49 protein-coding genes (1 of these 49 only partly in view) are annotated in these 57,671 nt (G+C 51.1%); 29 read left to right on the forward strand and 20 right to left on the reverse strand.

The genetic code is table 11. The features are described 5' to 3' along the window. Positions 1–206 precede the first annotated feature (206 nt). The 6 genes from rodZ to der all read left to right on the forward strand — a co-directional run bounded on the left by rodZ (position 207) and on the right by der (position 7,243). Entirely contained in the window at positions 207–1,217 is a 1,011-nt protein-coding gene (gene rodZ / locus D8682_RS21575) for a cytoskeleton protein RodZ (protein ID WP_121815103.1), read from the forward strand. 37 nt (positions 1,218–1,254) lie between these two features. After that, positions 1,255–2,376 (forward strand): flavodoxin-dependent (E)-4-hydroxy-3-methylbut-2-enyl-diphosphate synthase, encoded by a 1,122-nt coding sequence (gene ispG / locus D8682_RS21580; RefSeq protein ID WP_121815104.1) that lies wholly within the window; start codon positions 1,255–1,257, stop codon positions 2,374–2,376. A 117-nt stretch (positions 2,377–2,493) separates the two neighbouring features. Next, positions 2,494–3,768: a histidine--tRNA ligase gene (gene hisS, locus D8682_RS21585; protein WP_121815105.1), complete on the forward strand. Its 1,275-nt coding sequence runs from the start codon at positions 2,494–2,496 to the stop codon at positions 3,766–3,768. A 36-nt stretch (positions 3,769–3,804) separates the two neighbouring features. Further along, complete coding sequence (locus D8682_RS21590; protein WP_064544463.1) at positions 3,805–4,425, forward strand: YfgM family protein; 621 nt, start codon at positions 3,805–3,807, stop codon at positions 4,423–4,425. A 10-nt stretch (positions 4,426–4,435) separates the two neighbouring features. After that, a complete protein-coding gene (gene bamB / locus D8682_RS21595; RefSeq protein ID WP_121815106.1) occupies positions 4,436–5,617 on the forward strand; it encodes an outer membrane protein assembly factor BamB in 1,182 nt (393 codons plus the stop codon). Between the two features lie 120 nt (positions 5,618–5,737). Next, entirely contained in the window at positions 5,738–7,243 is a 1,506-nt protein-coding gene (gene der / locus D8682_RS21600) for a ribosome biogenesis GTPase Der (protein ID WP_064544467.1), read from the forward strand. Between the two features lie 84 nt (positions 7,244–7,327). Here the strand turns inward: der and D8682_RS21605 are convergent, their stop codons facing one another. Next, positions 7,328–7,936: a lysozyme inhibitor LprI family protein gene (locus D8682_RS21605; protein WP_121815107.1), complete on the reverse strand. Its 609-nt coding sequence runs from the start codon at positions 7,934–7,936 to the stop codon at positions 7,328–7,330. Positions 7,937–8,147: 211 nt separating this feature from the next. Here D8682_RS21605 and D8682_RS21610 point away from each other — a divergent pair, with 211 nt between their 5' ends. Further along, complete coding sequence (locus D8682_RS21610) at positions 8,148–8,369, forward strand: zinc ribbon domain-containing protein (RefSeq protein ID WP_121815108.1); 222 nt, start codon at positions 8,148–8,150, stop codon at positions 8,367–8,369. Between the two features lie 3 nt (positions 8,370–8,372). On the opposite strand, the gene xseA is transcribed toward D8682_RS21610, so the two are convergent. Then, a complete protein-coding gene (gene xseA / locus D8682_RS21615; RefSeq protein WP_121815109.1) occupies positions 8,373–9,755 on the reverse strand; it encodes an exodeoxyribonuclease VII large subunit in 1,383 nt (460 codons plus the stop codon). Between the two features lie 169 nt (positions 9,756–9,924). On the opposite strand from xseA, the gene guaB reads away from it, so the two are divergent. Together guaB and guaA are read left to right on the forward strand one after the other, a co-directional pair. After that, positions 9,925–11,391 carry an IMP dehydrogenase gene (guaB, locus tag D8682_RS21620; RefSeq protein ID WP_064544475.1) on the forward strand — a complete coding sequence of 489 codons (1,467 nt, stop codon included), beginning with the start codon at positions 9,925–9,927 and terminating at the stop codon, positions 11,389–11,391. 68 nt (positions 11,392–11,459) lie between these two features. After that, entirely contained in the window at positions 11,460–13,037 is a 1,578-nt protein-coding gene (guaA, locus tag D8682_RS21625; RefSeq protein ID WP_064544477.1) for a glutamine-hydrolyzing GMP synthase, read from the forward strand. 201 nt (positions 13,038–13,238) lie between these two features. Here the strand turns inward: guaA and D8682_RS21630 are convergent, their stop codons facing one another. After that, the gene (locus D8682_RS21630; RefSeq protein ID WP_121815110.1) at positions 13,239–14,129 is read right to left on the reverse strand and encodes a manganese-dependent inorganic pyrophosphatase; all 891 of its coding nucleotides are present in this window, start codon (positions 14,127–14,129) and stop codon (positions 13,239–13,241) included. Between the two features lie 150 nt (positions 14,130–14,279). Beyond that, the gene (locus D8682_RS21635) at positions 14,280–14,450 is read right to left on the reverse strand and encodes a YfgG family protein (protein WP_083963314.1); all 171 of its coding nucleotides are present in this window, start codon (positions 14,448–14,450) and stop codon (positions 14,280–14,282) included. 365 nt (positions 14,451–14,815) lie between these two features. Between D8682_RS21635 and D8682_RS21640 the strand changes: the two genes are divergently transcribed. Further along, on the forward strand, positions 14,816–17,053 hold the full coding sequence (locus tag D8682_RS21640; RefSeq protein WP_121815111.1) for an EAL domain-containing protein: 2,238 nt from the start codon (positions 14,816–14,818) through the stop codon (positions 17,051–17,053). Positions 17,054–17,258: 205 nt separating this feature from the next. Here D8682_RS21640 and ppx read toward each other — a convergent pair whose 3' ends face one another. Further along, on the reverse strand, positions 17,259–18,800 hold the full coding sequence (ppx, locus tag D8682_RS21645; protein WP_064544483.1) for an exopolyphosphatase: 1,542 nt from the start codon (positions 18,798–18,800) through the stop codon (positions 17,259–17,261). Positions 18,801–18,804: 4 nt separating this feature from the next. After that, complete coding sequence (gene ppk1, locus D8682_RS21650; protein WP_064544485.1) at positions 18,805–20,865, reverse strand: polyphosphate kinase 1; 2,061 nt, start codon at positions 20,863–20,865, stop codon at positions 18,805–18,807. A gap of 190 nt (positions 20,866–21,055) precedes the next feature. Here ppk1 and D8682_RS21655 point away from each other — a divergent pair, with 190 nt between their 5' ends. After that, on the forward strand, positions 21,056–22,717 hold the full coding sequence (locus D8682_RS21655; RefSeq protein WP_121815112.1) for a hypothetical protein: 1,662 nt from the start codon (positions 21,056–21,058) through the stop codon (positions 22,715–22,717). A 44-nt stretch (positions 22,718–22,761) separates the two neighbouring features. Here D8682_RS21655 and D8682_RS21660 read toward each other — a convergent pair whose 3' ends face one another. Both D8682_RS21660 and D8682_RS21665 read right to left on the reverse strand, forming a co-directional pair. Next, a complete protein-coding gene (locus D8682_RS21660; protein WP_064544489.1) occupies positions 22,762–23,868 on the reverse strand; it encodes a glycoside hydrolase family 105 protein in 1,107 nt (368 codons plus the stop codon). Positions 23,869–23,878: 10 nt separating this feature from the next. Beyond that, positions 23,879–25,324, reverse strand: coding sequence for an MFS transporter (locus tag D8682_RS21665; protein ID WP_064544491.1), 1,446 nt, complete (start codon positions 25,322–25,324; stop codon positions 23,879–23,881). A gap of 444 nt (positions 25,325–25,768) precedes the next feature. On the opposite strand from D8682_RS21665, the gene D8682_RS21670 reads away from it, so the two are divergent. After that, a complete protein-coding gene (locus D8682_RS21670) occupies positions 25,769–27,124 on the forward strand; it encodes a glycoside hydrolase family 28 protein (protein ID WP_121815113.1) in 1,356 nt (451 codons plus the stop codon). Beyond that, positions 27,117–27,380, forward strand: a complete 264-nt coding sequence (locus D8682_RS21675) for a SemiSWEET family sugar transporter (protein ID WP_064544495.1) — start codon at positions 27,117–27,119, stop codon at positions 27,378–27,380. The genes D8682_RS21670 and D8682_RS21675 overlap by 8 nt, the downstream gene beginning before the upstream one ends. A gap of 40 nt (positions 27,381–27,420) precedes the next feature. On the opposite strand, the gene purN is transcribed toward D8682_RS21675, so the two are convergent. Both purN and purM read right to left on the reverse strand, forming a co-directional pair. Next, on the reverse strand, positions 27,421–28,062 hold the full coding sequence (gene purN, locus D8682_RS21680; protein WP_064544498.1) for a phosphoribosylglycinamide formyltransferase: 642 nt from the start codon (positions 28,060–28,062) through the stop codon (positions 27,421–27,423). Next, positions 28,062–29,099, reverse strand: a complete 1,038-nt coding sequence (gene purM, locus D8682_RS21685) for a phosphoribosylformylglycinamidine cyclo-ligase (protein ID WP_064544499.1) — start codon at positions 29,097–29,099, stop codon at positions 28,062–28,064. The genes purN and purM overlap by 1 nt, the downstream gene beginning before the upstream one ends. Positions 29,100–29,334: 235 nt before the next feature. Between purM and upp the strand changes: the two genes are divergently transcribed. From upp to D8682_RS21700, 3 genes are all read left to right on the forward strand, one after another. Then, positions 29,335–29,961: a uracil phosphoribosyltransferase gene (gene upp, locus D8682_RS21690; RefSeq protein WP_121815114.1), complete on the forward strand. Its 627-nt coding sequence runs from the start codon at positions 29,335–29,337 to the stop codon at positions 29,959–29,961. A gap of 203 nt (positions 29,962–30,164) precedes the next feature. Then, entirely contained in the window at positions 30,165–31,451 is a 1,287-nt protein-coding gene (gene uraA / locus D8682_RS21695; protein WP_121815115.1) for a uracil permease, read from the forward strand. Positions 31,452–31,550: 99 nt separating this feature from the next. Next, positions 31,551–32,252, forward strand: coding sequence for a DnaA inactivator Hda (locus D8682_RS21700; protein ID WP_221200562.1), 702 nt, complete (start codon positions 31,551–31,553; stop codon positions 32,250–32,252). 133 nt (positions 32,253–32,385) lie between these two features. On the opposite strand, the gene arsC is transcribed toward D8682_RS21700, so the two are convergent. After that, complete coding sequence (arsC, locus tag D8682_RS21705) at positions 32,386–32,742, reverse strand: arsenate reductase (glutaredoxin) (RefSeq protein ID WP_064544505.1); 357 nt, start codon at positions 32,740–32,742, stop codon at positions 32,386–32,388. A gap of 11 nt (positions 32,743–32,753) precedes the next feature. Next, positions 32,754–34,217 carry a beta-barrel assembly-enhancing protease gene (bepA, locus tag D8682_RS21710; RefSeq protein ID WP_121815117.1) on the reverse strand — a complete coding sequence of 488 codons (1,464 nt, stop codon included), beginning with the start codon at positions 34,215–34,217 and terminating at the stop codon, positions 32,754–32,756. 211 nt (positions 34,218–34,428) lie between these two features. Between bepA and D8682_RS21715 the strand changes: the two genes are divergently transcribed. Next, entirely contained in the window at positions 34,429–35,499 is a 1,071-nt protein-coding gene (locus D8682_RS21715; protein WP_121815118.1) for an AI-2E family transporter, read from the forward strand. Positions 35,500–35,674: 175 nt separating this feature from the next. On the opposite strand, the gene bcp is transcribed toward D8682_RS21715, so the two are convergent. Together bcp and D8682_RS21725 are read right to left on the reverse strand one after the other, a co-directional pair. Next, positions 35,675–36,145: a thioredoxin-dependent thiol peroxidase gene (bcp, locus tag D8682_RS21720; protein WP_064544511.1), complete on the reverse strand. Its 471-nt coding sequence runs from the start codon at positions 36,143–36,145 to the stop codon at positions 35,675–35,677. 14 nt (positions 36,146–36,159) lie between these two features. Continuing rightward, positions 36,160–36,717 (reverse strand): glycine cleavage system transcriptional repressor, encoded by a 558-nt coding sequence (locus D8682_RS21725; RefSeq protein ID WP_064544513.1) that lies wholly within the window; start codon positions 36,715–36,717, stop codon positions 36,160–36,162. A gap of 145 nt (positions 36,718–36,862) precedes the next feature. On the opposite strand from D8682_RS21725, the gene dapA reads away from it, so the two are divergent. From dapA to ypfH, 6 genes are all read left to right on the forward strand, one after another. Next, positions 36,863–37,741, forward strand: coding sequence for a 4-hydroxy-tetrahydrodipicolinate synthase (dapA, locus tag D8682_RS21730; protein ID WP_064544515.1), 879 nt, complete (start codon positions 36,863–36,865; stop codon positions 37,739–37,741). Between the two features lie 16 nt (positions 37,742–37,757). Further along, positions 37,758–38,792 (forward strand): outer membrane protein assembly factor BamC, encoded by a 1,035-nt coding sequence (bamC, locus tag D8682_RS21735; RefSeq protein WP_064544517.1) that lies wholly within the window; start codon positions 37,758–37,760, stop codon positions 38,790–38,792. 107 nt (positions 38,793–38,899) lie between these two features. Next, positions 38,900–39,613, forward strand: coding sequence for a phosphoribosylaminoimidazolesuccinocarboxamide synthase (gene purC, locus D8682_RS21740; protein ID WP_064544519.1), 714 nt, complete (start codon positions 38,900–38,902; stop codon positions 39,611–39,613). A gap of 132 nt (positions 39,614–39,745) precedes the next feature. Next, positions 39,746–40,621, forward strand: coding sequence for a neutral zinc metallopeptidase (locus D8682_RS21745; RefSeq protein WP_064544520.1), 876 nt, complete (start codon positions 39,746–39,748; stop codon positions 40,619–40,621). 24 nt (positions 40,622–40,645) lie between these two features. Next, a complete protein-coding gene (locus tag D8682_RS21750) occupies positions 40,646–42,661 on the forward strand; it encodes a tRNA(Met) cytidine acetyltransferase TmcA (RefSeq protein ID WP_202914352.1) in 2,016 nt (671 codons plus the stop codon). A gap of 74 nt (positions 42,662–42,735) precedes the next feature. Then, complete coding sequence (ypfH, locus tag D8682_RS21755; RefSeq protein WP_121815119.1) at positions 42,736–43,434, forward strand: esterase; 699 nt, start codon at positions 42,736–42,738, stop codon at positions 43,432–43,434. Between the two features lie 72 nt (positions 43,435–43,506). Here ypfH and D8682_RS21760 read toward each other — a convergent pair whose 3' ends face one another. From D8682_RS21760 to D8682_RS21770, 3 genes are read right to left on the reverse strand one after another with little or no spacing between them, the layout of a single operon-like run. Beyond that, complete coding sequence (locus D8682_RS21760) at positions 43,507–43,698, reverse strand: YpfN family protein (protein WP_064544527.1); 192 nt, start codon at positions 43,696–43,698, stop codon at positions 43,507–43,509. A 30-nt stretch (positions 43,699–43,728) separates the two neighbouring features. Beyond that, complete coding sequence (gene dapE, locus D8682_RS21765; RefSeq protein ID WP_064544529.1) at positions 43,729–44,856, reverse strand: succinyl-diaminopimelate desuccinylase; 1,128 nt, start codon at positions 44,854–44,856, stop codon at positions 43,729–43,731. 4 nt (positions 44,857–44,860) lie between these two features. Then, positions 44,861–45,217, reverse strand: coding sequence for an ArsC family reductase (locus D8682_RS21770; protein WP_121815120.1), 357 nt, complete (start codon positions 45,215–45,217; stop codon positions 44,861–44,863). A 415-nt stretch (positions 45,218–45,632) separates the two neighbouring features. Between D8682_RS21770 and ypfM the strand changes: the two genes are divergently transcribed. After that, positions 45,633–45,692 carry a protein YpfM gene (gene ypfM / locus D8682_RS21775; protein ID WP_087867655.1) on the forward strand — a complete coding sequence of 20 codons (60 nt, stop codon included), beginning with the start codon at positions 45,633–45,635 and terminating at the stop codon, positions 45,690–45,692. Positions 45,693–45,778: 86 nt separating this feature from the next. On the opposite strand, the gene acrD is transcribed toward ypfM, so the two are convergent. From acrD to narQ, 3 genes are all read right to left on the reverse strand, one after another. After that, complete coding sequence (gene acrD / locus D8682_RS21780) at positions 45,779–48,895, reverse strand: multidrug efflux RND transporter permease AcrD (RefSeq protein WP_064544534.1); 3,117 nt, start codon at positions 48,893–48,895, stop codon at positions 45,779–45,781. Positions 48,896–49,045: 150 nt separating this feature from the next. Further along, the gene (narP, locus tag D8682_RS21785; protein ID WP_064544536.1) at positions 49,046–49,690 is read right to left on the reverse strand and encodes a nitrate/nitrite response regulator protein NarP; all 645 of its coding nucleotides are present in this window, start codon (positions 49,688–49,690) and stop codon (positions 49,046–49,048) included. Positions 49,691–49,722: 32 nt separating this feature from the next. Next, a complete protein-coding gene (gene narQ / locus D8682_RS21790) occupies positions 49,723–51,438 on the reverse strand; it encodes a nitrate/nitrite two-component system sensor histidine kinase NarQ (RefSeq protein WP_121815121.1) in 1,716 nt (571 codons plus the stop codon). Positions 51,439–51,888: 450 nt separating this feature from the next. Between narQ and aegA the strand changes: the two genes are divergently transcribed. The 5 genes from aegA to napB all read left to right on the forward strand — a co-directional run. After that, entirely contained in the window at positions 51,889–53,889 is a 2,001-nt protein-coding gene (aegA, locus tag D8682_RS21795; protein WP_121815122.1) for a formate-dependent uric acid utilization protein AegA, read from the forward strand. 331 nt (positions 53,890–54,220) lie between these two features. Beyond that, the gene (gene napF, locus D8682_RS21800; protein WP_121815123.1) at positions 54,221–54,712 is read left to right on the forward strand and encodes a ferredoxin-type protein NapF; all 492 of its coding nucleotides are present in this window, start codon (positions 54,221–54,223) and stop codon (positions 54,710–54,712) included. Further along, positions 54,702–54,965, forward strand: a complete 264-nt coding sequence (gene napD, locus D8682_RS21805) for a chaperone NapD (RefSeq protein WP_064544547.1) — start codon at positions 54,702–54,704, stop codon at positions 54,963–54,965. The genes napF and napD overlap by 11 nt, the downstream gene beginning before the upstream one ends. Continuing rightward, a complete protein-coding gene (gene napA / locus D8682_RS21810; RefSeq protein ID WP_121815124.1) occupies positions 54,962–57,448 on the forward strand; it encodes a nitrate reductase catalytic subunit NapA in 2,487 nt (828 codons plus the stop codon). Before napD ends, napA begins: the two co-directional genes overlap by 4 nt. Before the next feature lie 10 nt (positions 57,449–57,458). Next, on the forward strand, positions 57,459–57,671 hold the beginning of the coding sequence (gene napB / locus D8682_RS21815; protein WP_064544552.1) for a nitrate reductase cytochrome c-type subunit. It continues 225 nt past the right edge of the window; the window shows 213 of its 438 coding nt (coding positions 1–213); it begins with the start codon at positions 57,459–57,461; its stop codon lies off the right edge, out of view.

Raw genomic sequence — 57,671 nt, forward strand, 5'->3', positions numbered from 1 at the left:
GGTTAACTCATCGGTGACAAATCGTTCATGTAATGCAGTTGTTTTAGGTGAATGAGTAGTTTGAGCTGAATATTATGTTGTCTGAAGGGGTGCCCTTCAGAAGATAAATTAGTTTCGCGGAGCGGGAGAGTGTGGCGTAGCGGAAATGCTGTGCGACAAGGCTCCTGCCTAATTCCTCAATCGAACAGCACCAGTAGTTGTAGCTAATGAATACTGAAGCCACTCAAGAATCAAATGCAGCAAAAACCACGGGTGAACGTCTACGTACCGCTCGTGAAGAACTCGGTCTTAGCCAACAAGCTGTGGCAGAACGCCTGTGCCTGAAGGTTTCTACCGTCCGGGATATTGAAGATGACAAGGCGCCTGCCGAGTTAGCGTCTACGTTCCTGCGTGGTTATATCCGCTCTTATGCACGACTGGTGCGTATCCCTGAAGAAGAACTGTTGCCGATGATGGCAAAACAGGCACCGATTAAGGCTGCCAAAGTTGCCCCAATGCAAAGTTTTTCCCTGGGGAAACGTCGCAAGAAACGTGACGGTTGGTTAATGAGCTTTACCTGGCTCGTTCTGTTTGTTGTTGTCGGTCTGACGGGCGCATGGTGGTGGCAAAACCACAAAGCGCAACAGGAAGAGATTTCGACGATGGCAGATCAATCTTCAGCTGAACTTTCAGCAAGCAATAGCAATTCTCAATCAGTTCCATTGAGTACCAATGATTCATCTGCAACTGATACCTCAGCACAGCAGCCCGTGCAGACACCTGCGACACAATCTGCACCTGGAACTGATTCAACACAAAATCTGGCTCCGGCAGCAACGGCCCAGCAAACCACTCCAGCGGACTCCTCCGCTGTAGTGGCTCCAGGCCAGGCTCCTGTTGAAAATGTGCAGGCCACTACGCCGCCTGCACCAAATGCCACCTTACCGACCGATCAAGCCGCTGTGACTAATCCTGCCACGGCGGCAGCAGATCCGAATGCGTTAGTCATGAATTTTAATGCCGATTGCTGGCTTGAAGTGACCGATGCGACGGGTAAAAAATTATTCAGCGGCATGCAGCGTAAAGATGGCAATTTGAATTTAGCCGGCCAGGCTCCGTATAAGTTGAAAATTGGTGCTCCGGCGGCAGTACAGATTCAGTTTCAGGGTAAACCTGTCGACCTGAGTCGATTTATCAGAACTAGCCAGGTTGCGCGTCTGACGGTAAGTGCTGAATAATCGCAGCCAGCATGACGCGTAATTGTGGAGATTTGTAATGCATAATAAAGCCCCAATTCAACGTAGAAAATCCACACGGATCTACGTCGGGAATGTGCCAATCGGCGACGGGGCACCGATCGCCGTCCAGTCTATGACCAACACCCGTACTACGGATGTTGAAGCAACAGTTAATCAGATCAAAGCGTTAGAAAGAGTGGGTGCCGATATCGTTCGTATATCTGTACCGACTATGGACGCAGCAGAGGCGTTTAAGCTTATAAAACAGCAGGTCAATGTCCCGCTGGTCGCTGATATCCATTTTGATTACCGCATCGCCCTGAAAGTTGCTGAGTATGGCGTTGATTGCCTGCGCATCAACCCTGGTAACATTGGTAATGAAGAGCGTATTCGTATGGTTGTCGATTGCGCCCGCGACAAAAATATCCCTATTCGTATCGGCGTTAATGCCGGATCGCTGGAGAAAGATCTCCAGGAAAAATATGGCGAACCCACACCGCAGGCGTTGTTAGAGTCAGCGATGCGTCATGTCGATCATCTTGATCGTCTTAACTTTGATCAGTTCAAAGTCAGCGTCAAAGCGTCGGATGTTTTCCTTGCTGTTGAATCCTATCGTTTACTGGCTAAACAGATTGATCAACCGTTGCATCTTGGGATCACCGAAGCGGGTGGCCTGCGCGCCGGTTCTGTTAAGTCTGCGATTGGCCTGGGTTTGCTGCTTTCTGAAGGCATCGGTGACACGCTGCGCGTTTCACTGGCGGCCGATCCTGTAGAAGAGATCAAGGTTGGTTTCGACATCCTGAAATCTTTGCGTATTCGTGCTCGTGGTATTAACTTCATCGCCTGCCCAACGTGTTCGCGCCAGGAATTTGATGTTATCAGTACCGTGAACGCTCTCGAAGAGCGCCTGGAAGATATCATCACGCCAATGGATGTTTCGATCATCGGTTGTGTGGTGAACGGGCCGGGTGAAGCACTGGTTTCCACTTTGGGCGTGACGGGGGGCAACAAGAAAAGCGGTTTCTACGAAGACGGCGTGCGTCAACGTGAGCGAATGGACAACGACAACATGATTGCGCAGCTTGAAGCGCGTATTCGTGCCAAGGCCTCCATGCTTGATGAATCGCAACGGATTAATATCCAGCAGTTGGAAAAATAGTGCGAAACATGGGAAGCATTCGGCTTCCCGTGTATGATTGAACCCGCCAGACGTTTCGCGATAGCAAACAGTCTGATTTCGGGTTCATTTTTTGTATAAATTCGGTAGAGAATAAACGTGGCAAAAAACATTCAAGCCATCCGCGGCATGAACGATTACCTGCCTGGCGAAACCGCCATCTGGCAGCGCATTGAAGGCATTCTGAAACAGGTGCTCGGCAGCTACGGTTACAGTGAAATCCGTTTGCCGATTGTAGAGCAGACCCCGTTATTCAAACGCGCCATCGGTGAAGTGACCGACGTGGTTGAAAAAGAGATGTATACCTTTGAGGACCGCAACGGCGATAGCCTGACTTTGCGCCCTGAAGGCACCGCGGGCTGCGTGCGTGCCGGTATCGAACATGGTCTTCTGTACAATCAGGAACAGCGCTTGTGGTACATCGGGCCGATGTTCCGCCATGAGCGTCCGCAAAAAGGGCGCTATCGCCAGTTCAATCAGTTGGGTGTCGAAGTCTTTGGTCTGCAAGGGCCTGATATTGACGCAGAACTGATCATGCTGACGGCTCGCTGGTGGCGTGCCTTGGGTATCGACAAACACGTCAGTCTGGAACTGAATTCTATCGGTTCTCTTGAAGCGCGCGCTAACTACCGTGACGCGCTTGTTGCGTTCCTTGAACAGCATAAAGAGAAGCTCGACGAAGATTGCCAGCGTCGCATGTACAGCAACCCGTTACGCGTACTGGACTCAAAAAATCCAGACGTTCAGGCATTGCTGGATGATGCGCCAACACTTGGCGATTATCTGGACGAAGAGTCTCGCGAACACTTCGCAGGTCTGTGTCAGTACCTGGATGCTGCCGGTATCGCGTATACCGTGAATCAGCGCCTGGTGCGCGGCCTGGATTACTATAACCGTACCGTTTTCGAATGGGTAACAAGCAGCCTGGGTTCTCAAGGCACCGTTTGTGCGGGCGGCCGTTATGACGGCTTGGTTGAGCAACTGGGTGGCCGTGCAGCGCCTGCTGTTGGCTTCGCAATGGGTCTGGAACGTCTTGTTTTACTGGTTCAGGCCATTAATCCGGAATTTAAAGCAGAATCTGTTGTCGATATTTACCTGATATCGTCAGGTCAGGGAACGCAAGCTAAGGCAATGCTGTTGGCTGAGCAATTACGTGACCAGGTCCCGGCTATCAAGCTGATGACTAACTACGGCGGTGGTAACTTCAAGAAACAGTTCGTCCGTGCAGATAAGTGGGGTGCACGTGTTGCACTGGTGCTGGGCGAAACTGAAGTTGCTAATGGTCAGGTCGTCGTGAAGGATCTGCGCACGGGTGAGCAAACTACCGTTGAACAAGTAAACGCGGTCGCTCATTTACAGGCGCTACTGGGTTAATTTCCCCAGTGATTAATCGTTAAGGAGAAGGACTGCGTGGAAATTTACGAAAACGATAACGAGCAGGTTGATGCGGTAAAACGCTTCTTTGCCGAAAACGGCAAAGCGCTGGTAGTGGGCGTGGTTCTGGGTATTGGCGCACTGGTTGGTTGGCGTTACTGGAATAGCCATCAGGCTGAAAGCTCAATGGCATCTTCTCTTGAGTATCAAACCGTGACTCAAGCTGTGCGTGCTGACCAACCTGCAACGTTGAGTGCAGCAGAGAAATTCGCTGCAAACACGAAGAACACTTATGGTGCCCTGGCATCACTGGAAATTGCTCAGAAGTATGCAGATAACAACGACCTCGCGAAAGCGGCAGCTCAATTGCAGCAGGGTCTGAGCAGTACTAAAGACGAAAATTTGCAGGCGTTGATTAACGTGCGTCTGGCACGTGTTCAAATCCAACAAAAGCAAATTGATGCCGCGCTGAAAACGCTTGATAGCATTAAAGGTGAAGGTTGGGTAGCCATTATCGCTGATTTACGCGGTGAAGCACTGCTCAGCAAAGGTGATAAGCAAGGTGCACGCGATGCGTGGAGCAAAGGCTCACAAACTGATGCTTCTCCAGCTCTGCGCGAAATGATGCAGATGAAAATTAATAATTTGTCGAGCTAAGAGGGACCCGATGCAATTGCGTAAACTACTTGTACCAGGGCTGATTTCTCTGACGCTGCTCAGCGGTTGTTCACTGTTTAGCGGTGAAGAAGATGTGGTTCAAATGTCTCCACTGCCGACAGTCGAAAACCAATTCGAACCTGAAAAATCATGGAGTACTTCTGTTGGTAGCGGAGTGGGTGATTTCTATTCCAATTTGCATCCAGCGTGGCAGGACGGCAACATTTATGCAGTCGATCGCCGTGGTATCGTGAAAGCCGTTAACGCGGATGACGGTAAAGAAGTCTGGTCTGTCGACCTTTCCGAAAAAACGAGCTTTTATACCAGCAACGTTTCGGCACTGCTTTCTGGTGGCGTAACTGTTGAAGGTGCACATCTTTACGTTGGTAGTGAAAAAGCGCAGGTTTATGCGCTTAACACCTCTGATGGTAGTATTGCATGGCAAAGCAAGGCCGCTGGCGAAGTGCTTTCTCGCCCAGTGGTTAGCGATGGTTTAGTTCTGGTTCATACCAGCAATGGCCAGCTTCAGGCATTTGATGAAGCTGATGGTGCCGTGAAGTGGACGGTGAACCTGGATATGCCAGCACTTTCTCTGCGTGGCGAATCAGCACCTGCAGTCGCGTTTGGTGCTGCAATTGTTGGCGGTGATAACGGTCGTGTAAGCGCGGTTATGCTGAAGCAAGGCCAGTTGATTTGGCAGCAACGTATCTCTCAGGCAACCGGTTCGACAGAGATTGACCGTCTGAGCGATGTCGATACGACCCCTGTTGTTGTTAACGGTGTGGTTTATGCGCTGGCATATAACGGTAACCTGACTGCGCTGGACTTACGTTCAGGCCAGGTGATGTGGAAACGTGAATTAGGTTCAGTAAACGACTTTATTGTTGATGCGAACCGTATTTTCCTCGTTGACCAAAATGACCGCGTGATTGCACTGAATGCTGATGGCGGTGTCACGATGTGGACGCAAAGTGATCTGCTGCACCGTAATCTGACTTCACCTGTTCTGTACAACGGTTATCTGGTTGTCGCCGACAGTGAAGGTTATATGCACTGGCTCAACGCTGATGACGGTCGCTTTGTTGCCCAACAAAAAGTGGACGGCTCTGGATTCCAGACTGACCCAGTTGTTGCCAGTGACAAGCTGTTGATTCAGTCAAAAGACGGTACGTTGTACGCTATCAAGCGTTAAACTTGCCTGAAGTAATTAAGAGAAAAACGGTTCCTGTAGTCCGGGAGCCGTTTCCTGTTTTTAGAAACGATGTGATTTGACGTCGTTTTATGATGAATTTTGAGTAATGAGGCTTTTATCATGGTACCTGTGGTTGCGCTTGTCGGGCGCCCTAATGTCGGAAAATCCACGTTGTTTAACCGCTTGACGCGTACCCGAGATGCGCTGGTCGCGGATTTCCCGGGGCTGACTCGCGACCGCAAGTATGGTCGTGCTGAAGTGGAAGGTCGCGAATTTATCGCCATTGATACCGGTGGTATTGATGGAACGGAAGATGGCGTTGAAACACATATGGCTGCACAGTCGCTGTTAGCGATTGAAGAAGCCGATGTAGTGCTGTTTATGGTGGATGCGCGTGCTGGCCTGATGCCTGCCGATGAAGCCATTGCCAAACATCTGCGTTCTCGTCAGAAGCCAACCTTCCTGGTGGCGAATAAAACTGACGGCATGGACCCTGATCAGGCGGTTATCGATTTCTACTCTTTGGGATTAGGTGAAATTCACCCTATCGCAGCATCTCATGGCCGCGGCGTAACAACGCTGCTGGAACACGTGCTGATTCCGTTCATCGATGAAACTAATCCGCGTGAACCGGAAGAAGAGATCGATGAAGATACAGCCTACTGGGCGGCATTCAATGCTAAACATGGCATTGTTTCTGAAGACGACGAAGAGATTGAAGAAGAGGAAGAAGAAGCTTTCAACCCTATCGATTTACCCATCAAACTGGCAATTGTTGGTCGTCCGAACGTAGGTAAGTCAACGCTTACTAACCGTATTCTTGGCGAAGACCGTGTTGTGGTCTATGACATGCCGGGAACCACGCGTGATAGCATCTACATTCCAATGGAACGTGATGAGCGCGAATACATCCTTATCGACACCGCAGGTGTTCGTAAGCGTGGCAAAATCACTGAAACCGTTGAGAAATTCTCGGTAATCAAAACCCTGCAAGCGATTGAAGATGCCAACGTTGTGATGCTGGTTATCGATGCTCGTGAAGGTATTTCTGATCAGGATCTGTCGCTGCTCGGCTTTATCCTGAATAGTGGGCGCTCACTGGTGATTGTGGTCAACAAGTGGGATGGTCTGAGCAACGAAGTCAGGGAGCAAGTCAAAGAGACCCTGGATTACCGTCTCGGCTTCATCGATTTTGCTCGTGTGCACTTTATCTCTGCGTTGCACGGTAGCGGTGTTGGCAACCTGTTCGAATCTGTTCGCGAAGCCTATGACAGCTCCACGCGTCGTGTAAGCACCGCGCTTCTGACTCGCATCATGACCATGGCTGCGGAAGATCACCAGCCACCGTTGGTTCGTGGTCGCCGTGTTAAGCTGAAATACGCTCACGCCGGTGGTTATAACCCGCCAATTGTCGTCATCCACGGCAACCAGGTGAAAGACCTGCCGGATTCCTACAAGCGTTACTTGATGAACTACTTCCGCAAATCGCTGGATGTTATGGGCACGCCAATCCGTATCCAGTTCAAGGAAGGCGAGAACCCGTTTGCCAACAAACGTAACACGCTGACACCGAATCAGATGCGTAAGCGTAAGCGTTTGATCAAGCACATCAAGAAAAGCAAATAAAACTGCGCGGTTACCAGCCGTTAGCAAAACAAAAAGCCCGCATCGCGGGCTTTTATACATTCAGGCTATTGGTAACGATTTTGCTTATTGTACCTGGTACTTTTTCTGTAATTCGCTGATGCGTTGCTGATATGAGTCATTCAGGCAAGAGGTTTTGTCATCTGCTTTCCAGCATTCATCACGCCCCTTAATCCATCCACGCTGCTCAGCTTTAAGCGTGGAATTATTATTTGATTTCACCAGAGCTTGCTTGTAGATATTCGCCAGTTTGAGATCCAGCGCGGAAAGCGTTTCGTTTTGGCAAATCAACTCTTCCATACTGCTTTTACTTACTGCTGAACATGAAAATGAAGGCCCAGATTTCTGCTCATTTTTTTTCTGTGCAGTCGGCGCGAAGCTTACTTCATCTTCGGGTAAACAGACGCCGTGAGTACGATTGGGGCCGGTAAAAGAAATCTCAGGATTACCGTCTGCTGAACGCACAATGCTGATCACTGTTTTTCCACTGGTCGCTTCCCAATAGGTCGGGCTGCTCTGTTTAATCGTCGCTTTTTGACCATTCACCCACACGCCACCTTTACCGTCACTGTAAGTTCCGCCAGTTTTCCCACAGCTAAAATTGAACGCCTGCGGAGGGGCAGCCAATGCTGAGAGAGGGAGTAAGGCCACTGCGATAAGAAGCAACTTTTTCATGATGAACCCTCAGGTAAAAATACTAAATTAAGTTATTCACTATTCACCCATTTTTTCCAATCAGCACTATCTGGTTTTAAATAAATGAACCCCGCCCAACACGATATCCCCAATAGCCGTTTGCCAGCATGGGGAGTGTTATTGGTGATTATTGGCAGGTTTGTCTTTATCATCAAAAGACAAATATCGCGAAGAGTTGTCAGGAGTAATTATGGAAGTGAAATGTCCGGTGTGTGAAACCCCATTACAGCAAACAGACTCGGGCGCGCGCTGCGAAACCTGCCAGCAGGATTTTCGCCTGGAAGCCCACTGCCCGGATTGCCATAAGCCGCTGGAAGTTTTAAAAGCGTGTGGCGCAGTCGACTATTTCTGCCAAAACGGCCACGGATTGATTTCGAAGAAACGCGTCGATTTCGTGCCTGTTGCGAACTAAGTTCTAACTTTTCGCAACCGTTTTACGCTTGCGAGCAGGTTTCACCGGTGTAATGCCGGTGACCTGGCTTTCTACCCAACCATCCTCCAGACGCGTCGTTAGCGTATCTCCGGAATGCACTTGTTTGGTCTTTTTCAGCACTTTGCCGTCTGTCGCCGTAGTCACGCTATAACCACGCGCAAGGGTTGCCAGCGGGCTGACTGCTTCAAGCTGCGCAATAGCGGTGCCAAAGCGCTGGCGCGTATTGCTCAGGCGGGCAGTCACAACCTGCGATAAGCGATATTCAAGCTGTTGCAAGCGAGTCTGCGCACGGTGAATTCTTGGCTGCGGTTGTTGTTGATTCAAACGTTGCATCAGGCGTTGCTGCTGCTGAGTGGTGCGGCGCAGTTTGGCATCCATTGCTCCATTCAGGCGCTGTTGCAAGCGCTCGAGCGTAGTTTGCTGGCGAGCTAAACGCAGCTGTGGATGTTGTTGTTGCAAACGATGATGTAAGCGGGTGAAACGCTGCGAGCGCTGGGCGAGGTAGTAATCCATCGCCATTTCCATGCGTTGCTGTTGCGACTGAATCTGGCGTAACAGCTCCACCTGATTACGGCTAACAATTTCTGCCGCTGCAGAAGGGGTCGGAGCACGAACATCGGAGACAAAATCGGCGATCGTGACGTCAGTTTCATGGCCTACGGCGCTAACTACGGGAATTTGACTGGCAAATATGGCGCGAGCCACGCGCTCGTCGTTAAAACTCCACAAATCCTCCAGCGAACCACCGCCGCGCCCAACAATCAACACGTCGCACTCTTTGCGGAGGTTGGCCAATTCGATAGCACGCACGATTTGCAGTGGCGCATCGGCGCCCTGAACCGCAGTGGGGTAAATGATCACTGGCAACGAAGGGTCACGACGTTTCAGGATATGCAGGATGTCATGCAGTGCGGCACCGGTTTTTGAGGTAATGACCCCAACCTGATACGCAGGGGTTGGCAATGGCTGCTTATGAATTTGGTCGAATAAACCTTCAACGGTGAGGCGCTGTTTTAATTCTTCATACTGCTGCTGCAACAGCCCTTCACCGGCAGGTTGCATACTTTCTACGATGATTTGGTAGTCACCACGCGGTTCATACAGTGTGAGCGTGGCGCGCACCAAAACCTGCTGCCCGTGTTGCGGACGGAAGGTGACGCGACGATTGCTGTTGCGGAACATCGCCCCACGAATTTGAGCGGTATCGTCTTTGAGTGTGAAGTACCAGTGACCGGAAGCCGGTTGGGTAAAGTTGGAAATTTCACCGCTGATCCAGACTTGCCCCATCTCTTGTTCCAGCAGCATACGCACCGTCTGATTCAGGCGGCTGACAGTAAAAATTGCAGGGGTATTTTTCGTTGGCATGTGACCTGGATCAAATTCTAAATCAGCAAGTTATTCGGTCGATAGTACCTTTCGTATTCGTCTTGGCAAGGAGTTTTCTTAAAAAAGTGTGGATGCAATCGATTCCGCTCTGTATAATGCCGCGGCAATATTTTATCTGTTCTCATTCACCCCAGGTTGAGATATTGCCATGCTACGAATCGCTAAAGAAGCACTGACGTTTGATGACGTTCTCCTCGTTCCAGCTCACTCTACAGTTCTGCCTAACACGGCCGATCTCAGCACCCAATTGACCAAAACTATTCGTTTGAATATCCCTATGCTCTCAGCAGCAATGGATACCGTAACGGAAGCCCGTCTGGCCATCGCATTGGCTCAGGAAGGTGGACTTGGTTTCATTCACAAAAATATGTCTATTGAGCGCCAGGCTGAAGAAGTCAAACGCGTGAAAAAACACGAAAGTGGCGTTGTAACTGACCCACAGACCGTGCTGCCGACTACCACTCTGCACGAAGTTAAAGAACTCACCGCACGTAATGGTTTTGCGGGTTACCCTGTGGTCACTGAAGCCAATGAACTGGTCGGTATTATTACCGGTCGCGACGTTCGCTTTGTCACCGACTTAAACCAGCCTGTTAGCGTGTACATGACCCCGAAAGAGCGTCTGGTTACCGTGAAAGAAGGCGAAGCTCGTGATGTCGTGCTGTCTAAAATGCACGAAAAGCGTGTTGAGAAGGCGTTGGTCGTTGACGGCAATTTCCATCTGCACGGTATGATCACCGTAAAAGACTTCCAAAAAGCGGAACGTAAACCTAACGCCTGTAAAGACGACCAGGGCCGTCTGCGTGTTGGGGCGGCCGTAGGCGCAGGTGCGGGCAACGAAGAGCGTATCGACGCTCTGGTGGCCGCTGGTGTCGACGTTTTACTGATTGACTCCTCTCATGGTCATTCCGAAGGCGTTCTGCAACGTATTCGTGAAACTCGCGCTAAATATCCTGACCTGCAAATCATTGGCGGCAACGTTGCTACAGCCAATGGCGCGCGTGCGCTGGCTGACGCTGGTGTGAGTGCGGTTAAAGTCGGTATCGGCCCAGGCTCCATCTGTACCACTCGTATCGTCACTGGCGTGGGTGTTCCGCAAATTACTGCGGTTGCTGATGCTGTTGAAGCACTGGAAGGCACAGGCATTCCTGTTATTGCTGACGGCGGTATCCGCTTCTCTGGTGATATCGCTAAAGCTATCGCGGCGGGCGCATCTGCTGTGATGGTTGGCGGCATGCTGGCAGGAACTGAAGAATCTCCAGGCGAAATCGAACTCTACCAGGGCCGTTCTTTCAAATCCTACCGTGGTATGGGTTCTCTGGGTGCTATGTCTAAAGGTTCTTCTGACCGTTACTTCCAGACTGACAACGCAGCGGACAAACTGGTACCGGAAGGTATCGAAGGCCGCGTGGCTTACAAAGGCCGTTTGAAAGAGATCGTTCACCAGCAGATGGGGGGCCTGCGTTCCTGTATGGGTCTGACTGGCTGTGGTACCATCGACGACCTGCGTACCAAAGCGGAATTTGTACGCATCAGCGGTGCGGGTATTCAGGAAAGTCACGTCCACGATGTGACGATTACTAAAGAGTCCCCGAACTACCGTATGGGCTCCTGATTCTCCTCGCCCGGCTTTATGCCGGGCGATTTTCTTTATCTGTTTCACTTGCCTTGGAATAAGCGTCAATGACGGAAAATATCCATAAACATCGCATACTTATCCTTGATTTCGGTTCTCAGTATACTCAACTCGTTGCGCGTCGTGTGCGCGAGCTTGGCGTTTACTGTGAGCTGTGGGCATGGGATGTCACGGAAGCACAGATTCGTGATTTCAATCCAAGCGGTATCATTCTTTCTGGTGGACCGGAAAGTACTACCGAGCAGAACAGCCCACGAGCGCCTGAATATGTCTTTACTGCAGGTGTGCCAGTATTTGGTGTGTGCTACGGCATGCAGACCATGGCGATGCAGCTCGGCGGCCATGTTGAAGGTTCCAGTGAACGTGAGTTCGGTTACGCGCAAGTTGAAGTGAAAACTGATAGCGCATTGGTTCGCGGTATCGAAGATTCCCTGAGCGCCGATGGTAAACCGTTGCTGGATGTCTGGATGAGCCACGGCGATAAAGTCACTGCGATCCCGTCTGACTTCGTTACCGTTGCCAGCACCGAGACTTGCCCGTTTGCGATTATGGCAAACGAAGAAAAACGTTTTTATGGCGTGCAGTTCCACCCGGAAGTGACCCACACCCGTCAGGGTCAGCGTCTGCTGGAGCGTTTTGTTCTGGATATCTGTGGCTGCGAAGCGCTGTGGACTCCGGCAAAAATCATTGAAGACGCGATTGTTCGTCTGCGTGAACAAGTGGGTAACGACAAAGTTATTCTGGGCTTGTCTGGTGGCGTGGATTCTTCCGTTACCGCTATGCTGCTGCACCGCGCGATTGGCGACCGTCTGACTTGCGTATTCGTGGATAACGGCCTGCTGCGTTTGAACGAAGCTGAACAAGTGATGGACATGTTTGGCGACCACTTCGGCCTGAACATTGTTCACGTTAAAGGTGAAGAACGCTTCCTGTCTGCGTTGGCGGGCGAGAACGAACCAGAAGCGAAACGTAAAATCATCGGCCGTGTGTTCGTTGAAGTGTTCGATGAAGAAGCACTGAAACTGGAAGATGTGAAGTGGCTGGCGCAGGGCACCATTTATCCGGACGTTATCGAATCTGCTGCCTCTGCGACCGGTAAAGCACACGTCATCAAATCTCACCACAACGTGGGCGGCTTGCCGAAAGAGATGAAGATGGGTCTGGTTGAGCCGCTGCGTGAGCTGTTCAAAGACGAAGTACGTAAAATTGGTCTGGAACTCGGCCTGCCGTACGACATGCTTTACCGTCACCCGTTCCCGGGGCCAGGTCTTGGTGTGCGCGTATTGGGCGAAGTGAAGAAAGAATACTGCGACCTGCTGCGTCGTGCTGATGCCATCTTTATTGAAGAACTGCATAAAGCAGATCTCTACAACAAAGTAAGCCAGGCATTCACCGTGTTCCTGCCAGTTCGCTCCGTTGGCGTGATGGGCGATGGTCGTAAATACGATTGGGTTGTCTCACTGCGCGCAGTGGAAACCATCGACTTTATGACCGCGCATTGGGCGCACCTGCCATATGATTTCCTTGGCCGCGTATCCAACCGTATTATCAACGAAGTTAACGGCATTTCCCGCGTGGTTTACGATATTTCTGGCAAACCGCCAGCGACTATCGAGTGGGAATAACCCGTCTTTAGGCATAACTGTCACTATCTGGCAGTCGATTGCTGACAAAGGGTGATGAACGGGTTTTGTAGGGTGGATAAGCGTTTGCGTCATCCACCATTTTCGCCAGTTTTGTCGGATGACGCTGCGCTTATCCGACCTACGAAAAGGTTTGTCATCAGTCGAAGCCCATTTTTTAATGGGCTTTTTTTATGATGTAATTTAACCAAGCCGCGCATGCAGCCAGGGAAGGAGCTGTTTTTTGCGACTTAACATTCCGGCGATGGTGCAGGGGGCATTATCGGCAAGTGCAGGGCCAGCAAAATAGAGCCTTGAGCACTCAGCGCTGATATCGGTCAGCATCAAAACCACCAGGTCAGCCCCGGATGTGGTGACCCGCTGTTCCATCGCTAATTTAAGTTCATCCATAAGCGGTTCTACCTGGTCCAGCGAATATAATTCGAGTTGTGCAGCTAGCACTTTATTCCCCGAAATATCAAACATTTTACTGTCTTTATTCAGCAACTCTTCTGCGCTCAAACCGACAATATCTGTCTTCGCGGTCAGTAAATCACGAATGAAATCTTCCCGATCTACTTTTGCCAGAGAGCAGAGCTCATCAATGGCCTGGCGATCGTCGTCAGTGGTGGTCGGCGAGCGAAGTGCTACGGTATCACTCAGCGCGGCTCCTAACAGCAAAATGGCTTCGCCAGGGGAAATCTCACGGCGAATAGCTGGGGTCATCAACTGCCATAACAAGGTCGCACTGCTGCCGACAGGTTTTATCCAGACTTCAGGGGGGAGTTGAGTGATTAGGCCGCCAAGACGGTGATGGTCGATAATCCCGACAACATTGCTTTCACTCAGTGACGCAGGCCCCTGAGCGGGTTCGGTGAAATCAACCAGCCAGACATCTTTGCCCGCCAGGGAATCATCAAGCAGCGGCGGAGGCGTCAGGCCCGCATGGCGAAAAATATAGGCTGTTTCTGGGTTTAATTCACCGAGGCGAAATGCCTGAGCATTTTGCCCTTTAATCGTCAGCCAACGCGCAGCCATGTATGCAGTGCAGACCGTATCGCTGTCGGGATTCAGATGGCCAAAGACATGTATCATTTAATCTCTCCTGGTCACAAATTTATTCTTCGCGCTTCATGGCGGGTCGTTAGAGTATAGGTCGCCATCCGCAGTCATTTCACAATGTTCAGGCGAGCAGAATCGACCACCTGTCTGGCGGTTAGAATATCAATGTTTTGAGGTGAGGCGTTACCGGCTAGTGTTATCCACAGACAAGCTGTTTTGCTGTGTTTCTACTTTGTCCTGATGATGGTACCAGGCACCGATAGCAGAGTAGACAAAACGGCCAAAAAGGAAGAGAAAACTGATGAGCAGAATAATGCGGGTCATACGATTGTTAAACTTATGTCGTCTTCGCATACTCGTAACCTGTGTCACGCAAATGAACCTTGATGTTTACCCGTCAACCGCGGGCGACGGTGGTATTTAGACACAGCGTTACTTGAAGGTCAAATGCCGGACATCTCAGAGTCATTTACGGAATCATTCACCCTTGTTATATGAGCATATCTTAATATTGGCTGATTAATATATATACAGTCATTGTTTTGAATTCTTTACTCAAGAAATGAAAACTCCGGCAAGAAGTTGATATAGATCACCTTCATCAGATAATCCCTAACTAAAATCTGCACTCCGTTCCATAGCAATATGGCTTATCGACCAGGCAGGATTCCTGTTCGGAGTTTACCCAGGCTGGATGACAGGGTTTTTGGCGACAATCAATGTATCTGGCAAGCTGGTATCAGAAATCTAAAAACAAATGGTGGGCGCTTCCTTTGGTGCTGCCAAGTATTCTGCTGCCCATCGCGATGTGGTGTAACGCCCATACCATCATGGATGGCGGGCTGGTGTTCCTGGTCTACATGCCGCTTGGTTTGATGACCGCATTTATGTTGATTTTCGGATGGACGGCCCTGCCGGGAATTATGCTTGCGCTATCGATCTGCTTTATTCCATTTAGTGGTGAGTTTGCCCCATTAATTGCGGTCATACATTTCTTAATTCCCATAATGATAAGCTGGGGTGGCTATCGTATTTTTGTGCCCCGACGCAATTCAGTTATGTTTGGTGTCATCACCCTTACAGCACCACGCATGATTTGGTTGATACTGATCAACTCATTGATTTTTTTGGCTATCTACCAGTTTGGTATTTTCTTTGGCTGGTACCAGGTTGCGGGCCAAAACAGTGTAGAAAATCTTTTCCATGCCAGGACATTAATCAATTTTCAGGCAGTGCTGATTGGTTGTTTAACCGGTATACCGTTCTTTTATATCGTCATCCGGATGTGCCGCAATCCGCGTTTTGTTTTCTCGTTTATTTCGCGAATGAAAGCGCAGATGCAGTCGGGGGTGACGAAAACGGAGATGGCACTTTGGGCCGCATTTGTCGTCCTTCTGATTAGCCTGCTGTTATTGCCAAATAATGATTACAGCACCATTTTCACCACCGATTACACGCTAACGCTCATTCTGCCGGTCATGCTGTGGGGTGCAATGCGTTTTGGTTTCCTGTTTATCACCACCATCTGGACCGTTATTTTAACTATCCTGTGCAGCGGTTTTCATAACTACTTGCCGCCCTACATGGGCTTTCAGCTCCATCTGGCTATAGCTTCATCGTGTTACGCCGTCTTCTCGGTGACTATTTATCTGATGGCGGTTGTTACCACTCGCCAGCGCTTTCTGCATAGAAAAGCACGCCGTGTTGCGTTTATTGACCCCGTCGTACAGATGCCAAATTTACGGGCACTTAACCGCGAATTATCCACTCATCCGTGGTCGGCGTTAGCTTTTTTGCGTGTGCCAGAGCTAGAGCTTTTAGGGCGTAACTACGGCGTACAACTACGTATCCAATATAAGCAGCAGCTCAATGATTATCTGCAACCTTTCTTGAGCAATAACGAAAATGTTTATCACCTGTCAGGCCATGAATTGGCAGTGCGCGTAAATTATGATTCGTATCATGAGCGCATTGAGTCTCTTGATCAGCATGTGAAAAAATTTCGCTTTATGTGGGATGGCATGGCGATGCAGCCACAAGTGGGCATCAGTTATTGCCATATTCGCCAACCCGTCACCCACATTTACTACCTGCTGGGCGAACTCAGCACCATGGCTGACTTGTCGCTAACGACCCTAAAACCAGAAAGCCTGCAGCAACAGGGGTCAAACCATGTGCAGAACGCGGTGAGAAATAAAGTCGCAATGATGAACCGCCTGCAGATAGCGATTGATTCCGGAAGTTTCGTGTTGATGGTGCAGCGTATCGAAGGGATCCGCGGCGATAATTATCATGAAATATTGCTGCGTATGAAGGGCGATAACGCAGGGGATAATCTGTTTATGCCTGACGCGTTTTTGCCGGTGGCACATGAGTTTGGCTTATCTTCTAAAATCGATAGATGGGTATTAGAAGCCACATTGAAATTTATGAATAACCATCGGGAACAACTCCCCGGCAGCCGTTTTTCCATCAACTTAACTCCGGCATCGGTGGGACGATTGCAGTTCGCCAGTGAAGTGAAAAACTTGTTGAAATGCTACAGCATTGAACCCTGGCAGCTTATTTTTGAAATTACTGAAAGCAACTCGTTAACTAATATTGAACAGGTCAATGCGACGTTGAACGCATTACAAAATATGGGGTGCCGGATAGCGATTGATGATTTTGGTACCGGTTACGCCAGTTATGCACGTCTGAAAGATATTAATGCGGACATCCTCAAAATCGACGGCAGTTTTATTCGCAATATGATGACCAGTAGCCTGGATTATCAGATTGTGGATTCTATCTGTCAGTTGGCACGCATGAAAAAGATGCAGCTGGTGGCTGAGTATGTTGAAAGCGAACAGGTCAAAGCCGCCGTGCAAAGCCTCGGAATCGATTACGTTCAGGGCTATTTGATAGGACGCCCGCAACTGCTTGAAACTCTGCTTGAGCAGCCAGATAAGGCGTAGAAAGTAATAAACGCCCTGATGGGCGTTTTAGATGGCTGACAACGGTCATTAAACAGGTGTTGTAGGGGGGATAAGCGCTAGCGCCATCCGCCATTTTCGCCTGTTGTTGCAGATAAAAGTGTCGGATGACGCTGCGCTTATCCGACCTACGAAGAGGTTTGTCATCAGTCTGAAACGCCCATCAGGGCGTTTGTGCTTTTTGCTGTCAGGCAGCCACGTTCGGGCTGACTTCTTCTTCGATTGATAGCCGCCATCCGGGAGTACTCTCCCAATATTGCTGTTCACGCTCTAAATCCAGCAACACCAGCGTGTTTTGGCTGAACCAGTCGTGTGGAAAACGCAACGTCCAATGGCTTTCATCCGTTTCCAGCACCAGAGTCGGTGGGGTGGTGGTGGCCTGGCGCTGGTTATTAAGCAACACGCCGAGGCGCAGGATCTGAATTAACGGCAAGAACTGCTTTTTCTTAAACAGGGTAAAGCGTGGTAGATCGTCAATCTTTATCGCTTTACGATGATAGCGCACCAGGGAAGCTATCAACATCTGCTGTTCCTGGTTAAACCCCGGCAAGTTGCTGTGTTGCAGAATATAAGCTGAATGGCGATGTAACCCGCTGTGATTAATATTCAGCCCCACTTCGTGCAGCATCGCAGACCATTTCAGTAGTGCGCCCATCTGGGGATTGGCCAGTTTCGGGTTTTGAATCTCCCACTGCTGATACATATGCTCGGTGGTTGTCAGCACCCGCTTAGCCTGATCACTATCGATATGGTACTGATCTGCCAGGCTTTGCGCGGTACGAATACGAATGTCCTGATGGCGGAAACGGCCTTCCATTTCATACAGCACACCTTCGCGAAGCGCTCCGTCAGACAGACGTAATTCACGAATTGCCAGTGAATCAAACACGCCGCAAAGAATCGCCAGACCCGGCACAAATACCGCTTTTCGTTCTTCGGATAACCCCGGCAGGCTCATGGCGCTGAAACTCTTGTACTTCAATACTTCATCGCGCAGCATTTCCAGGCGTTCAGGGGTAATTATTCCGTCTTTCTCACCCATATTCACCAGCACTTCATGAGCGGCTTTGATGGTGCCGGAAGCGCCCATCGCCACATTCCAGCCTTGCAAGCGATACTGCCAGGAGAGATTCTCCAGTTTTTGCACTGCGGCAAGGCGCGCACGTTTGAAGTTTTCTGGCGTGATATTCCCGTTGGGGAAAAAGTTTTGCGCAAAGCTCACGCAGCCCATACGGCGGCTTTCGACCAGCTTCGGTTCAAAATCCTCGCCAATCACCAGTTCAGTGGAACCCCCTCCAATATCAATCACCAGTTTGCGGCCTTTTTCCGGCTGGGTATGTTCCACACCCATGAAAATCAGACGCGCTTCTTCGTTACCGGAAATAATTTCAATCGGGTAGGGAATAACCTGCTCGGCGCGTTTCAGGAACGCTTCGGCGTTGACCGCCTGGCGCAAACTATGCGTACCGACAATACAGACGTTTTCGGCTGAGAACCCTTGCAGGCGTTCAGCAAATAACGCCAGGCATGACAGCCCACGCTCCATTGCTTCTTCGCTTAACTCGTTATCAGCATTCAGACCATCAGCTAAGTGGACGCGTTGTTTCAGGCGCCCGATAATTTGCATCGCGCCATCAACCACACGGGCGATAACCATGTGGAAGCTGTTCGAACCAAGGTCTACCGCGGCAAATTCTTGCGGTCGTGGAGCGTGTTTTTTTATCGGCATGGCGTTATTCAGGTTGTTCCAGAGATTTGATGTAATCGTAAATCGCCAGTTGCGAGCGCACCTTGCGGCGGTTGCCACGCGGCACATAGCGATTACTGAGTTCTTTGTCGATGTAGCGCGCTTTCACCGTATCACTGAATAAAATTTCAATGATATCCAGCACCCGCTGTTTCAGGCGCGGGTCGAGAATAGCGACGGCTACTTCAATGCGGTAATCAATGTTACGGGTCATCCAGTCGGCGGAGGAGAGATAGACTTTCTTATCGCCACCATTTTCAAAAATATAGACGCGATCGTGTTCCAGATAACGGTCAACAATACTGATCACGCGGATGTTATCGCTGATGCCTTCCAGATTAGGGATTAACGAACACATTCCCCGCACCAACAGATTCACCTTCACGCCAGAGCTTGACGCAGCATACAGCCGGTCTACCAGCCCTTTATCGACCAGATTATTCAGTTTCAGAGTAATGCCAGACGGTTGTCCGTTTTGCGCATTGGCAATTTCTTTATCGACCAAATCGTACAGCAGGCGGCGCGAGTTTTGCGGCGAGACCATCAGGTGCTCAAAGGTCACCGGACGATACGGGTTTTCGATAAAGTTGAATACCCGGCGTACTTCATTAGTGATACGTGCGTCACAGGTCAGCAACGAATAGTCAGTATAAAGACGGGCGGTTTTCTCGTTAAAGTTGCCGGTGCCGATGTGGGCATAACGCACCACTTCCTCACCTTCTTTACGGGATATCAGGAATAACTTGGCGTGAATTTTCAGCCCAGGTGCGGAGAAAATAACGTGCACGCCGGCTTCCGTCAGGCGTTTTGCCCAATGAATATTGGCTTCTTCGTCAAAGCGCGCCTGCAACTCAACCACCACGGTGACTTTCTTGCCGTTATGCGCGGCGTGGATCATCGACTCAATGATGCGCGAGTCTTTTGCCACACGGTAAATATTGATTTTTATCGCCAGTACGCTGGGGTCGAACGAGGCCTGACGCAGCAATTCCAGCACATGCTCGAACGTGTGATACGGATAATAGAGCAGCACGTCGCGATTACGGATCGCATCAAAGCCGTTGCGGAATTTGTCGAACCAGATATGACGCAGGCGCGGCAGCGGTTTGTTGATTAAATTGGCTTTGCCGACATTCGGGAAGCTAATGAAATCTTTAAAATTGTGATACCGACCACCAGGAATAATAGAGTCGTAATTAGTGATGGTGAGCTTATTACGCAGCATTTCAACCATCGCGTCGGGCATATCTCGCTGATACACAAAGCGCACCGGTTCGGCGGTCAAACGCTGTTTCAGGCTTGATGACATCAGTTCCAGCAGGCTGGATTCCATTTCGGTGACCAGATCATATTCTGCGTCACGAGTCATTTTCATCGAATACGCGTTTAATGAGTCGTAATCGAAGAAGCCTTTAAAAATGTCGTCCAGGCAATAGCGCAGAATGTTATCCAGCAGGATCATCGGCTTGCGGCGGCGTGGTGCTTCCGGTGGAAGATTCACAAAACGCGGCACTTTATCGGACGGGATTTCCAGCAAGGCGTAGCGGATGTCGCTGCCCTGGATAATTTCTACCGCCAGATAGGTGTAATCATCTTTCAGGAACTGCACCAGGTCGGTGTCGTGGTTAATCAGAATCGGGGTGATGTGCTGGCGCAGATAATGTTTAAAGTAGTGGCGCAGCCAGTTTTGCTGATTTGGGGAAAGCTGGCGTTCGTTGATCAAAAATATCTGATTACGCGCCATTTCCAGCAGCAGATCGTTGTATAAGCCATCAAATTCTTGATCGGCTTTCAGCACCCGCGCCTGAATTTTATTGAGTAAATGACGCGAATTGGGCGCCGTACCTTGTTCTTCACTGATCAGAATGCGCCGTTTGAGTTCAGCGAAACGGACTTTGTAAAACTCATCAAGGTTATTCGAATAGATGCCGAGAAAACGCATTCGCTCAATCAACGGATTAATTTTATCCGCTGCTTCCTGGAGCACACGTTCGTTAAAAGACAACCAGCTCAGTTCTTTTTCGATATACAGCTTATCCTGACCCATTAGCCCTCACTTGCGTTTTCGTGGACGTTAAATGCCGTCACGTTGGACATTATGGCGAGCTTTGGCGGGGATTGTCCAATGCTGGGGTCTGAATAACTTCAGGTATAGCGCATGACTCTGTGAGAAAGGAAACAGTCACAGGCGAAACTATAAATTAAAATAGCGTTTTAAACTGTAGTAGGAGTAGGGAATGTGGGAAACACGGGCGCTTGAACTGAACAACCAGGAGCTATGGAACTGGCATCAAGCCTGCCAGTTTGTCGATTACGCTTGTGCACATAACTTTAATACCGTGGTGATCGGGCAAACCGATCTGCTCGGCAAGCTTGTCACTCCGGCGGGCTACACTCCTGCGCAATACAATGACCGTATCTCCGTGCATCAGCGTTGCTGTTGCGTTTACCTGAATCGGCTTGCTCAGTATTGCAAAGCGCGCGGTCTGCGTTTTTATCTGCAGGCTAAAGAGCTAGGCTTTCCGGCTGATTTACTGCTCCATCAACCGCAATTATTCGATGGTCACGGCGGCCTGCGTTTTGATGTTGATTTCTGGAGCCAGTATCTGGCCGATAAACTGGCGCTGGTGTGCCAGCAGATTCCCGCGATAGATGGCCTGCTGCTGGCCATTTCCAATACCGACAGTCTGGTGCCGATAGCCACGCCTGACTGGAAAAAGAACGTGGCGCAGCAAAAAAAATCGGCCAGCTCGGCGCTTTATCGTTGCTGCTTTAATGCTGCCGCTCAGGTCATGGCTCGCCATCACAAACATCTGGTACTGCGTCTTTTTCCCGCCAGTATCGACGGCGTTGAACCGGTTCTTGAAGCTATCACCGGTTTACCTGCTGATGTGGCGGTGTCGATAAAACTGACACCAGAACGCTTCTGGCCCGAATTCCCTAATAACCCGGCATTGCTGGCGATTACAGACCGCGAAGTCTGGGCGGAAGTCGATGCCGCAGGCGAAGAGGTCTGCTGGGGAAATCTGCCGTTTATCCGCGTTGATGAAATCCAGGGGCGATTACTGTGGTGCCGGGCCAGCAATCCGGCGATCAAAGGTGTGTTATGCAAAGCCAGTTGGGAAGGTATCGATAACCACTGTGTGATTGGCACGTTAAGTGAATTTAATCTGTTTAGCTGCGCCAAATTTCTCGATCCCCAGGCTCCGTCAGAGAATATCGCGCAACTGCTGAAACGTTGGTTACTGGAATGCTGGCAATGGCCGGCGGATGAACAACAGCTTCTGGTACTAATGGGGTTATTTGAACAGGCGCATCAGGTGATTTACAGCGCTATTTATGCCCGCCACCATGTTTTTCATCGTCACAGCTTGTTGCCTGAAAGCTACGGCCAGGTGGTCTGGAGTTTGTACGGGCAACTTAACCGTAACCACTGGTTGCCCGGTTCTGCTGATGACATCGTCTTTGCAAGCCAGGATGCGGTAGGGGCTTCACGGAAGCTGTCGTTGATTGCTGCCGAGAAAGATCTCGCCTGGCAAGGGGCGGAAAATGCACAGCGCCAGGCATTAGAATTCGCGAAACATGCTGGCTTCCCGCCAGCATTAGCGCAACGCTGGCAAACGGAGTGGCAGGGGCTGTTTTTATATTGCCGGGCGTTTATTCATGCGCAGAAAGCCTTTTTCACCCTGCACTACGCGCGTGAAGTTGAAAACAACTGGAGCCTACGTGAAGTTTGCCAGGCCAATATTCAGGCTTTGTATGGCACCGCTCATGAGATGGAAGATTTCTGTGGCAAATGGAGTGACATTCCTCCGGCCATTCATGTGATGTTTGATGCCGGGCGCGCCCGCGCACTGGCCGGGAGTTTAAGCAAAGAGTTAGCGAAATTGTCAGGTTAGGGGGAGAAAAGGTGGATAAAGCAAAAGCTTTATCCACCTGATGACTAGATGTGTAAACGCAGTGATTCAACCAGGCAAAGAATGGCCATTGCTTGCCCGTATGGCATTGAGGTCAGTGGAATGTTTCGGTAGTGGTCAAGGTCGTGACCCATCGCGGTACCAAATGAAACCTGCGTCAATTCACCTTCTGGCGTGATGTGCTTGATAATCCCATCGGTGGCGCGTTGTGCGACTGGCAGCCAGTGGCTTTCCAGGTAACCCAGACGCACAGCTTTGAAGATCCCCGCCGCGAAGCCAGCACTGGCCGAAGCTTCAACATAGCTTTCAGGGTCATTAAGCAGCGTTGGCCACAGGCCATTTTCCGCCTGGCATTCGGCCAGTGCCGCGACCTGATTGCGCAAAACATTGCACAACTGGCGATACAGCGCGTCCTGCGGTGATAAATCTAACAACTCCAAAAACTCAGGAATGGCGAGCGTAATCCAGCTGTTGCCACGCGCCCACAGTGCGCCAGCAAAATGGTGTCGCCCTTCAAAGTTCCAGCCGTGATACCACAGCCCTGTTTTAGGTTCCGCCAGGTACTGAATATGCTGAGTAAACTGATACTTCGCTTCTTCAATCCACTCTGGTTTGTTGAGCATTTTGCCAATCTTAGCCAGCGGAAGAACTGCCATCATCAGCGTATCGTCCCAGATTTGCTGGTGGTGGTCGTTTTCATAAGTCACATGCTGGAAGCAGCCTTCATCGGTGCGCGGCAGCTGGTGCTGGAGCCAACGGCCCCAGGTTTCCAGGTATGGCAGCCATTGCGGATTTGGCTGCTCTTCATAACATAATGCCAGTGTCAGGAATGGGCAGGCAGTATTGACGTTTTTGACCGGAGTGCCTTCGGCAAAACGATCGCTAAACCAGAGGTCGATAAGCTCTTTGGCGCGCTCAGAGCCGCTTACTTGATAGTAGCGATATAAACCAAACAGGCCGATTCCGTGTGTCCATTCCCAGCCTGCCCAGCCTTTGGTATCAACAATTCGGCCATCACTGAGGCGTTGTAAAAAACGCCCGTCAGCGTCTTTGATGTCGACCAGACCACCAATCAGGCTATCAATCAGCTCAGTGGTGTGTTCACGGGTTGGGGATAACAGTGTCGTAGTCATGGTCTGTTCCTTAAACAGAAGTTGTAGCTGGAGTAATTTTGATTTCGTGGGTTGGACGATACGCCCAGTTAGCATTGCTGTGCGGGTGGCCGGTCAGGGTTTCGACAACCTCTTTGGTCTCAGGGCTGGCATCTTCCGGTTTCCCACCTGCACGTAAGCGTTCCAGTTCGCTGATCAGTACCTGGTGGCGTGACTGGCTGAGGCGGAAGCGGAAAGCACCGCACATCGCCATGACTGCCAACACACCAGGGCCGACAACGAACACCCACCAGATGCCATCAATGGCCGTGCTGCTTTGCGATGCCACACCTTTGGTAAAACCGAAAGACTCAAGCGCCAGACCAACAATAAACAGTGCCAGTGCCTGGGAGAATTTGCGGGTCAACATCATGACACCGGCATAGATCCCTTCACGGCGCACGCCGGTGTAAGCCTCATCGACATCAGGTAAGAAGTTGTACACGTTCCATGGAATGAGATAGGTACCACCACGCGCGATACCCATCATGACAGCCCCGCCAAGCACCAGCATGCCAATGGAGGCGTAGCTTGCGGAAAGTTGGCTGAAGTAGACCAGGCTTATCAAAATCATGCCGATAGCCGCTTTATACGCATGGCCGTTGCCGACGCGAATACACAGCCAGGTGAAAACAGGGATGGCGAGAAACTGGAACAAGGTCATCAGGCTCAGCGCCTGCGAAGCCAGACCGGCACTGATTTGCAGCACGTAGGTCATGAAGTGCATAAACAGCGAGCCGAAGATATCCAGTGCAACCGCGCCGCCGACATACATCATGATATGAATGCGGAAGGTCTTAAGGCGAAACGTTGACAACATTTCCCGATACAGAGATTTCAGCGTGTTGAGCAGCCCGGTTTGCGTTTGTGGCGGCGGCAGGTTGTCACGCTCCCAGGTGCCACGCCAGACGAAAATCCACGGCAGCGAGAACAGCACGGCGAAGGTAATACCGATAAGCATAAATGCCTGATCTTTATCAGCAACATGCGCCAGAATTTGCCCAGGTATCAGTGCGGAAAGAAACGCGGTGGCTTGTGCAAACAGCATACGTGCACCCGACATTTTCGAGCGGGTTTCGTAGCGGTTGGTCATCTCCGCAGGTAGCGTATCGTAAGGCACCATCAGCAATGTGAAGACAGTGCTGAACAGCAAATAGGTGCCGAGATACCAGAAGTATCCGTAGCCACTCATCCACATCAAGGCGAAGGTCAGTGAGAACGGTGCGCCAATAATAAAGAACAGGCGGCGGCGTCCCCAACGGCTGCGAATGTTATCCGTGATGTAGCCCATCACCGGGTCGGTAATCCCATCCCAAATTTTGGCGATGGCAAAGATGGAAGCGGCAGCAGCAGGCGATAACCCGGCAACCTCAATATAGAAATACAGCAGCCAAAGGCCGGTAATGGTCATCGCGCCACTACCAAAAATATCGCCCATACCCCAGGCGAGAATATTTTTGGTTTTGACTTCCCTTCCAGCTGGAGCCGTGTTTTTTGTCGTTGTGTCCATTGTTCTTATCTCGTGTCGATAAAAAAGGAGTTCGGCATCTACGGTACGAAGTGTGGGCCGCAGTCTCTATGGCGACAGGAAGGGTTTTGTCCGGTAATGCGAAGGGGGTGGGGAAATATCGAATGTGTATTCATCGTTCCCCTGGTATTTGAGCGGCGTGGAAGCCAGAAAGGGCAATAAAGTGCGATCTGCGTCACTAATGGAAAAATGCTGCTTAAACCTGATGTGATGAAGATCACCTTTTACCCCAGGGCAAAAGGTATTTTGCGAGTCAGGCAACATTCCTGCTAATCAGCTATTGCGGCGCGGTGGAGTGCTGAGAAGGGGCATGGTGAGATGTCTGGGTCTATTACATCGAGTGATGAGAGAACCATGAAACTGACTCTGACCCCGCAGTGGGCGAATACTGACGATAAGAATCACGATACGCTCCGCTTCCAGAAAGCGCTGGATACTTTGGCGCAACAGGGGGGAGGAACGCTGGAAGTTGAAAGTGGCTGTTACAGACTGGGTGGTCTGACACTTGGTTCCAATATTACACTCAGTTTGCAGGCTGGTGCTGAGTTGTGGGTCAGCGATGACGGCCAGGACTTTGGGCAAGCCACCACTAAAAGCCAGGCGGAATGCTCGCGCTGGGCATTCTTATACGCCTATGGTGCGCATAACATCACCATCTGTGGCGCCGGGAAGATTAATGGCAATGCTGACGGCTGGTTTGATGCACAGGCCGATGATATGGGCTATCGCAAGCCTGCCGAACAGCGCCCGCGCATGATTGTTTTTGAAGATTGCCGTCACGTACAGCTCCGCGACTTTACTATCGAAAATGCCCCAATGTGGACGATTCATCTGGTGGCGTGTGAGCTGGTAAAAGTACATGGCATCACCATCGATAACGATCTTTCACTGGCTAATACCGATGCACTGGATATCGACAGTTGCCAGCAAGTGCATATCAGCAATAGTCATTTCAGCGCCGCCGATGACACTATCTGCCTGAAGACGAGCCGTAAACCGGCACCGTTGCAACGCCCGACGCGCCATGTGGTAGTGAACAACTGCACGTTACGTTCCAAAAGTTGTGCGGTAAAAATTGGTACTGAAACCTGGGAAGACATTGAAGATATTTGTGTCACCAACTGTGCCATTTACGAATCAAACCGCGCCATCGGGATTGTCTCCCGTGACGGCGGACGCTTACGACGCATGGTCTTCAGTAACATCACTTTTAACTGCGAGATGGTGCATGCCTGCCATTGGGGTAAGGCTGATCCAGTCTACTTGTCTGCCCGTTTCCGTGACCCGGCGATTCAACCTGGTGCGATTGAGTTTATCCAGTTCCGTGGTTTAACCGGCGTGAGTGAAGGGGCGGTTAATTTACACAGCGAGCAACCAGGACTGGTGCGCCAGGTAATCATTGATGGTTTGCAACTCACCCAAAGCATCAGCGCCTCCCCGGAGCAGGGTTTATACGACATTCGTCCACCCTGTAACCCGCTTTCGCCAACGGGTATGGGGCTGGACAACGCCTGGTGTCTTAATCCAGATACGCAGCGTGCTTACGGTGTTGAGGCTTATCCCGGTGGTTTGCCCGCGCTGTATTGCTGTGGAGTGAATGGCCTGACGCTGCGCAATATCGATGTTTTTCGTCCACAGCCTCTACCTTCCGACTGGAACGAACAGGCTGTGGTATTGGTAGAGTGTGATGGAGTAAAACAAGATGTCTGATTTCGCATGGCTGGGTGGAGTTGCTGCCTGCTGCACCACCGGTTCTTTTGCCCTGCAAGTGATTCATATCCTGAAAAATCGCGATACTAAAGCGATCTCTCTGAGTATGTATCTGGTGTTTGTTTTTGGGGTGTTATGTTGGTTGCTTTATGGGCTAACAAGCGGTGATATGCCGCTGATGATCGCCAACGGTATCACCCTGTTGTTAGCGGCGACCGTGTTAACAATGAAGGTGATGAACGAACGAGCGAAATAAGCGGGATACTGCCTTCTCTGTTGAGGAGAAGGCAGTTGATTTACTCGTCTGCAGCGTGGCCTTGCGGTGGTAATTCTTTGCCATCAAGCCAGGCGCTGTTTTCACGCATCTCCAGCCGCCCCTCAATAAACCAGGAAACGACTAACGGATAAATTGCGTGTTCTTGATTCTGCACGCGAGCGGTGATGTCTTCTTCGTCATCACCTTCAAAAACAGGCACTTCGGCTTGCAGAATAACCGGGCCACCATCCAGTTCTTCGGTGACAAAATGCACCGATGTCCCATGGACTTCATCACCGTTTTCCAGCACCTGACGATGGGTATGCAGGCCGGGATATTTCGGCAACAGAGAAGGGTGGATGTTAATCAAGCGCCCGGCATAATGCCCGACAAACTCTGGGCTCAAAATACGCATGTAACCTGCCAAAACCACCAGATCCGGGGCGTAAGCGTCGATCTCAAGCATTAACTCACGATCGAACGCTGCGCGATCGACGAACTGGCTGGCGGTTAACGCGTGAGCAGGAATTTCTGCTTCACGCGCACGTTCAAGCCCAAAAGCTTCGGTTTTATTACTGAATACAGCCGCTACAGTGCCATTAATCTTTTTAAGCTTGCAGGCATCAATGATTGCCTGAAGATTGCTTCCGTTGCCGGAAACCAGCACCACAATGCGTTTCATCACTCAATAACCACGCGCTCAGAGGAATCGGAAGCTTTGATACTACCGATTTTCCAGGCGTTTTCACCTTTTGCATTCAAAAACTCAACCGCTTTGTCCGCTTCAGCAGCAGGCAGCGCAATCAGCATACCCACGCCACAGTTAAAGGTGCGGTACATTTCATGACGGCTGATATTTCCGGCTTGTTGTAACCAGCCGAATACCGCAGGCCACTGCCATGAAGATTCAGTGATAATCGCCTGAGTGTTGTCTGGCAGAACGCGTGGGATATTTTCCCAGAAACCGCCACCGGTCAGGTGAGCAATCGCGTGAACGTCAACCTGTTCAATCAATTCCAGAATCGACTTCACGTAAATGCGCGTCGGTTCCAGCAGGTGATCTGCCAGCGGTTTGCCTTCTAATTCGGTAGTCAGTGGGTCAGTACCGCTCACTTCCAGCACTTTACGCACCAGAGAATAACCGTTGGAATGCGGGCCACTGGAAGCCAGCGCAATCAGCACATCGCCATCGGTCACTTTGGAGCCGTCGATGATTTCAGATTTCTCGACCACGCCGACACAGAAACCAGCCACGTCGTAATCTTCACCGTGGTACATGCCCGGCATTTCAGCAGTTTCACCGCCGACTAATGCGCAGCCAGATTGCAGACAACCTTCGGCAATACCAGTAATGACGCTTGCAGCCGTTTCGACTTCAAGTTTGCCCGTTGCGTAATAATCGAGGAAGAACAGCGGTTCAGCACCCTGAACGACCAGGTCGTTCACACACATGGCCACCAGGTCGATGCCGATTGTGTCGTGACGTTTTAAATCCATAGCCAGACGCAGTTTAGTACCCACACCGTCGGTGCCGGAAACCAGCACAGGTTCACGATACTTCTGCGGTAACGCACACAGCGCACCGAAACCGCCCAGGCCACCCATCACTTCCGGGCGGCGGGTCTTTTTCACTACACCTTTGATTTTATCGACCAGAGCGTTACCAGCATCAATATCAACACCGGCATCTTTATAGCTAAGAGAAGTTTTGTCGGTCACTGCTAAGTCCCCGCGGATGGGTTAGGAATAAAAAACGCCGCAATTCTAACAGTGCAGGCAAACGTTTGCGAGCCCCTTATTCAGCAGGATGTAATTATTGTTGATATATACTCATTCCAGTCTCGTTGATCTTGATCAACCCCAATCAGTGCCAATTCCTGTGGCACCACCATCAAAAAGCGGTATAATCCGGCGATTTTTTTTGTGGTGGCCAACTATCTCGGGGAGAAAGAGTATGAAGATCGTGGAAGTCAAACACCCACTCGTCAAACACAAGCTGGGCCTGATGCGTGAGAACGACATTAGCACCAAACGCTTTCGTGAACTCGCCTCAGAAGTTGGCAGCTTGCTAACTTACGAAGCCACGGCGGATTTGGAAACTGAAAAAGTCACTATCGAAGGCTGGAATAGCCCGGTAGAAATTGACCAGATCAAAGGCAAAAAGATTACCGTTGTGCCAATTCTGCGTGCCGGTTTGGGCATGATGGAAGGCGTGCTGGAAAACGTTCCAAGCGCACGTATCAGCGTAGTGGGTATCTATCGTAATGAAGAAACCCTGGAGCCGGTGCCTTACTTCCAGAAACTGGTTTCTAACATTGAAGAACGTATGGCGCTGGTGGTTGACCCAATGCTGGCAACCGGCGGTTCTATGATTGCCACTATCGACCTGCTGAAGAATGCCGGTTGTACCAGCATTAAGGTGCTGGTTCTGGTGGCAGCACCAGAAGGTATCGCGGCACTGGAAAAAGCGCACCCGGACGTAGAGCTGTTTACTGCTTCTATCGATCAGGGTCTGAACGAGCACGGATACATTATTCCGGGGCTTGGCGATGCCGGCGATAAGATTTTTGGTACCAAATAATGCTCTTCATCTTTCGAATTGCTGATGCGTTGGCTGCCTTTGCTCACCTTGGTCACGTAGCAAATCTACGCTCCCAGGGATTTGCGCAGTTGCCGCCTTCCTGCAATCCGAAATCTATTGAGCATTAAAAAATTGAGCCGACTTTGAGAGTCGGCTTTTTTTTGACTAAAACACAACAACACCATCATTCAGAGGACAACATTATGACGCGCCGCGCCATTGGGGTACACGAAAGACCACCCCTGCTGCAAACGATACCGTTAAGCTTACAGCACCTGTTCGCTATGTTTGGAGCTACCGTTCTGGTGCCATTCCTGTTCCACATCAACCCGGCTACGGTTTTGCTGTTTAATGGGATCGGGACGCTGCTGTACCTCTTTATCTGTAAAGGCAAAATCCCGGCGTATCTCGGTTCAAGTTTTGCGTTTATTTCGCCAGTGCTGCTGCTGTTGCCATTGGGTTATGAAGTGGCGCTGGGCGGCTTTATTATGTGCGGTGTGTTGTTCTGTATCGTGGCGCTGATTGTGAAAAAAGCCGGTACCGGCTGGCTGGATGTGATGTTCCCTCCGGCGGCAATGGGCGCAATTGTGGCGGTTATCGGCCTGGAACTGGCACGTGTTGCCGCAGAAATGTCAGGCCTATTGCCAGCTGCGGGTACCGAACCGAATACCACCAGCATCCTGATCTCGCTGGTAACGCTGGGTGTGACGGTATTTAGCTCAGTCTTGTTCCGTGGTTTTCTGGCAATTATCCCAATTCTGATCGGCGTGCTGACTGGCTACGCGCTGTCATTTGCCGTCGGGATTGTGGATACCGCGGCGATTGCTCAGGCTCCGTGGTTTGCATTGCCAACCTTCTACACGCCGCGCTTTGAGTGGTTTGCCATCTTCACCATTTTGCCAGCAGCGCTGGTGGTTATCGCCGAGCACGTCGGGCACCTGGTGGTGACGGCGAATATCGTCAAAAAGGATCTGATCCGCGACCCAGGTCTGCATCGTTCGATGTTTGCTAACGGTCTTTCCACCGTGATTTCCGGTTTCTTCGGCTCTACGCCGAACACCACTTATGGTGAAAACATTGGCGTTATGGCGATCACCCGCGTGTACAGCACCTGGGTTATCGGCGGTGCGGCGATTATCGCGATTCTGTTGTCGTGTGTCGGTAAACTGGCGGCGGCGATCCAAATCATCCCGGTTCCGGTAATCGGCGGTGTTTCTCTGTTGCTGTATGGGGTGATCGGCGCTTCAGGTATCCGCGTGCTGATTGATTCGAAAGTGGATTACAACAAAACGCAGAACCTGATCCTGACCGCTATCATTCTGATCGTTGGCGTCAGCGGTGCGACCCTACATATTGGTGCGGCTGAGCTGAAAGGGATGGCGCTGGCGACTATCGTCGGTATTGGTCTGAGCCTGATCTTCAAATTGATCAGTATCCTGCGTCCGGAAGAAGTGGTGCTTGATGCAGAAGAAACCAACGTAAAACCGTAGTTTTGATGCAAGCCGGGCGACGTGTGCGCCCGGTTCTCCTGATCGCCAATTCTGTGATAGACTCTCTGCGTTTTTCTGCCTGTTATGGTTGAGGTAATTCTGAATACGCCGGCACAGCTATCACTGCCACTCTATTTGCCTGATGACGAAACTTTTGCAAGTTTCTGGCCGGGTGATAACCCTTCTTTACTCGCCGCACTCCAGTCCGTGCTCCGTCAGGATCACAGCGGATATATCTATTTCTGGTCGCGAGAAGGAGGAGGACGTAGCCACTTGCTTCATGCAGCCTGTGCGGAACTCTCGCAACGTGGCGAAGCCGTTGGCTATGTGCCTCTCGATAAACGCACCTGGTTTGTTCCGGAAGTGCTTGATGGCATGGAACAGCTTTCGTTGGTGTGTATCGACAATATTGAGTGTGTTGCGGGCGACGAACTGTGGGAAATGGCGATTTTTAATCTCTATAACCGCATTCTGGAATCTGGCAAAACGCGGCTGTTAATTACCGGCGATCGCCCACCGCGCCAGCTCAACCTGCAATTGCCCGATCTCGCATCACGCCTTGATTGGGGCCAAATCTATAAGCTGCAACCGCTTTCCGATGATGACAAACTCCAGGCGCTGCAATTGCGATCCCGACTTCGTGGTTTTGAATTGCCCGAGGACGTGGGGCGTTTCCTGCTAAAACGTCTGGACAGGGAAATGCGTACGCTGTTTATGACGCTTGATCAGCTTGATCTGGCTTCGATTACAGCGCAACGTAAATTGACTATCCCGTTTGTGAAAGAGATTTTGGGGCTGTAAAACCACCCTCATCCCGGCCTTCTCCCTGAGGGAGAAGGAGAAAACCAAGTCCCTCTCCTGAGTGCGAAGGAGAAAACAGGGAAATTCCCTCTCCTGGGGGAGAGGGTTAGGGTGAGGGCGTTAAATCACTAAATTACAAAATCTCCAGCACCGACTCCGGCGGGCGGCCAATTCTTGCTTCGCCATTCGCCAGCACAATCGGGCGTTCAATCAATTTTGGATTCTTGACCATCGCCTGAATCAATTGATCCTCGCTTAATGTCGGCTCAGCCAGATTCAACTCCTTGTATAAATCCTCTTTCTGACGCATCAGGTCACGTGCGCTGCCAAAACCCAGTTTGCTCAGCAATGATTCTATCGTTGCGGCATCGGGCGGGGTTTCCAGATACAACACCACTTCAGGTTCTATGCCATTCGCTTTCAGCAGGCTTAATGTTTCACGGCTCTTGGAGCAGCGTGGATTGTGATAAATAGAAACAGTTGTGGACATCGTAACTCCTGTTACATCTTCGAATACTGAAGGAAACGTTTTTGCAATTCGCGGAACTGATCGATTCTCGCGTCATAACGCGCTTGTTGCAAACTACCCAACTTAACTTGAGCGCTGGCACCACTGAGCAGCGTAATAGCCTGATCGAGTTTCCCGACCAGCGCCATAACTTCGGCACGAGCGGCGAGTTCTTGATCGCGATTACCCAACGCAGCCTGGGTTTGCGCTAACAAGTCCCAGCCGTTGCTGTCGTCCGGATGAGCAAAGGTATAGCGATTAAGGATTTCTGCTGCCTGGTTAGGCTGGCCCGCCTGCATGTAGGCGTTGGCAAGGTTTAGCTGCAACACCGGGTTTTGTTTCAGGCCTGGGGCGTTCTTCAGGCGATTAATCGCATCTGCGGTTTTCTTCTGCCCAAGGTCGATATCGGTCGATAAATCGAGATACCACTCATTAGCCGGCTGCGCTGAGAGTAGCGGTTGCAATAGCTTGCGCGCCTCATCCCATTTTTCTGCCCCCATTGCCTGAAGCGCACGGCCATAAGTGGCGGCATGCTGTTCACGGATATTGCCCTTCGACCAGCTATCCAACAAATCATTGGTTAACTGGTTACGACCTGAGTTGTACATCCCAAGCGTACGGGCTTTTGCCATGTAAAAATCTTCAGAAGATTGCACCACCACTGGCCGCATTTGGTTGGCGCGGTTACGGGCATCTGATAAACGGCTTTCTGGTAATGGGTGAGTAAGAAGAATTTCCGGCGGACGCGAGGAATAACGTGACTGGTCGAGGAGTTTCTCCAGGAATGTCGGCATCGCTTGCGGATCAAAGCCCGCGTGCTGCAACACCTGAATCCCGATGCGGTCAGCTTCCTGTTCGTTCTGTTGTGTAAAGCTGATCATGCCCTGCTGCGTTCCCGCAAGCGTACCGCTAAGTGCCGCCATACCCGCTTGTGGGCTAGCCATCGCCAGTAAAATGGACCCTAACGCACCCACCCAAGTCAGAGGGGCGTTCTTTTTCTGATCTTCCATGGCACGCGCCAGGTGGCGCTGCGTAACGTGTGAAATTTCGTGCGCCATAACCGAGGCGAGTTGGCTTTCATTATCGGCATAACGGAACAGGGCTGAGTGCAGCACCACATTTCCGCCGAAGAAAGCAAAGGCGTTAATTTCGTCGTTGTTAATCAGGAAGAAGTGGAACGGGGTCTTAACCGAATTGGCATTACTCACCAGGCGCATGCCGAGTTTATTAATGTACTGTACGAGTAAAGGATCATTGATTAATGGGGCGCTGCCTCGCAGTTGGCGAACATAATAGTCGCCCATCTGCAATTCCTGGCCGATTGACAGGGTGCTTGAGGCTGAAGTTCCCATATCTGGCAGTTGATCGGTCACATCAGCAAACGCTGGTGTGACCGGACCCGCAAGCAAAGCTGCCATCAGTGTTGCAACCAGCGATTTTTTCAACTGCTTGAACATACGTCCTGTCCTGTTTAATCAAAGTTAATCTTCGACAAGTGTTACCTGATTTTGTTCGCACACTACGATGAACTCTAACTCACCGCATGACTAAGACATATCTTATCTGCGTCAATTTTAAACTGCTATTGAACAGCGATAAAAAGCGAAGTCTTTATTGTGACATTTAGATACAATCGATCCTCGCACAATGCTGTCAGGGAAGGGATGTATGCTCGAAATGTTGTTGCAGTGGTATAGACGGCGGTTTAGCGACCCCGAGGCTATCGCACTGCTGGTCATTCTGGTTGCAGGATTTGTTATTCTTTTCTTCTTCCATGGGCTGTTAGCGCCGTTATTGATGGCGATTGTGTTGGCTTATTTGCTGGAGTGGCCCACTGCGCGTCTTCAGCATGTCGGGTGTTCCCGTACCTGGGCGACGACAATTGTTCTGGTGTTGTTTGTTGGTATTTTGTTGTTGTTAGTCTTAGTGGTGGCTCCCGTCGCCTGGCAACAGGGTATCTACCTGATTCGTGACATGCCGAGGATGCTGAATAAACTCTCTGATTATGCCGCAACGCTGCCGAAGCGTTATCCGGCGCTGATGGACGCGGGCATCATTGATGCGATGGCGGAAAATATGCGCGGGCGCATGATAGGCATGGGCGATCAGGTGGTGAAGTATTCGCTTGCCTCTTTAGTTGGCCTGCTAACGCTAGCTATTTATCTGGTACTCGTCCCGCTAATGGTGTTCTTCCTGGTCAAAGATAAAGAGCAGATGCTGAATGCTGTGCGCCGCGTGTTACCCCGAAATCGTGGGCTTGCGGGGCAGGTGTGGCTGGAGATGAACCAACAAATTACCAACTATATCCGCGGTAAAGTGCTGGAAATGCTGGTTGTGGGTGTGGTGACGTACATTGGCTTTGTGGTTTTTGGCCTGAATTACTCGTTGCTGCTGGCGGTACTGGTCGGGTTCTCGGTGCTGATTCCCTACATTGGCGCATTTGTCGTGACTATTCCGGTAGTGTGTGTCGCTTTATTCCAGTTTGGCCTTGGCACTGAGTTCTGGACGCTGTTTGCCGTCTACTTAATCATTCAGGCACTGGATGGAAACTTGCTGGTGCCGGTGCTATTTTCCGAGGCTGTTAACCTGCACCCGTTGGTCATTATTCTGTCGGTGGTGATTTTTGGTGGACTGTGGGGGTTCTGGGGGGTGTTCTTTGCTATCCCACTTGCCACGCTGATTAAAGCGGTGGTGCATGCCTGGCCAGATACTCTGCTTATCGACGACAAGCCAAATTAGAGACAGTAAAAAGCCGACGTTAAGTCGGCTTTCAGATTGCTGGCAAAGGGTTATAAATGTGTTTTGTAGGGTGGATAAGCGTTAGCGTCATCCACCATTTACGCCAGTGGTGTCGGATGACGCTGCGCTTATCCGACCTACGAAGACGTTTGTCTTTAATCGGGTGATGCGCTAATTAAGCGTTTTCTTTCAGCCAGTTCACCACAATATCGTGATGGTTACTGGTTTTAAAATCATCAAACACTTTCTCGACTTTCCCTTCGCCATCAAGCAGGAAGCTAATACGATGGATGCCGTCGTAAGTTTTACCCATAAACGATTTCTCGCCCCACACCCCAAATTGTTCGCAGACTTGATGGTCTTCATCAGAAAGCAGGGTGAAGTTAAGTAACTCTTTTTCGGCAAAACGTGACAGTTTTTCTGGTTTGTCGGTGCTAATACCCAGCACTTCCACACCCTTCTTTTTCAACTCGTCCATGTTGTCGCGCAACCCGCATGCTTGCACGGTACAGCCTGGCGTCATTGCTTTAGGATAGAAATAAACCAGAACGCGCTGTCCCTGGAAGTCGGTTAAATTTATTTGCTCACCGTCTTGATCGGGTAAGCTAAATTTCGGTGCGATATCACCGGCTTTCAGTGGGCTCATTACAACTCTCCGTCTTAATCATCTTGCTGTGGATAATTCACAACGTTAATACTGCCCTGTGCTTTGAGTTCTGTACAGAGGGCCTTGAACTCATCTTCGATCCGGCTCGCATCTTCTGAGGCGGGACTATGCGCAGTAATCTGAATATAAAGCTGTGCTGGTTGGCCATCTTGAGTCGGTTGGGTACGAGAACTCAGTTCGGCAATATTCATATGGTGAATATCAAACAGATTGGTGAAGCGTTCGATTAAATGAGGGGAATCAGTGACTTCCACCTGTACCCAGACTGTCGCTGGCATTGCCGGGCGTTCTTGCGCGGCGGTACGCTTCATGACAATCAGCAAATCCAACTCTGCGCCCTTCAGGGGGAGAGTCGATTCAATCAGGGTAATCGCATTCCAACTGCCTGACAGCAGCATAATAAACGTGAACTCTTCACCGAGCATAGCCAGGCGACTGTCTTCAATATTACAGCCGCAACTGCTCACATGGCGGGTGATGGTATTAACAATACCAGGTCTATCCGCCCCAAGGGCCGTAATGACCAAATAATGGTGTGGTGAGGGAGTCAAACGTATTCTTCCTGTGAATCGGTGAGATATCATAAGGAAAGCATAAAAAAAACCTGCGTACAACCGTGTAGCGTCACCTGGTGACTTGCTTTTGATCCTGCACCAAACGTACCATTGAGACACTTGTTAGCACAGAGGATGGCCAATGTTCACTGGAAGTATTGTCGCGCTTGTGACGCCGATGGATGAGAAAGGTAATGTCTGCCGGTCAAGCCTGAAAAAACTGATTGATTACCATGTTGCCAGCGGGACTGCGGCGATTGTCTCGGTGGGGACCACCGGAGAGTCTGCTACGTTGAGCCATGAAGAGCACGGTGATGTGGTTCTGATGACGCTGGAGCTGGCCGCTGGCCGTATCCCGGTTATCGCAGGGACTGGCGCAAATGCCACCTCTGAAGCTATCTCCCTGACTCAGCGTTTTGAAAATAGTGGGATCGTCGGCTGCCTGACGGTAACGCCTTACTACAACCGTCCAACTCAGGAAGGACTGTTCCAGCACTTCAAAGCGATTGCTGAAAGCACCGACCTGCCGCAGATGCTGTACAATGTTCCTTCTCGTACCGGTTGTGACATGCTGCCTGAAACAGTAGGCCGCCTGGCGCAAATCAAAAATATTATCGGTATCAAAGAAGCTACCGGGAACTTAACTCGAGTAAACCAGATCAAAGAGCTGGTTGAAGATGACTTCATCCTGGTTAGCGGCGACGATGCTAGTGCACTGGACTTCATGCAGTTAGGTGGCCACGGTGTGATTTCTGTGACGGCAAACGTAGCCGCGCGTGAAATGGCAGAAGTGTGTAAACTGGCCGCCAATGGGCAATATGCGCAAGCGCGCGTTATCAACGAACGTTTGATGCCGCTGCACAATAAATTATTTGTTGAACCCAACCCTATCCCAGTCAAATGGGCATGTCGGGAGTTGGGACTTGTGGCAACCGATACCTTACGCCTGCCAATGACACCGCTGACTGAAGCCAGTCGTCCGGTGATTATTAGCGCGCTCAAGCATGCCGGTTTGCTGTAAAGTTTAGGGAGATTTGATGGCTCACTCAGTACAGAAGTCGATGGTGGCGAAAGTTGCAGTGGTTTCGTTAGCCATGCTGTTGGCAGCATGCAGCACCGACCAGCGTTATAAGCGCCAGGTTAGCGGTGACGAAGCCTACTTAGATGCAGCACCACTTGCGGAAATCCATTCTCCGGCGGGGATGATCCTGCCGGTGCAGAACGGTGAATATAATGTTCCGGTCACCAACGGCAGCGGCGCAGTAGGCAAAGAGCTGGATATTCGTCCGCCAGCTCAACCTCTGGCATTAGTCAGTGGCGCGCGCACTCAGTTTACTGGGGATACCGCCACGCTGATGGTTGAAAGTGCGCGTAGCGCAACGCTGTGGCCGCAAGTTGTCAGTGTTCTTCAGGCAAAAAACTACGGCATTGATAAACGTGATGACGCGAGCCAGACTCTGTCCACTGAGTGGGTAGAATGGAACCGTGCTGATGAAGATCAACAGTACCGTGGGCGCTACCAGATCAGTGTGAAACCGCAGGGCTATCAACAAGCTGTGGTGGTTAAACTGCTGAATCTGGAACAGGCTGGCAAGCCAGTTTCTGACGCGGCATCCCTGCAGCGTTACAGCGCAGAAATGTTGAACAGCATTAGCGCAGGCCTGGATAAAACCCAGACTGACCAGCAGAACGCGAAAGACAACCGTGCAGCGACGCAACTTGATGTGCAAAGTGCCGCTGACGACACTGGCTTACCAATGCTGGTAGTGCGTGCTCCGTACAACGTTGTTTGGGGCCGTTTACCTGCAACGCTTGAGAAAGTCGGCATGAAAGTCACCGATGCTACGCGTTCAACCGGTAGCGTGGCGGTGACCTACAAACCATTGTCTGATAGCGCATGGCAAGATTTAGGGGCGAAAGACCCAGGTCTGTCCAGTGGCGACTATAAACTGCAAGTGGGCGACCTCGATAACCGCAGCAGCCTGCAGTTCATCGATCCAAAAGGTCACACGCTGACGCAGTCCCAGAACGATGCTCTGGTCGCTGTATTCCAGGCAGCATTCAGCAAGTAACTTTTAGAGGCCAGAGCAATCTGGCCTTTTTTCTGCCAGGCTACGCAAACGTGTGCGTAGCGATGGATAACGAAATTTTTAGTTAAATCACACCTGGAGTAAGAAAGATGCAAAAGCAAGCTGAGTTGTATCGTGGCAAAGCGAAGACCGTATACAGCACGGAAAACCCGGATCTGTTGGTGCTCGAATTCCGCAATGATACGTCAGCAGGGGACGGTGCCCGCATCGAACAGTTCGACCGTAAAGGCATGGTGAACAACAAGTTTAACCATTTCATTATGGCCAAACTGGAAGAAGCTGGCATTCCTACGCAAATGGAAGCACTGCTCTCCGACAACGAAATACTGGTGAAGAAGCTCGATATGGTGCCGGTTGAGTGCGTTATCCGCAACCGTGCTGCGGGTTCATTGGTTAAACGCCTGGGTATTGAAGAAGGCATTGAACTGAATCCACCCTTGTTTGATTTGTTCCTGAAAAACGATGAGATGCACGACCCGATGGTCAACGAATCTTATTGCGAAACGTTTGGTTGGGTGAACAAAGAGAACCTGGCGCGTATGCGTGAGCTGAGCTACAAAGCTAACGACGTGCTGAGCAAGTTGTTCGATGACGCAGGCCTGATCCTGGTCGATTTCAAGCTGGAGTTTGGTTTATTCAAAGGTGAGGTCGTATTGGGTGATGAGTTTTCCCCGGACGGTAGCCGCCTGTGGGACAAACAAACGCTCGACAAAATGGACAAAGACCGCTTCCGCCAGAGCCTCGGTGGTTTGATTGAAGCTTACGAAGAAGTGGCTCATCGTCTTGGCGTTAAATTAGACTAATTTCCTGCATAATTATTTTTAAAGCCGAATGTGTTTTCACATTCGGCTTTTTCACATCTTGTTTCCTATGGTAATCCTGCTATTAACCACCTACGATCTACTGATTACAAGATGTGAATATTGAGGTCTATTATGCGCTGGCAAGGTCGTCGCGAAAGCGACAATGTAGAAGACAGGAGAGGTCAATCTTCAGGTCCAAACTTTGGCGGTGGAGGTGGCGGGTTCCGTTTACCTGGCGGTAAAGGCGGTATTGTCATTCTCATCGTGGTTGTGGTCGCGAGTTATTACGGCGTTGACCTGACTTCACTGTTGTCTGGCGGGCAACCCGTTCAACAGCAATCTACACAGCGTTCAATCAGCCCTAACGATGATGAAGCTGCCAAATTTACCTCGGTGATTCTGGCAACCACGGAAGATACCTGGGGGCAAATTTTCCAGAAGATGGGGCGGACGTATCAGCAACCAAAACTGGTGATGTACCGTGGCGCGACACGTACCGGGTGCGGCACTGGTCAGTCAATCATGGGGCCATTTTACTGCCCGGCAGACAGCACGGTGTATATCGATCTGTCTTTCTACGATGAAATGAAAAACAAACTGGGCGCAGATGGTGATTTCGCTCAGGGTTATGTCATTGCTCATGAAGTGGGGCATCACGTTCAGAAATTGCTCGGCATTGAACCGAAAGTTCGTCAGCTCCAGCAGGGGGCGAGCCAGGCTGAAGGAAATCGTCTGTCGGTAAAAATGGAATTACAGGCAGACTGCTTCGCGGGTGTCTGGGGTAACAGCATGCAGAAACAAGAAGTGCTGGATGCCGGAGATTTACAGGAAGCATTGAATGCCGCAGAAGCCATTGGCGATGACCGCCTGCAACAACAAGGGCAGGGGCGTGTAGTGCCAGATAGCTTCACCCATGGTACTTCCGAGCAGCGTTACACTTGGTTTAAACGCGGTTTCGATAGCGGTGACCCTACCCAGTGCAATACCTTTGGCAACACTGTCAAATAACAAGATGTGACAAGGATTCAAGCTATGGAACAGCTTCGGCAAGCCACCACCCGCATGGTAGATGCGGGTATTCGTCGCATGTTGATACTGGCCGGTGAAAGCACGTGGAGCAGCCAACAAGTCCGGTCTCTCGTCCGGCAACTGCCAGGAGACTGGTTGTGGGTAGGAGCTGCGCCTGAGCTGCCACTTCACTGCGCCACCACCGCGCTGCGCACGTTGCTGGGGCGAGAGTTTCAGCACGCAGTATTTGACGCGCGAAACGGGCTGGATGCCGAAGCGCTCGCTGCCCTGGCCGGTACACTCAAAGCGGGAAGCTGGTTAGTACTGCTTGCGCCCGCGTGGAACAGTTGGCCGCTACGTCCCGATTCCGATTCGACCCGCTGGAGTGAGCAATCTGAAGCCATTCCCACGCCGCACTTTATCTCTCATCTGCAACACTGTATTCAAGCCGACAATGAATGCGTGCTCTGGCAGCAGCATCAGCCGCTAAAACTCTCTGAGTTTCCCCCACGTCCACAGTGGCATATGGCTAATGGTGCGCCTTTCGATGAGCAGGCGACTATTCTGGATACATTGCTGGATATGCCTGGAGGGGTTGCGGTGGTAACCGCGCCGAGAGGGCGTGGAAAATCCGCTCTTGCGGGTATGTTACTGCGCAGGATTACCGGTACGGGGCTGGTGACAGCGCCCGCCAAAGCGGCAACGGATGTGCTCGCTGAACATGCCGGTGATTGTTTTAATTTTGTTGCGCCAGACGCGCTGCTCACCAATAGTGAGGCCTTTAAGGCCGACTGGCTAATCATTGATGAGGCGGCCGCTATTCCGGCTCCTCAATTACGCCAGTTAATCTCCCATTTTCCTCGTGTGTTGCTGACCACCACGGTTCAGGGTTACGAAGGAACCGGAAGAGGCTTTATCCTCAAATTTTGCGCAAGCCTCGACACGTTAACGCGCTATACCCTGTCGACCCCTGTTCGCTGGGCTATCAACGACCCGTTGGAAAAACTCATCGACACGGTTTTGCTGTTTGATGAGGTAGATGTCAGCACCGTTGCACAGGGCACGATTTCCCTGCAACTCATTGAACACAATCGTGAAGCACAACCCTCGCTTCAACTGCAACATATGTATCGCTTACTGTCAGGTGCGCACTATCGCACTTCACCACTGGACTGGCGGCGGATGCTGGATGCGCCAGGGCAGCATTTCATTGCCGCCAACTGCGGTGAAGAAACCATAGGTGCCAGCTGGCTGGTGGAAGAGGGCGGGCTGAGTGAGAACCTGAGCCGTGCTGTATGGGCTGGCTTCCGGCGCCCGCGTGGGAATCTGGTTGCACAATCACTGGCGGCTCACGGCGGTAGCCCATTAGCGGCCACGTTTAAAGGCTTGCGCGTCAGCCGCATTGCGGTGCATCCCTTGCGCCAGCGCCAGCAAATCGGCCAACAAATGATTGCCAGAGTGAAAGCTCACGCGCAGCAGGCCGCAGATTACCTTTCAGTCAGTTTTGGTTTTACCGACGAGCTTTGGCGCTTTTGGGAAAGTTGTGGCTTCGTGCTGGTGCGCGTGGGCAGCCATCGTGAGGCCAGCAGCGGGTGCTATAACGCGATGGCGTTGTTACCGCTTACACCACAAGGGGAAGCACTCACTCACCACGAACAGCACCGATTACAGCGCGATATTGCCTGGTTACAGCCGTGGATTGACCATCCATTACCCGTGATTGGCTGTGAAGAGGCTACGCTAAACAGTGATGACTGGCTGGAGTTGGCAGGTTTTGCGTTTGGGCATCGCCCGCTGGAAGCCTGTCTGGGTTCCCTGAATCGCTTATTACTCACTAGTGATATGCCACTGAATGCATTGCGTGGCCGCATCCAGCAACACCTGAGTGTAGAAATGCTCTGCCAACAATGGCGCATATCCGGGCGCAAAGCACTATTGAACGTCATGCGTCAGGAAGTGCAAAAGGCGCTGGAAAAACTCGATGAGCAACAGTGCATTGCGCTGAAAAGCGCGCTTTTGCAATTGCAATTTTTCCACTAAGTCGTTCAGTCAAATGGCATGGTCATCGCGATTCGTCGGCGTATAGTCAACTCCAGAAACTTAAGGAGAACACCATGCAACATGACCATTTTGTAGTCCAAAGCCCTGCCACTCCGGCTAAGCAACTGATGTTGTTATTTCATGGTGTTGGCGATAATCCTGTTGCCATGGGTGAAATTGGCGGCTGGTTTGCACCACATTTTCCTGATGCGTTGGTGGTCAGCATTGGCGGCCCGGCACCCAGTGGCCCGTATCAAGGTCGGGAATGGTTTTCCGTTGCCGGAGTGACGGAAGAAAACCGCCAGGCAAGGGTTGATGCCATCATGCCAACGTTTATCGAAGTGGTGCGTGACTGGCAGAGACACAGCGGTGTCGCGGCAAATGCCACTGCGCTGATTGGTTTCTCGCAAGGGGCTATCATGGCGCTTGAAGGCGTGAAAGCCGAGCCGTACCTCGCTTCTCGCGTAGTTGCTTTTAATGGTCGCTATGCAACGCTTCCTGAAAGCGCATCAACCTCAACCACCATCCATTTGATTCATGGCGATGTTGATAAAGTGATTGATGTGAAACATGCCTTTGACGCCTCGGAAAAGTTAACGGAACTTGGAGGCGATGTGACGCTGGATGTGATTGACGATCTAGGTCACGCCATTGATGACCGCAGCATTCAGATTGCGCTGGACCATCTGCGTTATACCGTACCGAAGCATTATTTCGATGAAGCGCTGAGCGGCGGTAAACCGAACGACGACGATATTGTTGAGTTTATGTGAGATGGGACTCCCTCACCCCGGGAGTGGTTCTTCTCCCTCTCCTGGGGGAGAGGGCTGGGGTGAGGGCAAAAACTAAGGTTTTTTCTTCGGGAAGTCGTCTTCGTCATCCCACTTGTCGTTGAAGTCACGATGCGGGGGAAGCTCGGGTTTATTCTCCATATATTTTTTCGGATCGATACGCTTCAGATCCTTAATAACATTCAGGAAAATACCGAGTAGAAATACCAGTACGATAATCCACCAGTAGTGTGATAGCCATTCCATGCCAATACCTCACTTAAGTTGCGCAGCCTGTCAGGCGACAAGCTGCTCCATAATACGTTGATACATACGGGCAAGCAGTTGCAGGTCTGCGGCGTTCACACACTCATTAATTTTATGAATGGTCGCGTTGACTGGCCCAAGCTCCACCACCTGCGCACCCATACGCGCGATAAAGCGTCCATCTGACGTGCCGCCCGTGGTCAACAGTTGCGGTCTAATTTCATTATAGTGCTCAACTGCATTCACTACCGCATCGACCAACTTGCCGCGTGAGGTCAGGAACGGCTGGCCGGAAAGCCACCAGTCGAGGGTATAGCGCAGTTGATATTTATCCAGCAGGGCAATCACGCGCTGTTTGATATCTTCGTCAGTCAGTTCGGTGCTGAAACGGAAGTTGAATTGCACATACAAATCGCCAGGAATGACATTGTTGCTGCCGGTTCCGGCCTGAACGTTGGCAATCTGCATACTGGTGGCCGGGAAAAACTCGTTTCCTTTGTCCCACTCAATAGTGACTAATTCGTTCAGCATCGGTGCTGCGCGGTGCACCGGGTTATCGGCCAGATGCGGATAAGCAACATGCCCCTGCACACCATGTACGGTGAGATTGCAGGTCAATGAGCCGCGACGACCATTTTTCACCACATCGCCGACCACTTCAGTGCTGGACGGTTCTCCGACCAGGCAGTAATCGAGGCGCTCATTACGCGCCATCAAGGTTTCAACCACTTTCACCGTGCCATTTTTGGCGCTGGCTTCTTCATCTGAAGTAATCAGAAACGCGAGGCGGCCTTTGTGGCGCGGGTTCTGTGCAACAAAACGCTCTGCCGCAACCACCATGGCTGCCAGCGAGCCTTTCATATCAGCTGCACCACGGCCAAACAGCAGGCCATCGCGGATAGTCGGTTCAAACGGCGGGTTAATCCAGCGATCGGCGTCACCTGAAGGTACCACGTCGGTATGGCCAGCAAACGCGAGCGTTTCGCCTTTTCCTCGCCATGCCCAGAAATTTTGTGTATCGCCAAAATCCATGTGCTCGATAGTAAAACCGATAGCACGCAGTCGCTCAATCATCAGCGCCTGGCAGCCAGCGTCGTCTGGGCTCAGGGAAGGACGGCGGATAAGCTGTTGCGTCAGCTCAATAACTGGGCAAGACATAGGACTACACCTCGTTGATAAACTGCTGATAGTTCGATTCATTGAAACCCAGCAGCATAGGCTGACCGGGCGCGTAGAGCAATGGGCGTTTGATGATTGCAGGCATTGAAATCATCAGATCCGCTGCGCTCTGCGCGTCAGTTATGCTCGCCCGATGGGCTTCATCGAGTTTCCGCCATGTTGTTCCTCGGGTATTTAACAGCGCTTCCCAGCCTAACTGCGCGATGAAACTATTCAATAAATCCGCATCCAGCCCGTCGACGCGATAATCATGAAATTGATAATCCACACCTTGAGTCTCCAGCCAGCGGCGTGCTTTCTGGATGGTGTCGCAGTTTTTAATACCGTAGAGAATTATCACGGAGTCAATCCTTATCTTTAGAGGTGATTATTTATGCAGGTAATTAGAATAATTAAAATGATAAAAAAGTCGCAAGGCAAAATATAGCCTAATAGCTAATCTAAAAGTTAGGTAATAGCGTTTCTTTTTACCGGGGTGGTTAATTTATAGCCATTAGATGTTACATAAACTCGGAGCCTTTGAACGCTGCGATAAGTCAGATTTTTCGTGGCCTACAGGGTAAAAATCCGAAAGTTGGTGAATCATTTTGTTTCAAGTTCGTCGTCACATTTTAAATTACCTGCTGAGCTGATAATTAACGCAATACGCAGTCGACTCTCAATATTTGATGATAGCCAGTGAAGCCACTAAGTATCGTCGCTTCACTCCATGGAAGGGATTACGTATAATTAGAGCAGTTATAAGAGAGGCGGTTATGATCGAACACGAACTAGGGAACTGGAAAGATTTCATCGAAGATATGCTTCGTAAATGAAACTAACAGCAAGAGCATGATGCTCTTATTCTCAATACACTTTGAGCCATACAAAAAGCGACCTGTTCAGGTCGCTTTTTTGTGGACTACTTTTCAGCATGCTCTTTAAGCGGGAAGCGCCGCCGCACCAGCACAAAGAACAGGGGAACGAAGAATATCGCCAGTATCGTGGCAGAAATCATCCCGCCCATCACGCCTGTCCCCACCGCATGCTGGCTACCGGAGCCTGCGCCACTGCTGGTGGCCATCGGCAACACGCCAAAGATAAATGCCAGAGAAGTCATTAATATTGGGCGTAAACGTTGGCGGCAGGCATACAGCGTAGCCGACAGCAAATCCTGACCCTTCTGATTCATTTCATTGGCAAATTCGACGATTAATATGGCGTTCTTCGCTGATAGCCCAATGACTGTCAGCAGGCCGACCTGGAAGTAGACGTCATTTTCCAGCCCACGCATCCAGGTGGCAAGTAACGCACCGATTACCCCTAATGGCACAACCAGCATCACCGAGAACGGCACAGACCAGCTTTCATAAAGTGCAGCCAGACACAGGAAAACCACTAACAGGGAAATGGCGTATAACGCTGGCGCTTGCGCACCGGAGAGGCGTTCCTGATAGGACATCGCTGTCCACTCAAGACCCAACCCGCCAGGTAACTGGTGCACCAGGTTTTCCATAATATCCATTGCTGTACCGGTGCTGACGCCTGGTGCTGCTTCGCCGACAATTTCTAATGCTGAATAGCCGTTGTAGCGCTCAAGACGTGGCGAACCGGTTTCCCAATGTGAACTGGCAAACGCCGAGAAAGGCACCATTCCGCCGTCTTTGTTGCGCACATACCACTGGTTAATGTCTTCCGGCAGCATGCGGTATTTCGCCTCCGCCTGCACATACACCTTCTTCACGCGACCCCTGTCCATAAAGTCATTCACATAACTTGAACCCCATGCTGTTTGCAGGGTGTCGTTGATATCGTCGATGGAGACACCCAATGCCTGAGCTTTGCGCTGGTCAATATCGACTTGCAACTGTGGGCTGTCATCAAGGCCATTGTGGCGCACTCGAGTGAGGCGATCGTCTTTCCCCGCCAGGTCCAAAAGCTGATCCCTGGCGGCCATTAGCACGTCGTGACCGACGCCACCGTGATCTTGCAATTCCATATCAAAACCTGCCGAACTGCCTAAACCGTTGATAGCAGGCGGGCTGCTGGCGAAGACTCGTGCTTCTTTAATGCGGTTAAATGCTTTGGTGGCTCGCTCGATAATGGCAAATGAAGTGCCGGTTTTAGCATCGCGATCGTCCCAGTTTTTCAGACGAATAAACATACGTGCGACGTTCTGACCATTCCCCCCTGGACCGGAGCCTACGGTGGCGAAGATGGAGAGAATATTTTCCTGCTCATGGCTGAAAAAGTAATCTTCCACTTGCTCTACAACCTGTAGCGTTTGTTGCTGGGTCGCACCGCTTGGAAGCTGAACCGAGGTGGTAAACATTCCGCGGTCTTCCTGCGGTAAAAATGAAGTGGGCAGATGTAAAAACAGCACTACCATGCCCCCCAGCAGCAGAACATAAACCAGGATCCAGCGCAGACTGCGGTGCAAAATCCGGCCAACGGCATTTTCGTATCTCAAGGCATTGCGGTTAAACATACGGTTAAACCAGCCGAAAAAGCCCTTTTGTCCGTGCTGTTCACCTTTGTGCAGCGGTTTTAATAATGTTGCACACAGCGCTGGGGTGAGGATCAGCGCCACCAGCACTGACAGCACCATGGAGGCAACAATCGTGATGGAAAACTGGCGGTAAATAGCTCCGGTAGTGCCACCGAAAAAGGCCATGGGCACAAATACGGCTGAAAGCACCATCGCGATGCCTACCAATGCGCCCTGAATCTGGCCCATTGATTTTCGGGTCGCTTCTTTGGGCGATAACCCTTCCTCGGTCATGATGCGCTCGACGTTTTCCACCACCACGATAGCGTCATCCACCAGCAAACCTATCGCCAGCACCATAGCAAACATGGTCAACGTATTAATGCTGTAGCCAAAGGCATAGAGAATCGCGAACGTTCCCATCAGGACCACTGGAACGGCAATAGTGGGAATGAGTGTTGCGCGGAAGTTTTGTAAAAACAAATACATGACAAGGAAAACCAACGCGATGGCTTCCAGCAATGTTTTGACTACATCGGTAATGGAGGCCTTAACAAAAGAGGTGGTTTCATTGGCAATTTTATATTCCAGCCCGTGGGGGAAATAGGGGGCCAGTTCGTCGAGGCGAGAGAGAACTCTTTCCGCCGTCGCCATTTCATTCGCGCCGGAAGCCAGCTTGATGCCAAGGCCGGATGCCGGGTCGCGATTGTAGCGGTTGATGTAGTTGTAGTTCTCTCCCCCCAATTCCACCGTGGCCACCTGACCGAGGGTGACAACGGAGCCGTCCTGGTTCACCCGTAGCGTAATATCGCGAAACTGCTCTGGCGTTTGTAACAGGGATTGCGAATTAATGGTGGCGTTTAATGCCTGTTTATCGACCGATGGCGTGCCGCCCAATTGCCCAACGGCGATCTGCGCATTTTGGGAGGAAATGGCGTCCGTCACGTCTTTGGCGGTCATTTGGTAACTAGTGAGTTTGTTCGGATCGAGCCAGATGCGCATTGAGAACTGCGAACCAAAGGCGTCGATATCGCCGACACCGTTCACACGGCTCAGCGGTTCCTGAATATTACTGGCGACGTAATCGGCAATGTCCTGCTTATCCATACTGTGGTCAGTAGAAACGAAAGCGAGCGTCAAAATATTGGTATCGCCGGTTTTCCTGACGGTTACGCCCTGGGTTTGCACCGCTTGCGGAAGCTTACGCAAGGCGGATTGCAGCTGGTTTTGCACCTGTTGCACGGCTTCGTCAGGATCGGTTCCTGCAATAAATGTCAGTGTCACACTAGCCTGGCCGGTGGCGCTGCTTTGTGACGACATATACATCAGGTTATCCAGCCCGGTCATATTCTGCTCAATCACCTGCGTAACCGTGTTTTCCAGCGTTTGTGCCGATGCACCTGGATAGTTTGCGGTGATACGCACGTTTGGCGGTGCGAGGTCTGGATACTGTTCGACAGGAAGAGAGAAAATCGCGAGCAAACCAGTGAGGCACAAAATAATGGCTAATACCCACGCAAAAATGGGGCGATTGATAAAGAAATTCGCCATTCAGTCAGGACCTCGTTAGTACTTCAGATTGTGATTATGAGTCTCAGTCGTCACTGTAGCCTTTACCGCAGGTCCAAACGTGGAGAAATTGAGGAGATATTGTAAAAAATCTTCGCGCTCTGTAGTGGAATCGGTTTGCTGTTGGCGATGTTAAAAGCCACGACGTTCAAGATATAAGACGGTTGCTGCGACTCGGGAACGAACCTGAAGTTTACGCAGCAAATTGCGAATATGCACTTTCACGGTTTCTTCAGAAATATGCAGGCCTGAAGCAATTTGTTTATTTGATAACCCTCTGGCGACTTCTTGTAACACGTCTAATTCACGTTCGGTCAACACGGCAAACGGATCTTCACTGTATTTTTCGAAACTGCGGGTACGTAAATATTCCGCGACTTGTTTGCTATAGGCTTCGCCCTCAGTGGCTCCACGACGAATATCTTCGAGCAGCACGTCGGGATCGCTATCTTTCAGCAAATATCCATCGGCACCGGCATCAATCAGCGTGAAAATATCGCTACGTGAATCAGATACCGTCAGCACCACGATACGCCCACTGACACCATCACGACGCATCGCATTGAGCGTGTCCAACCCACTCAAACCTTTCATATTGAGGTCGAGCAAAATCAGATCGGGAGCCAGGCGATTCGCCAGACTAATAGCCTCAGCACCGCTGCTGGCTTCACCCACCACGCGAAAGCTGTCATCCATTTCCAGCAACTGGCGGATGCCACGACGCATTAACGGATGATCATCAACGATCAACACCTGACAGACAGTTTTCTCACTCATCATATACCCCAATATGTTTCACATTTTTATCATTATAAATTTATGGATGTTTCGTGCGTCGCTTGTTCTGCCGGTGGCGATCTAAAACTCAACGCAATCAAAGTCCCACCCTGAGGAGGGCGGGAAATAGCCAGCTCACCACCTAAACGGGTGGCACGTTCCTGCATGATGTTAAGTCCGTAATGTCCCTCGGGTTCGGTCAGGCTGGCAATCCCAGTGCCGTCATCGAGTATATTCACAGTATGAATTCCTGAGCGTGAAGTGCTACAGCTTACGGATATTTTAGTGGCATGCGCATGTTTAATCGCATTTAACACAGCTTCGCGAATAATTTGCAGTAAATGCACCTGCTGCGAGGCATCTAACGCCTGAGTCGGAATATTACAATCCAGAGTGAGAGTTGCGTCGGTCTGCTTGCGCAGCGGAGCGATCATTTCCTGCAATGCCGAAGGTAAGTCTGCTTGCTGGAGCGTCAGGCGGAAGGTGGCTAACAACTCGCGTAACTGGCGATAGGCATCATTCAATGCCTGGGAAAAATCATTAATAATGTGCTGTGCAGGCTGGTTCTGGGCCGGAACTGCACGTTTTAGCAAGGTGAGTTGAATGCGTAAATAGGAGAGCACTTGCGCCAGCGAATCATGCAGTTCGCGGGCAATGGTCGCGCGCTCTTCCATCAACAATAGCTGCTGATAGTGCTTTTGCGCCTGATTGAAATAGAGCCCGCGCCCCAGCATATTGGCCAGGCTTTGCATCAGCGGCAGCGGTGGAACACCTTGTGGGGCTTGCCAACGGAGCAGACCCAGTTCTTTATCCTCAAGCACAATCGGCAAGGTTTGCCATGCCTGATCATTATGTTGAACGCCGTTTTGTATCTTCCAGTTTTCACCGGTTTTCATCTCAAGATAATTGACCTGCGTTTTCTGTCTTACTTGCTGCAACACGCGCTCGAAACAGTGTTGATCGATGGTACTGACCGTCAGTGCTTGCGAGCAGGCGTACAAGACTTCCAGTGTGCGGTTGGCCTCTTGTAAATCCAGCGTTTTTTCCTGCACGCTCTCTTCAAGTGAGCGATAAAGTTTCTTCAACTCACCGGACATGCGAGTGAAGGTCTGTGACAGCAAACCCAGTTCGTTCGGCAACTGCATACTCAATAGCGGGTAATCGAATTCACCGCGCTCTATAGCGCGGCTGGCTTCCATCAGTTTATTGAGTGGAGCCACCACCTGCTGGCGGAAGCGGCGTAACGTGAAAAACACCAGCGTGAAAATGGCAATAAAACCCACCACCGAGGCGATAACAACCTGCATCATTTTGCGTTCAGCATAATGCTGAAGCGCCAGCACAAAGAGATCGATTTGCTCGACGTAGCCTGCGATGTTTGCCCGATACCATTGCAAATCGCCCTGGCGGATGTGTTGTTCCATCTCCGCCCAGGCGTAATTAATTGTGGCAAAGCGAGTTCGGACTTCCGCTGGCACCCAGAATTTCTCGATTTTAAGCAGGGCAGGTGAGAGTAATGATTGGCTGTATTGCTCAAGGTGCTTATCGATATGGGCACGGTCGCCCTGCAAATCATAACCCAGGCGATAGCTTTGCATACGCAATGACCCTGCGACATTCACCGCTTCGGCATCACGTAAACTGCTCGCAAGGGTAAGCATCGCAATGCCTGTAGAAAGCAGCGATAGCAAAATAATATAAAAAAAGGCGCGGGCCAGGCTCGTGGAAACCGAGCGTTTTACTATCACTAAATATTTACCCGTCGAAATAATAGAGAGCGAAACGTACCAGAAACTGGCTTCGTCACAAATCCTGGTTGTTTATATTTCGGCATATCTTCCAAAATAGGGCTTAGGAATTAACTCTGTGACATCACAAGCATAACTGCTGCATAACAAAACGCAGAAAAACGAGGTTTCATCAAACACGAAAAGAAATTGATCCGTACCAGGTTATTAGCAGATTTCAGAGCAAACTGGGCAAATGACCATTGCCAGTGATTGGTTACCCAGGTGATAACATCACCCCATAAAAAATTTACCCGTCATCCTTCAAGCCGCAGGGGTGTTGGCTGCACTCACTTACCCGAATCACTTACTTAAGTAAGCTCATCGGGATAAGCTCCCTGGCCGCCTACCTGCAACTTGAATGCTAACGAGTAATCGCCTTCTGTTCTTGATAACAGGCAAGGGGTAAAGATGAATCGTTTTGTTCTCGCTAATGCTCAACAATGTATTGGCTGCCATGCCTGCGAAGTGGCATGTGTGATGTCCCACAATGATGAAAAGCATGTTCTGACCAGCCAACAATTCCAGCCACGGATTGCGGTGATTAAACATGAGGGACGACGCAATGCCGTGACTTGCCGCCATTGTGAAGATGCCCCATGTGCCAGCAGTTGCCCAAATGAAGCGATATCCCGCGTCAGAGAGAGTGTGCAGGTTAACCAGCGCAAGTGCATCGGCTGCAAATCCTGCGTGGTAGCCTGCCCGTTTGGTGCCATGCAAATCATCACCGTTCCGCTTAATGATGGCCGGTCGGTAAAAGCCAGCGCCCATAAATGCGATTTATGCCAGCACCGTGAAAATGGCCCGGCTTGTGTAGAAAACTGCCCCAGCAAAGCACTGAAACTCATCAGCAGTGAAACACTTGCTGGGCTGGCAAAAGCCCGACGTTTACGCTCAGCGGCTCAGGAATCTCAGCCGTGGCACAGTAGCGCGCAGCAACACATGGCGCAACAGCCGTTACTGGCTGCTGACTTAACCAAAGTGAACAAAATGCGCGCCACACCAGCGCGACAAGACCCCGACAAAATTGACCTGGTACCACGCAAAACCGGCTTTGGTGAAATCTATCGTACCTTCGATAAAATCCAGGCGGAAAGCCAGGCCGACCGCTGTCTGAAATGCGGTGAACACAGTATTTGTGAATGGACTTGCCCGCTGCACAACCATATTCCACAGTGGATTGAACTGGTCAAAGAAGGGCGCATTCTGGAAGCGGTCGAGCTATCGCATCAGACAAACTGCCTGCCGGAGGTGACCGGACGCGTCTGCCCGCAAGACCGCTTATGTGAAAGTGCCTGTACCCTCAAAGATGAATACGGTGCTGTCACCATCGGCAATATTGAACGTTATATTTCCGATAATGCGTTTGCGAGCGGCTGGACGCCGGACCTCTCTTATGTCACACCGACAAACCGCCGTGTCGCGGTGATTGGCGCAGGCCCGGCTGGGCTTGCCTGTGCAGATATTCTGGCGCGAAACGGCGTTCAGGCCACGGTGTTTGACCGCCATCCAGAAATCGGCGGGCTGCTGACGTTTGGCATTCCTGCGTTCAAGCTGGATAAATCGTTATTAAGCCGTCGTCGTGAGATTTTCAGTGCGATGGGTATCGAATTTAAACTCAACACTGAAGTGGGTCGTGACATTCCGCTGCAACAGGTTCTGGCTGAGTTTGATGCGGTATTTGTTGGTGTTGGCACGTACCGCTCAATGAAAGCCGGGCTGCCAAACGAAGACGCGCCAGGGGTTTACGACGCGCTACCGTTCCTGATTGCTAACACCAAACAGGTGATGGGGCTGCCTGAATTACCTGATGAACCGTACATCAATATGGCGGGTCAGCAGGTGGTAGTTTTGGGCGGCGGTGACACGGCAATGGACTGTGTGCGCACTTCTTTACGCCATGGGGCGGAGCGGGTGACATGTGCTTATCGTCGCGACGAAGCCAACATGCCGGGCTCCAAAAAAGAGGTCAAAAATGCCCGCGAAGAAGGGGCATTGTTTGAGTTCAACGTGCAGCCGCTGAACATTGAGCTTGATGAAAGTGGCCAGGTGATTGGAATTCGCATGCTGCGCACGCGCATGGGTGAGCCGGATGAACAAGGTCGCCGTCGTCCGGAACCGATTGAAGGTTCCGAATTTGTGATGCCAGCAGATGCGGTGATTATGGCATTTGGCTTCCACCCGCACGGTATGCCGTGGCTGGAAGAGCACAGCGTGAAACTCGACAGCTGGGGGCGAATCATCGCCAGCGTTGAGGATAAATTGCGATACCAAACCAGCAACCCAAAAATTTTTGCCGGGGGCGATGCGGTACGTGGAGCCGACCTGGTGGTGACCGCGATGGCGGAAGGCCGCCATGCCGCTGCGGGAATAATGGAATATCTGGCGGTTCCCCCTCAGCGCCTGAATTAACGGCAAATCTCACCCCGGCTTTGTGTCGGGGTGAGTGTTTGTTTTACAAAACGAATTCCTTTTTGATCCCACCCCTGTATTTACCCCTAAAGGGTGATGCCTCTACCACCCCTTCGTCACATATGGTAACGCTCATAAAAACCAGGGTTGATGACTAAGCTCTTCGTAGGTCGGATAAGCGCAGCGTCATCCGACAAAACGAGTGCAAATGGTGGATGACGCTTTCGCTTATCCACCCTACAAAACCTCATAAAAATTACGGAAATAGCATAATTATTTTTGCTGGTTTCGCCGTCGCGACCTCGGCACTTGTGATGCAAGGATGTGCTTTATGGCTAATTTTTCCCGACGTGGATTACTCACCGGGAGCTTTCAACGCTCCTCGACTGCCTTCCGCCCACCCTGGAGCGGAGATGAAAACCATTTTCTGGTGGATTGCACGCGCTGCGATGCCTGCCTGTCGGCCTGTGAAACACGTGTTTTAAAACGCGGTCAGGGTGGCTATCCCGAAGTTAACTTTGCCCACGGTGAATGCACCTTCTGCTACGCCTGCGCGCAAGCTTGCCCTGAAAAAATCTTTCTTAAACGCGAGGTTTCCCCCTGGGAACATACCTTGTCGATTGGCGATAACTGCCTTGCCAGAAACAGCATCGAGTGCCGCAGTTGCCAGGACAGTTGCGAAACTCAGGCGATTGCCTTTCGCCCCTCGCTACAAGGCATCGCACAACCTCTACTTAACCACGCTGATTGCACCGCTTGCGGCGCATGTATTGCCGGTTGTCCGGTTTCAGCCATCACTATGAGACACGCAAATGCAGGCTAACTGGCACGTCGCAGGCCTGGTGGTTCAGGCCCAACCCCACAATATTCTCGCGGTTGGCGCCGCAATAAACGAACTACCGGGCAGCGAAGTTGCAGCAAGTGATGCTGAACACGGCAAATTAGTCGTGGTTATGGAGGCAGCGCGCAGTGATGTGCTGCTGAATCAAATTGAGTCGGCACGCAATATTGCGGGTGTGCTGGCGGTGTCGCTGGTTTATCACCAGCAGGATGAGCAAGGTGAGGAAACACCATGAAACTCAGTCGTCGTAGCTTTATGAAAGCGAACGCTATTGCAGCCGCGGCGGCTGCCGCAGGTCTTAGCGTACCGAGCGTTGCCCGAGCCGTTGTCGGGAAACAAGACGCCATCAAATGGGATAAAGCCCCGTGCCGTTTTTGTGGCACCGGTTGTGGCGTATTAGTCGGCACACAAGATGGACGCGTAGTGGCAAGCCAGGGCGACCCTGATGCGCCGGTAAACCGTGGCCTGAACTGCATCAAAGGCTACTTCCTGCCAAAAATCATGTACGGAAAAGACCGTCTTACCCAGCCGCTGTTGCGCATGAAAGACGGCCAGTTCGATAAAGAAGGCGAATTCGCTCCCATCAGCTGGGAGCAGGCCTTTGACATCATGGAACAAAAATTTAAAGCCAGCCTGAAGGAAAAAGGGCCGGAAGCGGTCGGGATGTTTGGCTCCGGTCAGTGGACGGTTTGGGAAGGTTACGCTGCCTCTAAATTATTCAAAGCCGGTTTTCGTTCTAACAACCTCGACCCGAACGCGCGCCACTGCATGGCTTCGGCGGTGGTGGGCTTTATGCGCACTTTCGGCATGGACGAACCGATGGGTTGCTACGACGACATCGAGCAGGCCGACGTCTTCGTGCTGTGGGGCTCGAACATGGCCGAGATGCATCCGGTTTTATGGTCGCGCATCACCAGCCGTCGTCTGTCGAATGAAAATGTTAACGTCGCGGTTCTTTCGACTTTCGAGCATCGAAGCTTTGAGCTGGCCGACAACGGCATGGTGTTTACGCCGCAAAGCGACCTGGCGATTCTTAACTACATCGCGAACTACATCATTCAGAACAACGCCATCAACGAATCGTTCTTTAAGCAGCATGTGAATCTGCGCAAAGGCGTGACGGATATTGGTTACGGTTTGCGCCCAACCCATCCGCTGGAAAAAGCCGCCAAAAACCCAGGGTCTGATGCCTCCGAGCCGATGAGCTTTGAGGATTACAAAGCGTTCGTTGCCGAGTACACGCTGGAAAAAACCGCTGAGATGAGCGGTGTACCGACAGACCAACTCGAAGCGCTGGCGAAGTTGTACGCCGACCCGAACAAGAAAGTCATTTCTTACTGGACGATGGGCTTCAACCAGCACTCACGCGGTGTCTGGGCTAACAATCTGGTTTACAACATCCACTTATTGACCGGCAAAATTTCCCAGCCTGGCTGTGGGCCGTTCTCGTTAACCGGCCAGCCTTCGGCTTGTGGCACGGCGCGTGAAGTCGGGACTTTCTCTCACCGCCTGCCAGCCGACATGGTGGTCACCAACGAGAAACACCGCCAAATCGTCGAAAACACCTGGCAACTTCCTGCTGGCACCATCCCGGCGAAAGTCGGTTTACATGCCGTGGCACAAGACCGTGCGCTGAAAGATGGCAAGCTCAACGTTTACTGGGTGATGTGTAACAACAACATGCAGGCCGGGCCGAACATTACCGAAGAACGAATGCCGGGCTGGCGCGATCCGCGCAACTTCGTGATTGTCTCCGATCCTTACCCGACGATCAGCGCATTAAGCGCGGATCTGATCCTGCCAACCGCAATGTGGGTGGAAAAAGAAGGCGCTTACGGCAATGCCGAACGCCGCACCCAGTTCTGGCGTCAGCAGGTTAAAGCGCCGGGCGAGGCTAAATCCGATCTCTGGCAGCTCGTTCAGTTTGCGAAGCGCTTCAAAGTTGAAGAAGTGTGGCCAGCTGAATTGCTCGACCAGAAACCGGAGTATCGTGGCAAAACGCTGTTTGACGTGCTGTTTGCCAACTCCAGTGTCAGCAAATTCCCGGTCACGGAACTGGCTGAAGGGCAGTTGAATGACGAATCCCACGAGTTAGGTTTCTACCTGCAAAAAGGGCTGTTTGAGGAGTACGCCAGTTTTGGGCGTGGCCACGGGCATGACCTGGCACCGTTTGATGATTACCACAAAGCGCGCGGTTTACGCTGGCCGGTGGTTGATGGCAAAGAAACGCTGTGGCGCTACAGCGAAGGCCACGACCCGTATGTGAAAGCGGGCGAAGGCTTCAAATTCTATGGCAAACCCGACGGCAAAGCGGTGATCTTCGCACTGCCATTTGAGCCTGCGGCAGAATCCCCGGACCAGGAATACGACCTGTGGTTATCCACCGGGCGCGTGCTGGAACACTGGCATACCGGCAGCATGACACGCCGTGTACCGGAACTGCATCGTGCCTTCCCGGAAGCGGTGTTGTTTATTCATCCGCTTGATGCCAAAGCGCGTGATTTGCGTCGTGGCGACAAAGTGAAAGTGATTTCACGCCGTGGCGAAGTGATTTCGATTGTCGAAACCCGTGGTCGTAACAAGCCGCCGCAGGGGCTGGTGTACATGCCGTTCTTCGACGCCGCGCAACTGGTCAATAACCTGACGCTCGACGCGACCGATCCGCTTTCAAAAGAGACGGATTATAAGAAATGCGCTGTCAAACTGGCGAAGGTGTAAGGGGGATATCATGAAAAACAGAATGTTATTCAAATGGATGGCGGCATTGACGCTGCTGGTGAGTGGCGCATTGTGGGCGGCGAACAGCGTCGATCTCACACCATCTCCTGAAGTTTCAGGCACGCCGGAAGGTTCGGTAAAAATGCCTAAACAGCAGGGGCGCATGGCGCTCAACTACGTGAACCAGCCGCCAATGATCCCGCATAGCGTTGACGGTTATCAG

Source organism: Buttiauxella sp. 3AFRM03 (assembly GCF_003675305.1).
Lineage (GTDB): Bacteria > Pseudomonadota > Gammaproteobacteria > Enterobacterales > Enterobacteriaceae > Buttiauxella > Buttiauxella ferragutiae.

What these genes read in the sequence shown, in the direction of transcription:
- rodZ (WP_121815103.1), top strand. Translation starts at nt 207, where the DNA reads ATGAATACTGAAGCCACTCAAGAATCAAATGCAGCAAAAACCACGGGT.
- ispG (WP_121815104.1), top strand. Translation starts at nt 1,255, where the DNA reads ATGCATAATAAAGCCCCAATTCAACGTAGAAAATCCACACGGATCTAC.
- bamB (WP_121815106.1), top strand. Translation starts at nt 4,436, where the DNA reads ATGCAATTGCGTAAACTACTTGTACCAGGGCTGATTTCTCTGACGCTG.
- der (WP_064544467.1), top strand. Translation starts at nt 5,738, where the DNA reads ATGGTACCTGTGGTTGCGCTTGTCGGGCGCCCTAATGTCGGAAAATCC.
- D8682_RS21605 (WP_121815107.1), bottom strand. Translation starts at nt 7,936, where the DNA reads ATGAAAAAGTTGCTTCTTATCGCAGTGGCCTTACTCCCTCTCTCAGCA.
- D8682_RS21610 (WP_121815108.1), top strand. Translation starts at nt 8,148, where the DNA reads ATGGAAGTGAAATGTCCGGTGTGTGAAACCCCATTACAGCAAACAGAC.
- xseA (WP_121815109.1), bottom strand. Translation starts at nt 9,755, where the DNA reads ATGCCAACGAAAAATACCCCTGCAATTTTTACTGTCAGCCGCCTGAAT.
- guaB (WP_064544475.1), top strand. Translation starts at nt 9,925, where the DNA reads ATGCTACGAATCGCTAAAGAAGCACTGACGTTTGATGACGTTCTCCTC.
- guaA (WP_064544477.1), top strand. Translation starts at nt 11,460, where the DNA reads ATGACGGAAAATATCCATAAACATCGCATACTTATCCTTGATTTCGGT.
- D8682_RS21630 (WP_121815110.1), bottom strand. Translation starts at nt 14,129, where the DNA reads ATGATACATGTCTTTGGCCATCTGAATCCCGACAGCGATACGGTCTGC.
- D8682_RS21635 (WP_083963314.1), bottom strand. Translation starts at nt 14,450, where the DNA reads ATGCGAAGACGACATAAGTTTAACAATCGTATGACCCGCATTATTCTG.
- D8682_RS21640 (WP_121815111.1), top strand. Translation starts at nt 14,816, where the DNA reads ATGTATCTGGCAAGCTGGTATCAGAAATCTAAAAACAAATGGTGGGCG.
- ppx (WP_064544483.1), bottom strand. Translation starts at nt 18,800, where the DNA reads ATGCCGATAAAAAAACACGCTCCACGACCGCAAGAATTTGCCGCGGTA.
- ppk1 (WP_064544485.1), bottom strand. Translation starts at nt 20,865, where the DNA reads ATGGGTCAGGATAAGCTGTATATCGAAAAAGAACTGAGCTGGTTGTCT.
- D8682_RS21655 (WP_121815112.1), top strand. Translation starts at nt 21,056, where the DNA reads ATGTGGGAAACACGGGCGCTTGAACTGAACAACCAGGAGCTATGGAAC.
- D8682_RS21660 (WP_064544489.1), bottom strand. Translation starts at nt 23,868, where the DNA reads ATGACTACGACACTGTTATCCCCAACCCGTGAACACACCACTGAGCTG.
- D8682_RS21665 (WP_064544491.1), bottom strand. Translation starts at nt 25,324, where the DNA reads ATGGGCGATATTTTTGGTAGTGGCGCGATGACCATTACCGGCCTTTGG.
- D8682_RS21670 (WP_121815113.1), top strand. Translation starts at nt 25,769, where the DNA reads ATGAAACTGACTCTGACCCCGCAGTGGGCGAATACTGACGATAAGAAT.
- D8682_RS21675 (WP_064544495.1), top strand. Translation starts at nt 27,117, where the DNA reads ATGTCTGATTTCGCATGGCTGGGTGGAGTTGCTGCCTGCTGCACCACC.
- purN (WP_064544498.1), bottom strand. Translation starts at nt 28,062, where the DNA reads ATGAAACGCATTGTGGTGCTGGTTTCCGGCAACGGAAGCAATCTTCAG.
- upp (WP_121815114.1), top strand. Translation starts at nt 29,335, where the DNA reads ATGAAGATCGTGGAAGTCAAACACCCACTCGTCAAACACAAGCTGGGC.
- uraA (WP_121815115.1), top strand. Translation starts at nt 30,165, where the DNA reads ATGACGCGCCGCGCCATTGGGGTACACGAAAGACCACCCCTGCTGCAA.
- arsC (WP_064544505.1), bottom strand. Translation starts at nt 32,742, where the DNA reads ATGTCCACAACTGTTTCTATTTATCACAATCCACGCTGCTCCAAGAGC.
- bepA (WP_121815117.1), bottom strand. Translation starts at nt 34,217, where the DNA reads ATGTTCAAGCAGTTGAAAAAATCGCTGGTTGCAACACTGATGGCAGCT.
- D8682_RS21715 (WP_121815118.1), top strand. Translation starts at nt 34,429, where the DNA reads ATGCTCGAAATGTTGTTGCAGTGGTATAGACGGCGGTTTAGCGACCCC.
- bcp (WP_064544511.1), bottom strand. Translation starts at nt 36,145, where the DNA reads ATGAGCCCACTGAAAGCCGGTGATATCGCACCGAAATTTAGCTTACCC.
- dapA (WP_064544515.1), top strand. Translation starts at nt 36,863, where the DNA reads ATGTTCACTGGAAGTATTGTCGCGCTTGTGACGCCGATGGATGAGAAA.
- bamC (WP_064544517.1), top strand. Translation starts at nt 37,758, where the DNA reads ATGGCTCACTCAGTACAGAAGTCGATGGTGGCGAAAGTTGCAGTGGTT.
- purC (WP_064544519.1), top strand. Translation starts at nt 38,900, where the DNA reads ATGCAAAAGCAAGCTGAGTTGTATCGTGGCAAAGCGAAGACCGTATAC.
- D8682_RS21745 (WP_064544520.1), top strand. Translation starts at nt 39,746, where the DNA reads ATGCGCTGGCAAGGTCGTCGCGAAAGCGACAATGTAGAAGACAGGAGA.
- D8682_RS21750 (WP_202914352.1), top strand. Translation starts at nt 40,646, where the DNA reads ATGGAACAGCTTCGGCAAGCCACCACCCGCATGGTAGATGCGGGTATT.
- ypfH (WP_121815119.1), top strand. Translation starts at nt 42,736, where the DNA reads ATGCAACATGACCATTTTGTAGTCCAAAGCCCTGCCACTCCGGCTAAG.
- D8682_RS21760 (WP_064544527.1), bottom strand. Translation starts at nt 43,698, where the DNA reads ATGGAATGGCTATCACACTACTGGTGGATTATCGTACTGGTATTTCTA.
- dapE (WP_064544529.1), bottom strand. Translation starts at nt 44,856, where the DNA reads ATGTCTTGCCCAGTTATTGAGCTGACGCAACAGCTTATCCGCCGTCCT.
- acrD (WP_064544534.1), bottom strand. Translation starts at nt 48,895, where the DNA reads ATGGCGAATTTCTTTATCAATCGCCCCATTTTTGCGTGGGTATTAGCC.
- narP (WP_064544536.1), bottom strand. Translation starts at nt 49,690, where the DNA reads ATGAGTGAGAAAACTGTCTGTCAGGTGTTGATCGTTGATGATCATCCG.
- aegA (WP_121815122.1), top strand. Translation starts at nt 51,889, where the DNA reads ATGAATCGTTTTGTTCTCGCTAATGCTCAACAATGTATTGGCTGCCAT.
- napF (WP_121815123.1), top strand. Translation starts at nt 54,221, where the DNA reads ATGGCTAATTTTTCCCGACGTGGATTACTCACCGGGAGCTTTCAACGC.
- napD (WP_064544547.1), top strand. Translation starts at nt 54,702, where the DNA reads ATGCAGGCTAACTGGCACGTCGCAGGCCTGGTGGTTCAGGCCCAACCC.
- napA (WP_121815124.1), top strand. Translation starts at nt 54,962, where the DNA reads ATGAAACTCAGTCGTCGTAGCTTTATGAAAGCGAACGCTATTGCAGCC.